Origin of the sequence: Microbacterium deminutum, assembly GCF_039530205.1 — a bacterium.
GTDB classification, from domain to species: Bacteria; Actinomycetota; Actinomycetes; order Actinomycetales; family Microbacteriaceae; genus Microbacterium; species Microbacterium deminutum.
The window spans coordinates 56,888-112,601 of the sequence record NZ_BAAAOG010000008.1; the positions used below are offsets into that span (position 1 = coordinate 56,888).

56 protein-coding genes and 1 tRNA gene (2 of these 57 cut by a window edge) are annotated in these 55,714 nt (G+C 69.6%); 30 read left to right on the plus strand and 27 right to left on the minus strand.

What is annotated here, in order from left to right; translation table 11 throughout:
* The 4 genes from ABD212_RS15820 to phoU form a co-directional block, all read right to left on the minus strand.
* Positions 1–657, minus strand: the 5' portion of a protein-coding gene (locus tag ABD212_RS15820; RefSeq protein WP_344096421.1) for an ABC transporter permease. Its footprint begins 339 nt before the window's first position; only the first 657 of its 996 coding nucleotides appear in the window; the start codon lies at positions 655–657; its stop codon lies off the left edge, out of view.
* A gap of 40 nt (positions 658–697) precedes the next feature.
* Complete coding sequence (locus ABD212_RS15825; protein WP_344096424.1) at positions 698–2,287, minus strand: ABC transporter substrate-binding protein; 1,590 nt, start codon at positions 2,285–2,287, stop codon at positions 698–700.
* Positions 2,288–2,343: 56 nt separating this feature from the next.
* Positions 2,344–3,729: a serine hydrolase domain-containing protein gene (locus ABD212_RS15830; protein ID WP_344096426.1), complete on the minus strand. Its 1,386-nt coding sequence runs from the start codon at positions 3,727–3,729 to the stop codon at positions 2,344–2,346.
* Between the two features lie 150 nt (positions 3,730–3,879).
* Positions 3,880–4,557, minus strand: a complete 678-nt coding sequence (gene phoU / locus ABD212_RS15835) for a phosphate signaling complex protein PhoU (RefSeq protein ID WP_344096429.1) — start codon at positions 4,555–4,557, stop codon at positions 3,880–3,882.
* 166 nt (positions 4,558–4,723) lie between these two features.
* Here phoU and ABD212_RS15840 point away from each other — a divergent pair, with 166 nt between their 5' ends.
* Entirely contained in the window at positions 4,724–5,947 is a 1,224-nt protein-coding gene (locus tag ABD212_RS15840) for a sensor histidine kinase (RefSeq protein WP_344096432.1), read from the plus strand.
* Positions 5,944–6,627, plus strand: coding sequence for a response regulator (locus ABD212_RS15845; protein WP_344096435.1), 684 nt, complete (start codon positions 5,944–5,946; stop codon positions 6,625–6,627). The genes ABD212_RS15840 and ABD212_RS15845 overlap by 4 nt, the downstream gene beginning before the upstream one ends.
* Positions 6,628–6,637: 10 nt before the next feature.
* Here the strand turns inward: ABD212_RS15845 and ABD212_RS15850 are convergent, their stop codons facing one another.
* Positions 6,638–7,153 (minus strand): DNA modification methylase, encoded by a 516-nt coding sequence (locus ABD212_RS15850; RefSeq protein WP_344096437.1) that lies wholly within the window; start codon positions 7,151–7,153, stop codon positions 6,638–6,640.
* 144 nt (positions 7,154–7,297) lie between these two features.
* Between ABD212_RS15850 and ABD212_RS15855 the strand changes: the two genes are divergently transcribed.
* Both ABD212_RS15855 and ispD read left to right on the plus strand, forming a co-directional pair.
* Positions 7,298–7,780, plus strand: coding sequence for a CarD family transcriptional regulator (locus tag ABD212_RS15855; RefSeq protein ID WP_179438895.1), 483 nt, complete (start codon positions 7,298–7,300; stop codon positions 7,778–7,780).
* A 26-nt stretch (positions 7,781–7,806) separates the two neighbouring features.
* The gene (gene ispD, locus ABD212_RS15860) at positions 7,807–9,012 is read left to right on the plus strand and encodes a 2-C-methyl-D-erythritol 4-phosphate cytidylyltransferase (protein ID WP_344096440.1); all 1,206 of its coding nucleotides are present in this window, start codon (positions 7,807–7,809) and stop codon (positions 9,010–9,012) included.
* Between the two features lie 13 nt (positions 9,013–9,025).
* Here the strand turns inward: ispD and ABD212_RS15865 are convergent, their stop codons facing one another.
* Both ABD212_RS15865 and ABD212_RS15870 read right to left on the minus strand, forming a co-directional pair.
* Complete coding sequence (locus tag ABD212_RS15865) at positions 9,026–9,493, minus strand: GNAT family N-acetyltransferase (RefSeq protein ID WP_344096442.1); 468 nt, start codon at positions 9,491–9,493, stop codon at positions 9,026–9,028.
* A 29-nt stretch (positions 9,494–9,522) separates the two neighbouring features.
* Positions 9,523–10,455, minus strand: a complete 933-nt coding sequence (locus ABD212_RS15870; protein WP_344096445.1) for a DMT family transporter — start codon at positions 10,453–10,455, stop codon at positions 9,523–9,525.
* Between the two features lie 99 nt (positions 10,456–10,554).
* Between ABD212_RS15870 and cysS the strand changes: the two genes are divergently transcribed.
* The 3 genes from cysS (at position 10,555) to ABD212_RS15885 (ending at position 13,748) form a co-directional block, all read left to right on the plus strand.
* Positions 10,555–11,985: a cysteine--tRNA ligase gene (gene cysS / locus ABD212_RS15875; RefSeq protein ID WP_344096447.1), complete on the plus strand. Its 1,431-nt coding sequence runs from the start codon at positions 10,555–10,557 to the stop codon at positions 11,983–11,985.
* A gap of 40 nt (positions 11,986–12,025) precedes the next feature.
* Positions 12,026–13,027: a 23S rRNA (guanosine(2251)-2'-O)-methyltransferase RlmB gene (rlmB, locus tag ABD212_RS15880; RefSeq protein ID WP_344096449.1), complete on the plus strand. Its 1,002-nt coding sequence runs from the start codon at positions 12,026–12,028 to the stop codon at positions 13,025–13,027.
* 79 nt (positions 13,028–13,106) lie between these two features.
* Positions 13,107–13,748, plus strand: a complete 642-nt coding sequence (locus ABD212_RS15885; protein ID WP_344096451.1) for an NAD(P)-dependent oxidoreductase — start codon at positions 13,107–13,109, stop codon at positions 13,746–13,748.
* A gap of 18 nt (positions 13,749–13,766) precedes the next feature.
* On the opposite strand, the gene ABD212_RS15890 is transcribed toward ABD212_RS15885, so the two are convergent.
* Complete coding sequence (locus ABD212_RS15890; RefSeq protein ID WP_344096453.1) at positions 13,767–14,777, minus strand: ketopantoate reductase family protein; 1,011 nt, start codon at positions 14,775–14,777, stop codon at positions 13,767–13,769.
* Between the two features lie 117 nt (positions 14,778–14,894).
* Here ABD212_RS15890 and ABD212_RS15895 point away from each other — a divergent pair, with 117 nt between their 5' ends.
* The 3 genes from ABD212_RS15895 to ABD212_RS15905 are packed head-to-tail and all read left to right on the plus strand — an operon-like array spanning position 14,895 to position 17,736.
* The gene (locus ABD212_RS15895; protein ID WP_344096455.1) at positions 14,895–16,373 is read left to right on the plus strand and encodes an amidohydrolase family protein; all 1,479 of its coding nucleotides are present in this window, start codon (positions 14,895–14,897) and stop codon (positions 16,371–16,373) included.
* The gene (locus tag ABD212_RS15900) at positions 16,373–16,678 is read left to right on the plus strand and encodes a Dabb family protein (protein ID WP_344096458.1); all 306 of its coding nucleotides are present in this window, start codon (positions 16,373–16,375) and stop codon (positions 16,676–16,678) included. The genes ABD212_RS15895 and ABD212_RS15900 overlap by 1 nt, the downstream gene beginning before the upstream one ends.
* Complete coding sequence (locus ABD212_RS15905) at positions 16,675–17,736, plus strand: zinc-dependent alcohol dehydrogenase (RefSeq protein ID WP_344096460.1); 1,062 nt, start codon at positions 16,675–16,677, stop codon at positions 17,734–17,736. The genes ABD212_RS15900 and ABD212_RS15905 overlap by 4 nt, the downstream gene beginning before the upstream one ends.
* A gap of 10 nt (positions 17,737–17,746) precedes the next feature.
* On the opposite strand, the gene ABD212_RS15910 is transcribed toward ABD212_RS15905, so the two are convergent.
* Complete coding sequence (locus tag ABD212_RS15910; RefSeq protein ID WP_344096462.1) at positions 17,747–18,433, minus strand: helix-turn-helix domain-containing protein; 687 nt, start codon at positions 18,431–18,433, stop codon at positions 17,747–17,749.
* A 94-nt stretch (positions 18,434–18,527) separates the two neighbouring features.
* Here ABD212_RS15910 and ABD212_RS15915 point away from each other — a divergent pair, with 94 nt between their 5' ends.
* From ABD212_RS15915 to ABD212_RS15925, 3 genes are read left to right on the plus strand one after another with little or no spacing between them, the layout of a single operon-like run.
* Positions 18,528–19,910 (plus strand): M24 family metallopeptidase, encoded by a 1,383-nt coding sequence (locus ABD212_RS15915; RefSeq protein WP_344096464.1) that lies wholly within the window; start codon positions 18,528–18,530, stop codon positions 19,908–19,910.
* Complete coding sequence (locus ABD212_RS15920; protein ID WP_344096467.1) at positions 19,910–20,797, plus strand: NAD(P)-dependent oxidoreductase; 888 nt, start codon at positions 19,910–19,912, stop codon at positions 20,795–20,797. Before ABD212_RS15915 ends, ABD212_RS15920 begins: the two co-directional genes overlap by 1 nt.
* Positions 20,794–21,498, plus strand: a complete 705-nt coding sequence (locus ABD212_RS15925) for an SDR family oxidoreductase (RefSeq protein ID WP_344096469.1) — start codon at positions 20,794–20,796, stop codon at positions 21,496–21,498. The genes ABD212_RS15920 and ABD212_RS15925 overlap by 4 nt, the downstream gene beginning before the upstream one ends.
* A gap of 5 nt (positions 21,499–21,503) precedes the next feature.
* Here ABD212_RS15925 and ABD212_RS15930 read toward each other — a convergent pair whose 3' ends face one another.
* Positions 21,504–22,193: a GntR family transcriptional regulator gene (locus ABD212_RS15930; RefSeq protein ID WP_344096471.1), complete on the minus strand. Its 690-nt coding sequence runs from the start codon at positions 22,191–22,193 to the stop codon at positions 21,504–21,506.
* A complete protein-coding gene (locus ABD212_RS15935) occupies positions 22,190–22,723 on the minus strand; it encodes a VOC family protein (protein WP_344096473.1) in 534 nt (177 codons plus the stop codon). Before ABD212_RS15935 ends, ABD212_RS15930 begins: the two co-directional genes overlap by 4 nt.
* Positions 22,724–22,854: 131 nt before the next feature.
* Here ABD212_RS15935 and ABD212_RS15940 point away from each other — a divergent pair, with 131 nt between their 5' ends.
* Positions 22,855–25,044: an alpha-ketoacid dehydrogenase subunit alpha/beta gene (locus ABD212_RS15940; RefSeq protein ID WP_344096475.1), complete on the plus strand. Its 2,190-nt coding sequence runs from the start codon at positions 22,855–22,857 to the stop codon at positions 25,042–25,044.
* A complete protein-coding gene (locus tag ABD212_RS15945; RefSeq protein WP_344096477.1) occupies positions 25,044–26,249 on the plus strand; it encodes a 2-oxo acid dehydrogenase subunit E2 in 1,206 nt (401 codons plus the stop codon). The genes ABD212_RS15940 and ABD212_RS15945 overlap by 1 nt, the downstream gene beginning before the upstream one ends.
* Before the next feature lie 6 nt (positions 26,250–26,255).
* Here the strand turns inward: ABD212_RS15945 and ABD212_RS15950 are convergent, their stop codons facing one another.
* Both ABD212_RS15950 and ABD212_RS15955 read right to left on the minus strand, forming a co-directional pair.
* Complete coding sequence (locus ABD212_RS15950; RefSeq protein ID WP_344096479.1) at positions 26,256–27,560, minus strand: DUF4032 domain-containing protein; 1,305 nt, start codon at positions 27,558–27,560, stop codon at positions 26,256–26,258.
* Positions 27,561–27,663: 103 nt separating this feature from the next.
* A complete protein-coding gene (locus ABD212_RS15955; protein WP_344096481.1) occupies positions 27,664–28,770 on the minus strand; it encodes an ABC transporter ATP-binding protein in 1,107 nt (368 codons plus the stop codon).
* 223 nt (positions 28,771–28,993) lie between these two features.
* Here ABD212_RS15955 and ABD212_RS15960 point away from each other — a divergent pair, with 223 nt between their 5' ends.
* The 3 genes from ABD212_RS15960 (at position 28,994) to ABD212_RS15970 (ending at position 31,016) form a co-directional block, all read left to right on the plus strand.
* A complete protein-coding gene (locus ABD212_RS15960; RefSeq protein WP_344096483.1) occupies positions 28,994–29,941 on the plus strand; it encodes a DsbA family protein in 948 nt (315 codons plus the stop codon).
* Between the two features lie 41 nt (positions 29,942–29,982).
* Positions 29,983–30,055: transfer RNA gene (locus ABD212_RS15965), tRNA-Thr, on the plus strand.
* Between the two features lies 1 nt (position 30,056).
* Positions 30,057–31,016 (plus strand): DMT family transporter, encoded by a 960-nt coding sequence (locus tag ABD212_RS15970; RefSeq protein WP_344096486.1) that lies wholly within the window; start codon positions 30,057–30,059, stop codon positions 31,014–31,016.
* Positions 31,017–31,022: 6 nt separating this feature from the next.
* Here ABD212_RS15970 and ABD212_RS15975 read toward each other — a convergent pair whose 3' ends face one another.
* Entirely contained in the window at positions 31,023–31,586 is a 564-nt protein-coding gene (locus tag ABD212_RS15975) for a nitroreductase family protein (RefSeq protein WP_344096488.1), read from the minus strand.
* A complete protein-coding gene (gene msrB / locus ABD212_RS15980; protein ID WP_344096491.1) occupies positions 31,583–31,990 on the minus strand; it encodes a peptide-methionine (R)-S-oxide reductase MsrB in 408 nt (135 codons plus the stop codon). Before msrB ends, ABD212_RS15975 begins: the two co-directional genes overlap by 4 nt.
* Positions 31,991–32,077: 87 nt before the next feature.
* On the opposite strand from msrB, the gene ABD212_RS15985 reads away from it, so the two are divergent.
* From ABD212_RS15985 to groL, 6 genes are all read left to right on the plus strand, one after another.
* Positions 32,078–33,073, plus strand: a complete 996-nt coding sequence (locus tag ABD212_RS15985) for a DUF2332 domain-containing protein (protein ID WP_344096493.1) — start codon at positions 32,078–32,080, stop codon at positions 33,071–33,073.
* A gap of 9 nt (positions 33,074–33,082) precedes the next feature.
* Positions 33,083–33,334, plus strand: coding sequence for a DUF3263 domain-containing protein (locus tag ABD212_RS15990; protein ID WP_344096495.1), 252 nt, complete (start codon positions 33,083–33,085; stop codon positions 33,332–33,334).
* Positions 33,335–33,391: 57 nt separating this feature from the next.
* Positions 33,392–33,961 carry a LytR C-terminal domain-containing protein gene (locus ABD212_RS15995; RefSeq protein WP_344096498.1) on the plus strand — a complete coding sequence of 190 codons (570 nt, stop codon included), beginning with the start codon at positions 33,392–33,394 and terminating at the stop codon, positions 33,959–33,961.
* 133 nt (positions 33,962–34,094) lie between these two features.
* The gene (locus ABD212_RS16000; RefSeq protein WP_344096500.1) at positions 34,095–34,298 is read left to right on the plus strand and encodes a cold-shock protein; all 204 of its coding nucleotides are present in this window, start codon (positions 34,095–34,097) and stop codon (positions 34,296–34,298) included.
* Positions 34,299–34,329: 31 nt separating this feature from the next.
* On the plus strand, positions 34,330–35,388 hold the full coding sequence (locus ABD212_RS16005; protein ID WP_344096502.1) for a DUF3048 domain-containing protein: 1,059 nt from the start codon (positions 34,330–34,332) through the stop codon (positions 35,386–35,388).
* 136 nt (positions 35,389–35,524) lie between these two features.
* Positions 35,525–37,144, plus strand: a complete 1,620-nt coding sequence (groL, locus tag ABD212_RS16010; protein ID WP_344096504.1) for a chaperonin GroEL — start codon at positions 35,525–35,527, stop codon at positions 37,142–37,144.
* A 232-nt stretch (positions 37,145–37,376) separates the two neighbouring features.
* On the opposite strand, the gene ABD212_RS16015 is transcribed toward groL, so the two are convergent.
* The 4 genes from ABD212_RS16015 to ABD212_RS16030 all read right to left on the minus strand — a co-directional run bounded on the left by ABD212_RS16015 (position 37,377) and on the right by ABD212_RS16030 (position 41,052).
* Positions 37,377–37,664, minus strand: coding sequence for a WXG100 family type VII secretion target (locus ABD212_RS16015; RefSeq protein WP_344096506.1), 288 nt, complete (start codon positions 37,662–37,664; stop codon positions 37,377–37,379).
* Positions 37,665–37,806: 142 nt separating this feature from the next.
* A complete protein-coding gene (locus tag ABD212_RS16020; RefSeq protein ID WP_344096669.1) occupies positions 37,807–39,456 on the minus strand; it encodes a sensor histidine kinase in 1,650 nt (549 codons plus the stop codon).
* A 162-nt stretch (positions 39,457–39,618) separates the two neighbouring features.
* A complete protein-coding gene (locus ABD212_RS16025; RefSeq protein WP_179438865.1) occupies positions 39,619–40,311 on the minus strand; it encodes a response regulator in 693 nt (230 codons plus the stop codon).
* A gap of 60 nt (positions 40,312–40,371) precedes the next feature.
* Entirely contained in the window at positions 40,372–41,052 is a 681-nt protein-coding gene (locus ABD212_RS16030; RefSeq protein ID WP_344096508.1) for a helix-turn-helix transcriptional regulator, read from the minus strand.
* A gap of 86 nt (positions 41,053–41,138) precedes the next feature.
* Between ABD212_RS16030 and folE the strand changes: the two genes are divergently transcribed.
* Genes folE through ABD212_RS16050 form a run of 4 tightly spaced genes read left to right on the plus strand, consistent with a single transcriptional unit; the run spans position 41,139 to position 44,595 of the window.
* Complete coding sequence (gene folE / locus ABD212_RS16035) at positions 41,139–41,771, plus strand: GTP cyclohydrolase I (protein ID WP_344096510.1); 633 nt, start codon at positions 41,139–41,141, stop codon at positions 41,769–41,771.
* On the plus strand, positions 41,756–42,973 hold the full coding sequence (locus ABD212_RS16040; protein ID WP_344096511.1) for an NAD(P)/FAD-dependent oxidoreductase: 1,218 nt from the start codon (positions 41,756–41,758) through the stop codon (positions 42,971–42,973). Before folE ends, ABD212_RS16040 begins: the two co-directional genes overlap by 16 nt.
* 53 nt (positions 42,974–43,026) lie before the next feature.
* Positions 43,027–43,842, plus strand: a complete 816-nt coding sequence (gene folP / locus ABD212_RS16045) for a dihydropteroate synthase (protein ID WP_344096672.1) — start codon at positions 43,027–43,029, stop codon at positions 43,840–43,842.
* The gene (locus tag ABD212_RS16050; RefSeq protein ID WP_344096513.1) at positions 43,843–44,595 is read left to right on the plus strand and encodes a pyrimidine reductase family protein; all 753 of its coding nucleotides are present in this window, start codon (positions 43,843–43,845) and stop codon (positions 44,593–44,595) included.
* Here the strand turns inward: ABD212_RS16050 and ABD212_RS16055 are convergent.
* Genes ABD212_RS16055 through ABD212_RS16065 form a run of 3 tightly spaced genes read right to left on the minus strand, consistent with a single transcriptional unit; the run spans position 44,559 to position 48,260 of the window.
* On the minus strand, positions 44,559–46,214 hold the full coding sequence (locus tag ABD212_RS16055; RefSeq protein WP_344096515.1) for a DNA repair helicase XPB: 1,656 nt from the start codon (positions 46,212–46,214) through the stop codon (positions 44,559–44,561). The two genes, ABD212_RS16050 and ABD212_RS16055, sit on opposite strands and share 37 nt — an antisense overlap.
* Before the next feature lie 48 nt (positions 46,215–46,262).
* On the minus strand, positions 46,263–47,990 hold the full coding sequence (locus tag ABD212_RS16060) for a helicase-associated domain-containing protein (RefSeq protein ID WP_344096517.1): 1,728 nt from the start codon (positions 47,988–47,990) through the stop codon (positions 46,263–46,265).
* Positions 47,991–48,260 carry a multidrug ABC transporter ATPase gene (locus ABD212_RS16065; protein ID WP_344096520.1) on the minus strand — a complete coding sequence of 90 codons (270 nt, stop codon included), beginning with the start codon at positions 48,258–48,260 and terminating at the stop codon, positions 47,991–47,993.
* A gap of 107 nt (positions 48,261–48,367) precedes the next feature.
* Between ABD212_RS16065 and ABD212_RS16070 the strand changes: the two genes are divergently transcribed.
* Positions 48,368–48,751, plus strand: a complete 384-nt coding sequence (locus tag ABD212_RS16070) for a cold-shock protein (RefSeq protein ID WP_344096522.1) — start codon at positions 48,368–48,370, stop codon at positions 48,749–48,751.
* On the plus strand, positions 48,735–49,529 hold the full coding sequence (locus ABD212_RS16075; protein WP_344096525.1) for a DUF3027 domain-containing protein: 795 nt from the start codon (positions 48,735–48,737) through the stop codon (positions 49,527–49,529). Before ABD212_RS16070 ends, ABD212_RS16075 begins: the two co-directional genes overlap by 17 nt.
* Positions 49,530–49,534: 5 nt before the next feature.
* Here ABD212_RS16075 and ABD212_RS16080 read toward each other — a convergent pair whose 3' ends face one another.
* The 5 genes from ABD212_RS16080 to ABD212_RS16100 form a co-directional block, all read right to left on the minus strand.
* Positions 49,535–50,209 carry a TetR/AcrR family transcriptional regulator gene (locus ABD212_RS16080; RefSeq protein WP_344096527.1) on the minus strand — a complete coding sequence of 225 codons (675 nt, stop codon included), beginning with the start codon at positions 50,207–50,209 and terminating at the stop codon, positions 49,535–49,537.
* A gap of 309 nt (positions 50,210–50,518) precedes the next feature.
* Entirely contained in the window at positions 50,519–52,843 is a 2,325-nt protein-coding gene (locus ABD212_RS16085; protein ID WP_344096529.1) for an exo-beta-d-1,3/1,6-glucosidase, read from the minus strand.
* The gene (locus ABD212_RS16090) at positions 52,840–53,886 is read right to left on the minus strand and encodes an ABC transporter permease (RefSeq protein WP_425561286.1); all 1,047 of its coding nucleotides are present in this window, start codon (positions 53,884–53,886) and stop codon (positions 52,840–52,842) included. Before ABD212_RS16090 ends, ABD212_RS16085 begins: the two co-directional genes overlap by 4 nt.
* 2 nt (positions 53,887–53,888) lie before the next feature.
* Positions 53,889–54,914 (minus strand): ABC transporter permease, encoded by a 1,026-nt coding sequence (locus ABD212_RS16095; protein ID WP_425561287.1) that lies wholly within the window; start codon positions 54,912–54,914, stop codon positions 53,889–53,891.
* 119 nt (positions 54,915–55,033) lie between these two features.
* A protein-coding gene (locus ABD212_RS16100) for an ABC transporter ATP-binding protein (protein WP_344096531.1) crosses the window boundary here: on the minus strand, positions 55,034–55,714 show its 3' portion. The gene runs 132 nt beyond the window's last position; the window shows 681 of its 813 coding nt (coding positions 133–813); the start codon falls outside the window, past its right edge; its stop codon occupies positions 55,034–55,036.

Sequence of the window (55,714 nt, forward strand, 5' to 3'; positions counted from 1 at the left end):
CATCTCGACGCGCACGATGCGGGCGAGCACCGCGGCGGGGCCGAGCGCAAGCGCGATGACGGGCAGGATGTACGACTCGGGCCCCTCGCGTCCCGCGACCGGCAGCAGCTGCAGCTGCACGCCGAAGATGTAGACGAGGGCGACACCGAGCAGGAAGTCGGGGATCGCCGATACGAACACGCTGCCGCTTGCGAATCCCAGTTCGAGGCCGCGGCCGCGTCCGCGGTGCGTCGAGACCGCCACGATCACGCCGATCGGAACCCCCACGACGACGGCGACGAGGAACGCGAGGAGCGCGAGGGATGCCGTGGCGGGCAGGCGCTGCACGATGATGTCGAGCACCGGCACCCGCGACACGATCGACGTGCCGAGGTCGCCGGTGAACAGACCCTGCAGGTAGTGGAGGTACTGCTCCCAGAGGGGGAGGTTCAGGCCGAGGTCCTCGCGCCACTGCGCCACCAGCTCGGGCGAAGCAGTCGGTCCGAGCGCTGCGCGGATCGGATCACCGGGCACGAGGTGGATCATGAGGAACGCCGCGGTCACGAGGACCCACAGCGATACCAGCAGCCGCCCTGCCCGACGGGTGGTGAAACGGACCCAGCGGTTCTCGCTGATCGTCCGGAACCCCTGCGCCGGGAGGGCGGCTGCCTCTGTCATCTGCTGCTGTTGCTCTCTGTCGTCGTGCCGGCCGGAAGGCTCAGCCGAGCATCCGGATGCTCATCGGCTCGATGTTTCCGAGCACGCTGAACTCGGCGTTCTTGCCGAACGTCGGGACGACGCTGTTCGCGAACGGCACCACATCCGCGGCCTGGTACAGCGCGGCCTCCGCCGACTTCCAGGTGTCGCAGCCCTCGGTGCCGGTCATGCCCATGGCCGACGTGACCGCGGCACTGTAGTCGGCGTTGTCGATCGAGGCGAAGTTCGCTCCGTTGGGCGCGGCCGCGCCCGAGAGGAATCCGACCAGCTGATCGGGGCTGCTCACGTTGACCGGGATCCACGCGATGTCCCAGGGTCCGCCGCTGAACAGCGTTCCCGCCAGGGTGGTGTCGTCCTGCTGCTTGGCGTCGACCTGCACGCCCAGCTCCTTCCACGCATTAGTGGCGAGCTCGGCTGCTGCGGCGCCTGCGGCTCCGAGTGCGTTGGCGTACTGGAAGCTGACTGCCAGCGGCTTGCCGTCCTTCGCGCGGATGCCGTCGGCGCCCGCGACCCATCCGGCGTCGTCCAGCGCGGCCTTCGCGCCGTTCAGGTCGGTCGCGGGCACGCTGCCCTTCACGGCGTCATACGTGCAGCCGCTCGGCGGCAGGACTGCCAGTGCCGTCGCGGCTTCGCCCTTGTCGCTCGTGATGACCTTCTGCAGCTGCGCGAGATCGAGAGCCTGCGTCAGCGCGAGGCGCACCGCGGGATCGAATGCCGGGTGGCCCTTCGCCTGGTTGAACCACTGCTCGCCGATGACTGCGGGGGTCTTCGTCTCGAAGAGGTTCGCCGCCTCGATCCGATCGCGGTCGGGGCCGATGATCGTCGCGGCGTTGACATCGCCCGACAGCAGCAGGTTCGCCGCCGTGGTCTCGTTCGTGACGATCCGGGCGGTCACCGTTGCGGGGAGGCCCTTCTCCTCGGTGGTCGCGCCGTTCGGGCCCCACGCGTACTTCTTGTTCACCGAGTAGGTGTAGCTGTCGTTGGGCGTCGCCTTGTCGAGGACGTACGGACCGGTGCCGTTTGTCGCCGAGGCGAGCGAGGACCGGTCCTTGAGGCCCGCGTCGCAGACCATCGGAAGGTTTGCGAGACCCTGCAGCACGAAGGGCGCGGGCGTCGCGAGGGTCACCGTGAGAGTGCTGCCGGATGCCGCGGCGGTGGCGCCCGCGGGCAGATAGGCGCCGAGGAACGGGCTCTTGTTGGCCGGGTCGGCGACCCACGTGATGTTGTCGGCGGCTGTCTGCGCCGTGAAGTCCGTGCCATCCGAGCAGGTGATGCCGTCGTTGAGGGTCATCGTCACAGTCGTGCCGTCGACCTTCCAGTCCTTCGCGAGCTGGCTGCCGATCTCGCCCTTGTCGTCGACGCTGACGAGGTTGTCATAGGCGAACTTCGAGACCGCGAACAGGGCGCCGCCGGCGGACATCTGCGGGTCGAGCGAGCCGGGGTCGGCCGAGAGGGCGAGGACGAAGTCCCCCCCGTCGACGTACTTGTCGGTGGGGGCGGCGCCGCCGCTCCCCGCCGAGCAGCCCGCGAGGGTGGCGAGCGCGGCGGACGCCGCGATGACGGTGATTGCTGGCTTTCTGATGGATCGCATGGGATCCCTCTCTGTGATGGCCGGACGGGTGCTTGCTGTGTGGAGGATGAGCCTGGTCAGTCCGCGCGGGTCACGACGCGGCCGTAGTGGATGTACTTGCGCTTGCCGTCGCCGGCGTCGCCGAGGAACGCGTAGACGGGATGGATGCCGCGCGTGGCCTCGCGGGCGATGAGCGAGTCCTCGCCGAAGCCGACGAGCTCGGTGCGGACCGGCTTCTCGCCGATCTCGGCCATGATGTCCTTCGGCGTCCGGTCGAGCCAGATGCGTCCGTCGTCGTCGACGCTCACGACCAGGTCGTAGATGGTGTCGGCGTAGAGACCCAGCAGCGGAGCGGGCTCGACCGCGACCGGCTCGTCCAGCGGGACGGGCAGACCGGGGAGCGTGACCTCCGCGACCTCGCGCAGGATCTGCCCGACGACGTCCTCGAACAGCCCGAAGACGTCTCCGCCGTTCGTCAGGAGCGCGACGGCGAGGCCTGCCTCGGGCACGACGCGCAGGAACGCGGACTGGCCGATCGTGCCGCCGTCGTGGCCGATCACCACCGGCGCGTCTGCGGCGATGATCTCCCATCCGAGGCCCCAGGCCGCTCCCATGCCGGTCAGACGGGGCAGCACGACCTGCGGGGTGCGCATCGCCCGCGCCGATAGCGGGGACAGGATGCGGGTGCCATCGGGCGCGGCGCCCTCGCCGAGATGCATGGCCACGAACCCGAGCAGGTCGCGCGGGCTCATGGCCAGCATCGAGCCCGCCGGCTCGTTCGAACGCACGAGCGCCCAGGTCGGCGCCGGGATCTCCACGCCGTCCTCGCCGGGTCCGACGTGGCCCACTGCGGCCCGGAAGAGGATGGCCTCGTAGGCGCTGGGTGCGACGTGGACGAGTCCCAGGGGCGTCACGATGTGGTCGACGAGCGCCTGCTCCCACGTCTTGTCGCGCAGCACCTCGACGAGTCGGCCCAGGACGCTGAAGCCGACGTTGTTGTACGAGAAGAGCTCGCCCGGCGAGAAGAGCTGCGGGAGGTCGGAGATGAGCGCGACGTACTTCTCGACGGCGTCGTCGCCGCGGCCGGTGTCGGTGAACACGTCGCCTTCGAAGCCGGCCTGGTGGCTCAGCAGCTGGCGGGTGGTGATGGATGCCGCGGCGGACTCATCCCGCAGCCGGAACTCGGGAAGGTACTTGCGGATGGGGGCATCGAGATCGAGCAGGCCCTCGTCGACGAGCTGCATCACCAGCGTCGTCGTCCACACCTTGGTGATCGAGCCGATCTGGAAGACCGAGTCGGGCGTCGCCTCGACCTTCGTGGCGGTGCTGAGCACGCCCGCAGCGGCGTCGATGATCTCGCCGTCCTTGAGGACCGCGATGGCTGCGCCCGGCACCTTGTGCTCGGCGACGAGCTCTGCGAAGCGGGCGGCGATGAACTGAGCGATGTCGTCGAGTGAGCGCATGTCCTCACCCTAAGAAGACAGCGATCGACTCCATTCGTCCTGCTTCACAAGATCACGGCGTCAGGTTCGTCGGAGCGAACGAAGCCCGCACAAAAGCAAGAGATCGGATGCAGCCCCCCGACGGCATCCGATCTCTTCCGCACGACCCGCTCAGGACGAGGACACGACCTCGATGGCGTCGGTCTCGGTGGTCCAGTCGCCGGTCGCGAGGTACGCGACCTTCTTGGCGACAGAGACCGCGTGGTCGGCGAACCGCTCGTGATAACGGCTCGCGAGGGTGGCGTCGACCGTGGCGGACGCCTCGCCCTGCCAGGTGTCGCTCAGCACCTTCTCGAAGACACTGACGTGCAGGTCGTCGATGAGGTCGTCGTTGTTGCGGATCTCATCCGAGATCTCGAGGTCCTGGGTGCGAAGCAGCTCGGTCAGCTGCCGGGCGACGTCGACATCGAGCTCGCCCATCTTGCGGAATGTGGACTTCAGGCCCTTCGGAATCGCGCGTTCGGGGAAGCGCATCCGGGTGAGCTGTGCGATGTGCTCGGCGATGTCGCCCATGCGCTCGAGCGAGGCGCTTATCCGCAGCGCGCTCACGACGATGCGCAGGTCGCGGGCGACCGGCTGCTGCCGCGCGAGGATCTCGATCGCGAGCTCGTCGAGCGCGATCGCCTTCTGGTCGATGACCGCGTCCGCTTCGATGACCTCCTCGGCCAGCGCGACGTCGCTCTCGCCGAAAGATCGGGTCGCCTTGTCGATGGCGACCGTGACGAGTTCGGCGATCTCGACGAGGCGGCCTTGGACGTCCTCGAGCGAATGATGGAAGACTTCGCGCATTGCACACCTTTCCTGATCCAGGGGCAGGCATTGCCCTCGCGACCCAGGCGATTGTCGCCACCGAAGGTTAACGGCTGGTGCCCCCGTGGTGAATAGTAGCGGGCGCCGCCCCCGGGGGCTCGGCGTCGGTCCGACTGCGGCCGGGACGGCCGTCTACGCTGGTGACATGGACACGACGCAGCTCGCGCTGCTCGCCCTCCTCGCGGGAGTCGTCATCGGCGGCTCGGTCGCAGCGGTGATCATGGCTTCAGTGCGCGCCCGCGACAGGGTGCGGGCGCAGACGTCGTTGGACATTCCCGAAGGCGTGCGGGAAGTGCTTCACGGGATGGATGACGCGGCGGTCGTCATCGACGCGTCGTACACCGTTCACGCGGCTTCGGCTGCGGCAGTGCCCTTCGGTCTGATCGAGGGCGTCGCACTGCCTTCCGAGGAGCTGCGTGCCGTCGCGCGGACCATCCGCACCTCGGAGTCGGCCGCGACCTCGACGATGCGCCTCCAGCGCGGTGCTCCGCCCGCCGAGCCGCGCCTCGTCGTCGTGCGCGCGACCCGTATCTCACCGCGGCTCGCTCTGCTCGTGATCAGAGACATCACCGAACGCGAGCGCGTCGAGCAGATGCGGCGGGACTTCGTGGCAAACACGAGCCATGAGCTGAAGACCCCGGTGGGCGCCGTGAGCCTGCTCGCCGAGGCGATCGAGTCCGCTGCGGACGACCCGGACCAGGTGCGCGACTTCGCCGGTCGCCTGACCGCCGAAGCGGCCCGGCTGGCGCTGCTGACCTCGCGCATCATGAATCTCTCGCGGCTGCAGTCCGCCGACGATCTCAGCGAGGAGCGACTCGTCGCGGTGGACGAGATCGTGGCGTCCTCGCTCGAGGCGCACGCCGTCCAGGCCAAGTCCGCCGGCGTCGAGGTGGTGCGCGGCGGGACCCGCGGGCTGTACGTGCGAGGAGACCCCCAGGTCCTCAGCGAAGCGGTGGGCAACCTCATCGCGAATGCGATCGCGTACTCCGCGGCGGGATCCAGTGTGGGCGTCGGTGTGAAGCTCGCCGACAACGTGGTGGAGATCGCCGTGACCGACCGCGGGATCGGCATCGCCGAAGGCGATCAGGACCGCATCTTCGAGCGCTTCTACCGCGCCGACCAGGCCCGTTCGCGTCGCACCGGGGGCAGCGGCCTCGGGCTGTCGATCGTCAAGCACGCGGTCCAGCGGCATGGCGGCGAGGTCGTGCTGTGGTCGCGTCCCGGTCGTGGCTCGACCTTCACGATCCGCCTCCCGCAGACCGATCCGCCGCTCGACCAGGCCGCCCCCAAAAAGCGCAAGCGCCCCAAGCGGCGTGCCGCCGGGGTCACGGCTCCCCGGACAGTGCCGACGAACGGAGACATCCTATGACCCGCGTGCTGATCGTCGAGGACGAGCCGGATCTCGCAGACCCGCTCGCCTATCTGCTGCGGCGCGAGGCGTACGACGTCGAGATCGCCGAGGACGGGCCGGCGGCACTGAACGCATTCCGCGAGCACGGCGCGGACATCATCCTGCTCGATCTCATGCTGCCCGGGATGCCGGGGACCGAGGTGTGCCGTCAGGTGCGGACGCACTCGGGAGTGCCGATCATCATGCTGACGGCGAAGGATTCCGAAGTGGACATCGTCGTCGGGCTGGAGCTGGGGGCGGACGACTACGTGACGAAGCCGTATTCGTCGCGGGAGCTTCTGGCGCGCATGCGAGCGGTGCTCCGCCGGCTGTCCCAGGGGGATTCGGACCTCGACGAGCGCATCCTCGAGGGCGGACGCGTCACCCTCGACATCGATCGGCACACGGTCGAAGTCGCCGGCGACGAGATCAGCATGCCGCTGAAGGAATTCGAACTCCTCGAGGTGCTGATGCGCAATGCCGGACGCGTCCTGACACGCGGCCAGCTGATCGACCGGGTGTGGGGGAGCGACTACTTCGGCGACACGAAGACGCTGGACGTGCACATCAAGCGGATCCGCTCGCGCATCGAATCCAACCCGAGCGAGCCGACGATGCTCGTCACGGTACGTGGATTGGGATACCGCTTCGAAGCGTGACGGTCCGGGCTCAGGGCACGAGCGGCGCGAGGTACTTCAGCTGCCCGTCGAGGACGGGAACGGCTTTCAGCACGCCCTCGGCGTCGCCCGACTGGAAGTAGCCCGCGATGTCGGCACCCGGCATCGTGTCGATGCCTTGGAGGAGCAGGGGAGCGGTGCCCCCGGCTCCGAGGCTCACGACGGAGTTCGCCGGCACGACGACCGACTTCTGGATGGCCGAGGAGCCCTCGCCGAATTCCAGGTTGAGGGTCTCGGACCGATCGGTCTGGTTGATTATCGCCGCGACGAAGTTGCCGTTCGTACCGTCCGCAGTCGCCACGATGAACGCGTTGCGCACCTCGAGCGGGCCCGAGCCGTGGATGTTGACCCCTTCGGCCGCCGAATACGGGATCGTCGTCGCCTGTGTCGCCACCAGGCTGCACCCGGTAGTGCCGAACGCGACGGCTGCGCCGAGGGCGAGGACCGCGAAGAGGCGCGGCCGGTTGGAGCCGAGTGCCGCGCCACGGGTGCGGTGTATCGAAGTCACAGATCCTCCCAGGACGGATGACGGCATCCCGATCAGTCTAGGGGGTCGCGGACGGGCGCGTGGGAGCGCGCCCGAGGGTGGGGCGGCGAACCTTAGCGTATGTCGCCTGTGGTATCCTGGAGGTTGCCGAAAGGACATAACTACATGCTTTTTGAGGTTGGCGAGACAGTCGTTTACCCGCACCACGGGGCCGCGACGATCTCCGAAGTAAAGACCCGCATCATCAAAGGCGAAGAGAAGGTCTATCTCAAACTCCGCGTCACCCAGGGTGATCTGACGATCGAGGTCCCGGCAGACAATGTCGACCTGGTCGGCGTGCGCGATGTCATCGGCAAGGAGGGCCTCGACCGCGTGTTCGAGGTGCTGCGCGCCCCTTTCACCGAAGAGCCGACAAACTGGTCGCGCCGCTACAAGGCGAACCTCGAGAAGCTCGCCTCTGGCGACGTGATCAAGGTGAGCGAGGTCGTGCGCGACCTGTGGCGCCGTGATCAGGACCGCGGACTCTCGGCGGGTGAGAAGCGGATGCTCGCCAAGGCGAAGCAGATCCTCATCTCCGAGCTCGCGCTGGCCGAGAAGACCGACGAAGAGCACGCCGGCGTCATCCTCGACGAGGTCCTCGCGAGCTGACGCCGCATCCCCGGTAGCGTGTGGGCGTGAGCATCATGCCCGTCCCCCGCGTCGCCGTCATCGTCGTCGCCGCCGGATCGGGTGAGCGGCTCGGGGCCGGCGGCCCCAAGGCCTTCGTCGGCATCGACGCGCACACGATCCTGCGTCACGCGCTCGTCCGCGTGTTCTCGGCGCCGCTCGCCCAGGTCGTGATCGTGGCACCCGCCGGACATGAGGGCGACGCGCTGACGGATGCGCTCGAAGCCGCCGGCGACCGGCGCGACCTGGTTTCGGTCGTCACCGGCGGGAAGACCCGCCAGGGCTCGGTCTCGAACGGACTCGCGGCCGTGTGGGCGGATGTCCAGATCGTGCTGGTCCATGACGCCGCCCGCGCCCTGACCCCGTCCGCCGTGTTCGAGCGGGTCATCGACGCCATCGACCGCGGAAGCGACGGGGCGCTGCCGGTGCTTCCCGTGGTCGACACGATCAAGCGGGTGGCCGACACCGAGGTGCTGCACGCGGTCGACCGCGAGGAGCTCGCCGCGGCGCAGACCCCGCAGGGGTTCCGGCGCGACATCCTGGATGCCGCCTACCGGGCCGCGGACCGCGACTACACCGACGATGCGGCGCTCGTGGGAGCCGCCGGCCATGCCGTATCCGTCGTGACGGGCGATCCGCTCGCCTTCAAGATCACCACGCCCGCCGACCTCGACCGCGCCCGGTCGCTCGTCTCCGCCGCGCCGGTGGCACCCGTCAATGTGACGCTGGACCGCGGCCCGGCGCTGCCGCGTGTCGGGGTCGGGACGGACGTCCATGCGTTCGGCGGGGACGGGGCGCTGTGGCTCGCGGGGTTGGAGTGGCCCGGCGAGCCCGCTCTCTCGGGCCATTCCGACGGCGATGCCGTCGCGCACGCGATCGTCGATGCCCTGCTGACCGCGGCCGGCCTCGGCGACATCGGGACGCACTTCGGCACGGACCACCCCGAGTACGCCGGCGCCCATGCCGACGTGTTCCTGGCGCGCACGCTCGGCCTCCTCGGCGCGGCCGGCTGGCGCGTGGGCAACGTGGCGGTGCAGGTGCAGGCGAACCGGCCTCGCTTCGCGGCACGGCGTGCCGAGGCCGAGGCGACGCTGTCGGCCGGGCTCGGCGGCGCATCCGTGTCGATCTCGGCGACCACGACGGACGGCCTCGGATTCACCGGCCGGGGCGAGGGCGTCGCGGCGTTCGCGGTGGCACTCGTCGTCCCGGCCTGAACACGCCCGACGCTCAGAGGGCCCGCGTCAGGAAGATCGAGTACGGGTCGAGGACGTAGTCCTCGAACGGACCGCACTGGACGAACCCCTCGCTCTCGTAGAGCCGCTGCGCGGGGAGGAATTCGTCAGTGGATCCGGTCTCGAGCCAGAGGCTCGCCATCCCGCGCTCGCGCGCAACGTCGATGATGTGCCGCAGCAGCGCGCGACCGACACCGGTGCCGCGGAAGCGATCGTCCACGCGCATCGATTTGAGTTCGCCGCGCTCCGCATCCAGCCGCTTGAGAGCGCCGATCCCGGCGAGTCGGCCGTCGATCCACGCCGACCAGAATGTGACCGCCGGATGCCGCAGCCCGTCCAGGTCGAGAGCGTGCACGCTCTCGGGCGGCGACGAGTCGTGCATGCCGTGGAGGTGAGCGGTGATGAGGGCGCGGGTCGCGTCGCCGCTCAGATCATCGACGCGGATCTCGATCGTGGAGTTCATCGCCTGCCAGTGTCGCACGGCCGAGCCGGTCAGCCCTCCAGCGCGAACGGTCCGGGATCCCGCGGCGAGCGCGAGCCCCAGGCGAGCAGCGCGAGACCGGCGGCGAGCACCACGAGTCCCGCGATCGCGAGGGCCGACAGGCGCTCATCGAGGACCGTGATGCCCAGGATGCTCGCCGTCAAGGGCTCGCCCAGCGTCAGCGTCGCTGCGGTCGCCGCGGTGAGTCCGCTCAGCCCCCACGTGAAGAGGACATAGGCGATCGCCATCGTCGCGAACCCCAGCCACAGCGCCATGGCGAGTCCTGGCGCGGTGCCGAGCCAGCTGACATCGACGAACGGCAGGATGAGCACCGACAGCAGCGCGGCGCTCGCGCCCATGCCGCCGACGACGGTGAACGGATCCCAGCCGGCATCCAGCAGCCGTCGCTGGGCGTTCGCGATCACCGCGAACGACGCTCCGGCGCCGATCGAACAGGCGATGCCGATCGGGTCGGTGCCACCGGCACCGCCCGCCTCGCCGCCGAAGCCGAGGAGGATGACGCCGACGGTCGCGAGCGCCGTGGCGACCATCCACGTCGGCGAGGGGACGCGGCGGGTGAGCGTCCACTCGAGAAGTCCCGCGAGGATCGGCGCGGATCCGAGGGCGACGACCGTGCCCACTGCCACGCCGTTGCGGGCGGTGCCCAGGAAGAAGAGGGGCTGGTACACCGTGATGCACACGCCGGTGAGCACCATGAGGGCGAGCGGGCGGACGCCGAAGACCGGCCGTGAGACGCCCGCCGGCATCCTGCGCGCGTGCCGCCACGCCAGGGCGAACGCGAGGATCGCGAGACCGGTGCCCCCGATGACCATGCGCATCACGCCGATCGACAGCGGCGTGGTGCCCGCGGGCCCGAGCGCCTGCGAGGTGCCCGTCGTCCCGAACAGCATCGCGGCGGCGAGGACGGCGACGACATGCAGCATCCTCCAGTTCTATCGTCTCGGCCGAGAGCTCCGGTCCGGACGCGGTCGCAGGGCAGACACACCCAGGTTCGCGTGATGGGCCGCCGGTAGGCTGGTTCGGTGACTCTCCGGCTCTACGACACCAAGGCGCAGGCCCTGCGCGACTTCGTGCCCCTCGACCCTGAGAACATCACGATGTACGTCTGCGGACCGACGGTGCAGTCGGGTCCGCACATCGGGCATCTGCGCGGAGCGCTGAGCTTCGACATCCTGCGTCGCTGGCTCGAGACCCGCCACGAACGCGTGACGTTCGTCCGCAACGTGACCGACATCGACGACAAGGTGCTCCTGAACGCGACGGCGGAGGAGCCGTGGTGGGCGCTCGCCTACCGCATGGAGCTCGAGTTCTCGCGCGCGTACGCGGCGATCGGCATCCGGCCACCGACGTACGAGCCCCGAGCGACCGCGTCGATCGCGCAGATGCAGGAGCTCATCGGGCGACTGATCGAGGCGGGTCACGCCTACGCCGCATCCGGTGACGTGTACTTCGACGTCCGGTCCTGGCCGTCATACGGCGAGCTCACGCGGCAGTCCCTCGACGCCATGGAGCCCGCTGCGGATGCCGATCCGCGCGGCAAGCGGGATCCCCGGGACTTCGCGCTCTGGAAGGGCGCGAAGGACGACGAGCCGGAGTCCGCGACGTGGGCGTCGCCGTGGGGAGCCGGCCGGCCCGGCTGGCACATCGAGTGCTCGGCGATGTCGCGTCGCTACCTCGGGCCGGAGTTCGACATCCACGGCGGCGGACTCGACCTGCGCTTCCCGCACCACGAGAACGAACTGGCGCAGTCGACCGCGGCAGGCGACGCGTTCGCCCGCTACTGGGTGCACAACGGCCTCGTTACCGTCGGCGACCAGAAGATGTCCAAGTCGCTCGGGAACTTCCTCCTCGCCGACGACGTCCTCGCGGAGTACGACCCGCTCGTCGTGCGCTACGCGCTCGCGTCGGCGCACTATCGCTCGAGCCTCGACATCACGGCGTCCTCGTTCGACGAGGCGGATGCCGCGCTCGAGCGCATCCGGACCTTCCTCCAGCGGGTCGCCCGTACCGGCGAGGACGGCTGGTCCTCGTACGGCAACGACGCCTTCTCCGCCGCGATGGACGACGATCTCGGGGTGCCGCAGGCACTCGCTGTCGTCCACGCGCGCGTGCGCGAGGGGAACTCCGCGCTCGACGGGGATGACGTGGAGACCGCCCGCGCGATCGCGGGAGAGGTGATGGTGCTGACCGGGATCCTCGGCATCAATCCGCTCGATGCCCGATGGCAGGCGAAGGATGCCTCGGCCGAGGCATCCGCCCTGGATGCTCTCGTGCAGACGATGATCACTCAGCGCGCCGACGCGCGCGCTGCCAAGGACTGGGCGGCCGCAGACCGGATCCGCGACGCGATCGCGGCAGCCGGCATCGCCCTCGAAGACACCGCCGACGGCACGCACTGGTCTTTGACCGGTGCGTCCGTCGGCACGGGCCCGTGGAGAGTTCGCTCGCGGTAGCGAGCCGCCGGGTCGAGCCCGGCTGGAAGAAGGAGTAATCATGGCAGGCAGCAAGCCTGGGCGCCCGGGCGCCAGCAAGGGCAAGAAGAAGGGCCCCACCAAGGGCACCGGCGGGCAGGGGCGCAAGTCGCTCGAGGGACGCGGGCCGACGCCGAAGGCGGAGGATCGCGCCTGGCACCCTGCGGGCAAGCGCAAGGCCGCGGCCGAGCGGTACGCCGCCGCCGGCGGCCGAGGCAAGCCAGGTGGCTCCCCCGGCGGCAGCCGCGCGCCGCGCGCCAAGAAGGATGACGACACCGAGGTGGTGACCGGCCGCAACTCGGTGCTCGAGGCGCTCCGCGCCAGGATCCCGGCGACCGCGTTCTACATCGCGCAACGGGTCGAGATGGACGACCGCGTCAAGGAGATGCTGTCGATCGCCACCCACCGAGAGATCCCGGTGATGGAGGTCACGCGTCCCGAGCTCGACCGCATGGCGGGCTTCGACGGCGTGCACCAAGGCGTGGCACTCAAGGTGCCCCCGTATGAGTACGCGCACCCGCAGGATCTGCTCGAGCAGGTCATCGACCGCGGCGAGACCCCGCTGTTCGTGGCGCTCGACGGGATCACCGACCCCCGCAACCTCGGCGCGATCATCCGCTCCACGGGCGCCTTCGGCGGGCACGCCGTGATCCTGCCGCAGCGAAGGTCCGCGAGCGTGAACAGCGCCGCGTGGAAGACGAGCGCAGGTGCGGCGGCCCGGATCCCGGTTGCGATCGCCGCCAACCTGACGTCCATGCTCAAGGAGTTCAAGAAGCAGGGCGTCTTCGTCCTCGGCCTCGACGGCGGCGGCGACGTGTCGCTGCCCGCACTCGAGCTCGCCGACCGCCCGGTCGTGATCGTCGTCGGGTCGGAGGGCAAGGGGCTCTCGCGCCTGGTGACCGAGACGTGCGACCAGGTCGTGTCGATCCCGATCTCTGCGGCGACCGAGTCGCTCAACGCCGGGATCGCGGCATCCGTCGCCCTCTACCAGGTGGCGACCACCCGGGCTCAGCACGAGAGCTGATCCCGGCGGCGACGGATCCACGGGACGGCATCCCGCCGCCGCAGCGCTTGGCCCCGATACACCGACCGAAGGGAAGATCATGGCTCGCATCGCCGTCATCGGAGGCACCGGCTATGCCGGAAGCAACATCGTCGCAGAGGCGGTGGAGCGCGGGCATACGGTCGTATCGGTCGCCCGCTCGGTGCCCGTGGAGCGCATCGACGGCGCGACCTACATCGAGGGGACCCTGCTCGATGTGCCGGGACTGCTCGAGGAGCTCGAGGGCGTGGACGTCATCGTGTCCGCTGTCGCTCCTCGTGGCGACATGCTCGGGAAGCTCCGCCCGAGCATCGCCGAGCTGCTGACCGAGCTGCCGCCCACGGTTCGGATCGGGGTGATCGGCGGCGCCGGCGGCAGCCTCGTCGCCGAAGGCGGCGAACGCGTGGTGGATCAGCCGTCGTTCACCGAGGAGTACAAGCCCGAAGCGCTCGAGGCGATCGGCATCCTCGAGGATCTGCGCACCTGGGGCGGTGGGCACGACTGGTTCTACATCCATCCGGCCGGCGGCTTCGGCGCGTACGACCCGGGCGAGCGCACCGGGACCTATCGCACCGGCGGCGACGTGATCGTCACCGACGACAAGGGCGACTCCTACATCTCGGGTCCCGACTTCGCGATCGCGGTGCTCGACGAGATCGAGGAGCCGAAGCACTCGCGCGAGCGCTTCACGGTCGGGTACTGACCCGCGGAGCGCCCCTGATCAGGCCGTCAGCGCCGGCGCGTTCGCAGGATCGGGGGCGATCTCTCCACTCTCGATGCGACGCGCCAGCGACATGATCGCGGTGTTCGCCGGGGTCGGGATGCCGAGTCGCGCGCCCTCGGCTTCGACGAGTCCGTTGAGATCCGCGGCTTCGCTGCGGCGGCTCTTCCGCCAGTCCTGCAGCACCGTCGTCGTCGCGCCCGCCACCACGAATCGGTCGTATAGCACGTCGAGCATCGCCGCCACGATCGCAGCGCGGTCGGCGAGATCGTCGTCGGTCAGCCCGAAGATGGGCAGCGCGGCGTGCCCGCGGGCCGCGCCGACGTCGAGGGCCTCCTGACCGGCGCGGATCATCAGCGCGCGCATCCCGTCCACGTCGATCGCTTCGGCCATCGGCAGCCCGAGGGCCGCCGTCGGCACGAGCACCGAGCAGTTGCTCACGAGCTTCATCCACTTCGCCGAGTCGATGTCGGCGAACCGCGCGACCGTGCCCGAGTTCCCGAGCAGCTGCGCGACCCGGTCCGCACGCGGCTCGGCGTCGACGGCGAACCACGAGCGCTCCGGGGGCGTGTGCCGGTGGACGATGCCCGGCTGCGCCATCGTGGACGACACCTCGATGACCGTCCCGACGGCGCGGTCCGCTCCGACGGCGGCAGCCGCGGCATCCGTCGTCATGCCGTTCTGGACGGCGGCCACGACGCCGTCCGCCGCGACCGCGGGCGCGATGAGCTCTGCCGCCCATCGGGTGTCGTACGCCTTCATGACGATGAGGACGACATCGAACGGATGCCGCAGCTCGGCCACCTCGCAGAGGTGGATCACGCGCGGCCCGACGACCAGCTCGCGCTCCGGCATCCGGATTCGCAGGCCCCCGGCGCGCATCGCCGCGACGTGCGCCGGCCACTGCTCGACGAGCGTCACGTCGACGCCCGCGTGGATCAGATCGGCTCCGATCGAGGCGCCGTTGGCGCCCGAGCCCACCACCGCCACGCGCAGATCGGTCGGCTCCACAGGCGTGTCCTCTCGTCGACAGTGATGATGAACATGCATCGCGCGGAACTGTTGCGGATCGCACTGATTCGGGTCAAAGTGTAAATCAATACTGAACGATCTCGAAGGGGAGAGACGATGAGCACACCCGATCCCGCTCCGGCTCCGCGTGCGGAGGACTTCGCCGGCGGACGCCCGATCGCGTTCCGCAACGCCACGGTCATCACGGTCGATTCCGGCGGAGTCCTCGACAATGCGGATGTGCTGGTCGTCGGCGAGAAGATCGAGGCCGTCGGACACCACTTGGACGTGCCCGGCGACACGCTCGAGATCGACGCGACCGGCGGCATCCTGACCCCCGGCTTCGTCGACACGCATCGGCACATGTGGCAGACGGCGCTGCGCGGCTATGGCGGGGACTGGGCGCTGACGCAGTACTTCGTGTTCTACTACCTGCAGTGGGGTCAGGTGTTCCGTCCCGAGGACGTCTACGCCGGCAATCTGCTCTCCGCTCTCGAGTCGGTGGACACCGGCGTCACCACGACGCTCGACTGGTCGCACGGTCTGCGCAATCCCGATTACGGTGAAGCAGCGCTGCAGGCCTTCCGCGAGATCCCGGGTCGCTTCGTGCTCGGCTACGGCGACTATCTCGGCGCCCCGTGGGAATGGTCGAACTCGCAGGAGTTCCGCGCCTTCGTCACCAAGAACTTCAACGCCCCGAACGACATGCTCGGGCTGCAGCTCGCCTTCGATGTGCCAGGTTCGGCGGAGTTCCCCGAAGCGGGAGCATTCCAGGCGGCCCGGGACCTCGGCCTGCGAGTCACGACCCACGCCGGTGTGTGGGGAGCCACGACCGACACGGGCATCGTCCAGATGTACGACGCGGGCTTCATGGACGAGAAGGTCACGTACGTGCACTCCAGCACGCTCAACGAGCAGAGCTACCAGAAGATCGCGGCCACCGGCGGCACCGTCTCGGTGGCGACCGAGTCGGAGCAGAGCGCCGGGCAGGGCTATCCGTCCAGCTGGGCCATCCGCCACTACGGCATCCCGGCATCCCTCTCGATGGACACCAGCGTGTGGTGGAGCGCGGACTTCTTCTCGGCCATGCGTGCGACCCTCAGCGCCGACCGCTCGCGCGACCACCTCGAGGCCCACGCACGCAACGAGACGATCGTGGCGAACCGCCTGCGTGCCGAGGACGTGGTGCGAATGGCGACGATGGGCGGCGCGAAGGCGCTCGGGATGGAGGACGTCATCGGGTCGATCACCCCGGGCAAGAAGGCCGACCTCCTGCTCATCAAGAACGACGAGTCGCCGGCGATGACGCCCATCCTGAACCCCTACGCGCACGTCGTGTACCAGGCCGGGACGGCCGATGTGCACACCGTGGTCGTCAACGGCAAGGTCGTGAAGTACGACGGCAAGCGCATCGGGCTGCCGCTCGCGCCGATCGCGGACAAGGTGGCGGCGTCCGTCGAGTACGTGCGCTCGCAGCTGGGCGAGGAGCGGTGGTTCGCCGACATGCATCCCGAGATCCAGCCGGACGAAGAGATCGAGAACCCGTACAAATACACCTCGGGCGATGCCCACGTCACCGCCGCTTCGGAGGATTGATGATCCTGCACCTCGCAATGTTCACCTGGAAGGACGACGTCACGGCGGCGGATGTCGCGGAGCTCACGGCGCAGCTCGAGTCCATGGCAGCCGGCATCCCGGCCCTGCGGCAGTACCACTGCGGCGAGAACCTGCGCCTGCGTCCGAGCGATGCCGACTACGCCGTCGCCGCCATGGTCGACGACGAGGCCGGGCTCGCCGCCTACCTCGACTCGGATGCGCACCAGGCCGTCTACGACCGGCTGCTCGGCCGCATGATCGAGCGCCGGCAGGCCGCACAGCTGGATGTCGGCCACGCCGGATGACCACGATGCGGGCGGCGGTGCTCCACGCCGTGGGTGACCTGCGGGTGGAGGAGCGGCCGATCCCGCAGCCCGGGCCCGGCGAGGTGCGCGTGCGCGTGAGCGTCTGCGGCGTGTGCGGGACGGATGCCGTCGAACTCGACCGGGGGCTGCTCGCCCGGCCCCCGGTCGTCCTCGGGCACGAGTTCACCGGGACCGTCGACGCGCTCGGCGAGGGGGTCGTGTCGCCTCCCGTCGGGGCCCTCGTGGTCTGCGGGGCGGGAATCTCGTGCGGCCGCTGCAAGCCGTGCCGCCGGGGGCGGACCAACCTGTGCCGCACCTATCGGACGGCGGGACTGCAGGTCGACGGCGGGCTCGCCGGGTACGTGACGGTGCCGTCGGGCATCCTGCTCGATGTCAGCGACGCCGGACTGGCCGTCGACACGCTGGGCCTCGCGCAGCCGATGTCGATCGCCGTGCACGTCGTGCGACGCAGCGGCCTGCGCGCCGGAGACGATGCCGTCGTGGTCGGGATCGGCGGCATCGGCAGCTTCATCACGTACGCCGCCGCGGCGACCGGCGCGCGGGTGATCGCGGTCGACCGCAGCCCGGATCGACTGGCGCTCGCGAGTGCCCTCGGCGCAGCCGACGGCATCCAGGCGGGCACGACCTCGCTCGCCGACGGGCTGCGGGAGCGGGATGTCGAGCCCGACGTGTTCTTCGAGGTGAGCGGATCGCTCGCCGGGCTTCAGGACGTGGTCAGCGCGGCGCTGCCGGGCGCCGTCATCGTCCCGGTGGGCGTGCAGAAGGAGGCCGTGCCGGTGCCCCTCGGATCATGGACGCTGCGCGAGTACACGATCGTCGGGAGTGTCGCACACGTGTTCGCCGACGACATGCCCGACGCCGTCCGACTGCTCGCGTCGCGGACGGACTGGTCGGATGTCGCCCGCACCGTCATCCCGCTGGACCGACTCGTGGAGGACGCACTCGAGCCCCTGCGGACGGGGCGGGCAGTGCAGATCAAGGCCCTCGTGGATCCGTGGGCGGACGCCCCGCGTCCGGCAGTTCACGGATCCGCCTGAGGGGGTGAGGTCAGCCGTGCAGTCCGTCGAGCGCCTGGAGCACATCCACGGCGGAGGTCAGCGGAGCGCCCTCGACCGCGCTCGCCGCGCCGGGAGCCCTCGGCAGGTCGAGATTCTGCTGCCGACGGCCGACCACGAACCACACCCCGCGCGCCACCGTGGTGCCCCGGTTGGAGTACAGGTGGGGCCGCACGGAGTCGAAGTGCAGCGAGTCGCCGGGTCCGAGGTCGTACTCGTCGAACTCGACCTGCAGAGTCAGGCGTCCTTCGAGGATGTAAGCGTATTCGATGCCGGCATGGCGCATGAGCCGGCCTTCGACCGAGCTCGACGCGCCGGGCGCGTACGTCACCAGCAGGGCGTCCGCCGGCCCGTCTCGCCCGATTGCGAGGCGCTCCCAGCGGACGCCGTTCTCCATCTCGAGCACCGGATTGTCCGCGGCGCGCTGGACGGCCGCGCTGGTGGTCGTGACCGACGGGCCGCGGACCGCGCCGCCCGTCACCCCGAGCAGGTCGTCGAGCGAGACGCCCAGCTCGTTGACGATGGCGTACAGCGTCGACACGCTCGGCTGCGTCTTGCCGGTCTCGACCTGGGAGATGAGACTCGCCGAGACGCCCAGCGACTGCGCCAGGCTCCGCAGGCTCAGCCCGCGCTCGAGACGCGCCTCGCGCAGCCTCGCTCCGATGTCCGCCGTCGCCATGCCACCCTTTCCGTGTGGCGAGGATACACCGGAAAGTGTTCAATGAGGCTGTACACCGTTAGGCGCCAACGCACGTCGAGATGAGGAGCAGACGATGAAGAACACCGGAACCACCGGGACGAACGCCGTCGACTGGGAGGCTCGGGTCGATTTCGACAGACTTCGCGGCGACCGACTGGCGCGGCTGAAGGCGCAGCTCGATCGCTCCGACCTCGGCGCACTGCTGGCGTTCGACTTCACGAACATCCGGTACATGACGGCGACCCACATCGGCACGTGGGCGATGGACAAGCTCATCCGCTTCAGCCTGCTGACCCGCAACAGCGACCCGATCTCGTGGGACTTCGGTTCGGCGGCCAAGCATCACGCCCTCTACAATCCGTGGCTGGACGTCACGACCGCCGAGATGGATGCCGACCCCGACTCTCCCCATGAGAACGCGCCGCGGCCGAGGCTCGAGCGCGGCGCACGCGCGGGCATCTCGACGCTGCGCGGCGCCTTCACGCCCGACGCGGGCATCGCCGAGGGGGTCGCGAAGAAGATCAAGCGGGAACTCGACAAGTTCGGGCTCGCCGATCAGCCGCTCGGGGTCGATGTCATCGAGCTGCCGATCCTGTTCGCCCTGCAGCAGGAGGGCATCGAGGTCGTCGACGGCCAGCAAGTGTTCATGGAGGCCCGCCGCATCAAGACGGGCGACGAGATCCGGCTGCTCACCCAGGCCGCGTCGATGGTGGATGCCGCATACGAAGAGCTGTACCGGTTCCTGCGTCCCGGCGTGCGTGAGAACGAGGCGGTCGGCGTCGTGGCGAAGACCCTCTACGACCTCGGGTCCGAGTACGTCGAGGGGGTCAATGCCATCTCGGGGGAGAGGTGCTCGCCCCACCCGCACGTCTTCAGCGACCGCCTGATCCGCCCGGGGGACCCGGCGTTCTTCGACATCCTGCACTCGTTCAACGGCTACCGGACGTGCTACTACCGCACGTTCGCCGTCGGCTCGGCGAGCTCGGCGCAGCGCGATGCGTACAGCCGGGCGCGCGAGTACATGGATCGCGCCATCGCCCTGGTCCGCCCGGGGACGACGACGGCCGACATCGTCTCGCTGTGGCCGACCGCGCAGGAGTTCGGCTTCCCCGACGAGGAGGCGGCGTTCGCACTGCAGTACGGCCACGGCGTGGGACTGTCGATCTGGGAGAAGCCGATCTTCTCGCGGCTGGTCTCGCTCGAGCACCCGGAGGTGCTGCAGGAGGGGATGGTGTTCGCGCTCGAGACCTACTGGCCATCGGCTGACGGCTGGGGCGCGGCCCGCATCGAGGAGGAGGTGGTAGTGACCGCCGACGGCTGCGAGGTGATCACAAAGTTCCCCGCCGAGGAGCTCATCGTCGCCGGGCGCCGGTACTACACGGTCGACGGGCCGCTGAACCTCGAACGCGACAGCCAGTCGCATCTGAACACGGCGTGGGGTCGCGGGGAAGCCTGATGGCGACGATCGGCTTCCTCGGCCTCGGCAGGATGGGCGCCGCCATGGCGGGGCGGCTCGTCGAGTCCGGGCACGAGGTCCGGGTGTGGAACCGGTCGCCGGAGGCCGCCGCTGCACTGGTCGAGGCGGGCGCGACGCTCGTCGACGACCCCGGGGACGCGCTCGCCGTCGGCCTCTCGGTGTCGATGCTCGCCGACGACACGGCCGCCGAGAGCGTCCTGGATCGTGACGCGGTCGGCCGGGCCTGCGGCATCCACGTGAACATGGCGTCGATCAGTCCCGCGGCCGCGGACCGTCTCGAGGCGCTCTTCCAGGGCGCGGGCTGCGCGTACGTCTCGGCGCCGGTGCTGGGCCGCCCGGCGGTGGCGGCGGCGGGTCGCCTGAACATCCTCGCGGCGGGTCCGGATGCCGCGGTCGAGGCGGTGCTGCCCGTGCTCGAGTCGCTGGGCGCCAAGGTGTGGCGTCTCGGCCTGCGCCCCCGCATCGCGAACGTCGTGAAGGTCGCGGTGAACTACAACATCATCCACGCCATCCAGGCGCTCGGCGAGTCGATCGCGATGACCGAGCGTCAGGGCGTGGACCCCGCGCTCTTCCACGACCTGCTCGCGAGCACGCTCTTCGACGGAGTCGTGTATCGGGGCTACGGCGCCGAGATCGTCGAGGGCGCCTACGACCCGCCCGGATTCGCGATGGCTCTCGGATTCAAGGATCTGCGGCTGGCGGAGGAAGTCGCCGCCGAGCAGCGGGTCGTGCTCCCCACGGCGCCGGCGATGCACCGTGTCTACGAGATCGCACTCGCCGACGGCGAGCTCGGCGGCTACGACTGGGGCGCCGCCGCCGAGGTGATGCGTCGCGACCTCTACCCCGATCCCACGGAGGAACAATGACCGACCGGACCATCCTCATCGTCGGAGGGACGCAGGGCATCGGCCTGGAACTCGCCAAGGACGTCGTCGCGCGCGGCGAGCGCGTCGTCATCACGGGCCGCGACTTTCAGAGGACAGCGGATGTCGCGGCATCCATCGGCGACGGCGCCACCGGTGTCGCGCTCGACATCTCCGAGCCCGAGACGATCGCGGCACAGCTCTCGGGCCTCGGCCAGGTGCACGGACTCGTGCTGGCCGCGATCGAACGCGACGCGAACTCGGTGCGCGACTACAGCGTCGTGCGCGCCCGGCGGCTCGTGACCCTCAAGCTCATCGGGTACACGGAGACGATCCACGCTCTCCTGGACCGCCTCGAGCCGAGCCGCGCCACCGGCATCGTGCTGTTCGGCGGTCGCGCGAAGGACGCTCCGTATCCGGGCTCGACGACCGTCGCCACGATCAACGGCGGGGTGATGGGCCTCATGAACGCCCTGGCCCTCGAGCTGGCCCCGATCCGCGTGAATGCGATCCACCCGGGCATCATCGGCGACAGCCCGTTCTGGTCGGGAAAGACCGCGGCACTCGACGGCTACTCGTCGCGGACGCCGGGCGGCGAGCTGGCGACGATGGCCGACATCGTGGATGCCGTGCAGTTCCTGCTGCGAAACCAGGGCGTTTCGGGGGTGGACCTCAACGTCGACCGCGGGTGGCGCCTCACCTGAGTCGTCTAAGCGCCGTCCGTGAAGACCTCGGGATGCCGGGCCAGCTCCAGTCTCGTCCGCCGGATGTGGCCGGCCAGCACGCGCTCCGATTCGTCGGCGTCGCGCCGCCGGATCGCCGCGACCAGCAGGTGGTGCTCATGATGCACGCTCCAGTCTCCTTCGGAGCGGAAGACGCGAGTGAACGCCCGGCGGTAGTGCTGCGTCCTGTTCCACAGCTGGCGCACGAGATCCCCGAGCACCGACGTCGGGGCGAGGTCGTAGCACGACAGGTGGAACGCGCGGTCGAGCACCAGGAACTCCTCGACGTCCGCCGACTCCATCGCAGTCGCCAGCCGGTCGAGCTCGGCGATGTCGGCATCGGAGATGAAGGGCAGGTTGAAGCGCAGCAGCAGGGGCTCGATGCGCTCACGGATCTGATACATCTCCTCGCACTCGGCCAGGCTGATCCGTGCGACCCAGGCTCCCGTGTTGGCGACGAGCGTCACCAGCCCCTCGGCCTCGAGCATCCGCAGCGCCTCACGCACCGGCACCCGGCTCGCGCCGTACCGGTCGGCCAGCACCTCCTGGCGGATGCGCTCGCCGGGCAGATAGTCGCCGTCGAGGATCGAGGTGCGCAGGGCTTCGGCGACGCGCTGCCCGGCTGCGCCGTGCCCGTCGGGAGGCGAAGGGGTGGCCGCCGGCCGGCTGCCGCTCACTCCGCCGGCCTCGCCGGATGCCACAGCAGGATCGCGGCATCCTGTTCGTACGCTTTGCCGGCCGGAAAGCTGACGAGCTCGAACTGCATCCCCCAGGGGCTGCGGAAGTACAGCCAGCGCTGCCCCGCGGAAGCGCCCGCGCTCGCGACCGGGTCGCCCATGACCTCGACGTCGTGCGCGAGCAGGTGCGCGACGGCGGCGTCCATGTCGTCCACGTAAAGCGCGAGGTGATGGCCGCCGATGTCGCTGTTGCGCGGCTCGGGCGCCTGGCCGTCGGCGCTCTCGTAGTGGAACACCTCGAGATTGCTGCCGTTGCCGAGCCGGTAGAACCGGATCTCGGTGACCACCGTCCGGGGGTGGACGCCCAGCTGCACCATCATCCAGTCGCTGTCGTCCGACCGCTTCGACGCCAGCGTGTAGACCGGCACGGCGCCCAGCACGTCGACCAGGAAGCGCTCGGCCTCGTCGAGGTCGGGAACCGTGAACCCGATGTGGTCCACACCGCGAAGACCCGGGATGCCGGCATCCACTCTGCGCTCTCCTTCGAATCGATTGGATCCATGATGGCGGGATATCCGGCCGATGTCCAGGCATTCACGACGGACATCTTGAGATTGGATGCAATCTGCTCTACGGTGACGCTGAGGAAAGGCGGGCGAGGATGCCGCGCACGACTGCTCTCACGACCGGGGTCGACTGGATCGAGCTGACGACCACCCCCGAGGACTGGGCCGCCGCAGATCCGGCGTTGCTAGAGGCGATGCTGGTACAGCTGCACCTCATCCGCGCCTTCGAGGAGAGCGTCCTGGATCTCGCCGCGGCGGGACTCGTCCACGGACCGGCCCATTCGAGCATCGGGCAGGAGGGGGGCGCGGTCGGCGCGATCCTGGGCCTGCGATCCACCGACGCCGTGAACGGCTCGCATCGCGGCCACCACCAGTTCCTCGCCAAGGCCCTGACGCACGTCACCGGCGGGGCGATGGATGCCGGGAACCCGGTGACTCCGGCCGTGCACGAGGTGCTGCAGCGCACGCTCGCCGAGATCCTCGGGCTCGCGCAGGGGTACTGCGGCGGCCGCGGCGGATCCATGCACCTGCAATGGCTCGAGGCCGGAGCACTCGGCACCAACGCGATCGTCGGCGGCGGAGCCCCGATGGCTGCGGGCAACGCGTGGGCCCAGAAGCATTCCGGCACGACGGATCTCTCGATCAACTTCTTCGGCGACGGTGCGAGTCAGATCGGATCCGTGCTGGAGTCCCTGAACCTCGCCGCGGCCTGGAGGCTGCCGGTCTGCTACTTCATCGAGAACAACCTGTACGCCGTGTCGACGCACGCGACCGAGGTCACCGCCGACATCCGCTTCTCGGTCAGGGGTCAGGGATTCGGCATCCCATCGTGGCGTGTCGACGGCATGGACCCGCTAGCCGTCCACCTCGCCATGGCCGCCGCCGCCGAACGGATGCGCGCGGGGGAGGGGCCTGCGATCATCGAGGCGGAGGTCTACCGGTTCTTCCATCAGAACGGCCCCTTCCCCGGCAGCGCGTTCGGATACCGGACGAAGGACGAGGAGGGGCAATGGCGGGCGCGCGATCCGCTCGACCGTGTCGCGCGCGAGATGATCGCCCTGGGGCTCATCGATGAGGGCGGCGTGGTGGACCTCCGGGCGAGCGCGCAGCGCGAGATGGCGACGGTCGTCGAGGCCCTCCTCGAGACCGACCCCGAAGACGCCGCGCGTCGCCGCATCCGGCCCTCGCTCTGGCCCGATCCGGGGTTCGTCGACGTCGGCATCCGCAGCGACCTGACGGAGCTCGCCGGCCTCGATCGGCGCACGGCAGCCGAGCCGGACGGCGACACCGTCGAGCGCCGGTTCGTCGACGTCGTCGCCGAGGTGATGGACCGGCGGATGTCGCAGGATCAGCGGATCGTGGTGCTCGGTGAGGATGTGCACCGCCTCGCCGGCGGCACGAACGGCGCCACCAAGGGACTCGCGACGGCCTTCGGTCCCGACCGGGTGATCGGCACGCCGATCAGCGAGAACGCGTTCTTCGGCCTGGCGGGCGGGATGGCCCTCGACGGGCGCTTCCGCCCGGTCGTGGAGTTCATGTACCCCGACTTCATGTGGGTCGCCGCCGACCAGGTCTTCAACCAGATCGCCAAAGCGAGGCACATGTTCGGGGGCACGCATCCGGTGCCGCTCGTGCTGCGGACGAAGGTCGCGATGGGCTCGGGCTACGGCTCGCAACACCTGATGGATCCGGCGGGGATTTTCGCCACCAGCCCGGGCTGGCGGATCGTCGCGCCATCCACGGCGGCGGACTACGTCGGGCTGATGAACGCGGCGCTGGCCATCGACGACCCTGTGCTCGTGATCGAGCACGTCGATCTGTACGGGAGCGCGCAGCAGGTCGGGGCGGACGACCTCGACTTCGTGATTCCGCCCGGCTCGGCCGCCATCCGGCGCGAGGGCGCCGACGTCACCGTGCTCAGCTATCTCTCGATGGTCGGGCACTGCGCCGAGGCGATCGAGCAGACCGGCATCGGTGCAGAGCTCGTCGACCTGCGCTGGCTCGACCGCGCGTCCCTCGACTGGGACACGGTCGGCGCCAGCATCCGCAAGACCAACGCCGTGCTCATCGTGGAGCAGGGCGCGCGGGGGACCTCCTACGGCGCGTGGCTCGCGGACGAGGTGCAGCGACGGTACTTCGACTGGCTCGACCAGCCGGTCGAGCGCGTCACTGGTGGTGAGGCATCGCCGTCGATCTCGAAGGTGCTCGAACGCGCGGCGATCGCGCGCACCGAGGAGGTCGCAGACGCGCTCGACCGGATGCGCGCCGCATGGGGAGGCCGCTGATGGCGACCGTCGTGCGGATGCCGTCGGTCATGGCGGGAGCGCGCGAGGCCGCGCTCCAGACCTGGCTGGTCGCCGTCGGCGACCGGGTGTCGGCCGGTCAGGCGATCGCCGAGATCGAGACCGAGAAGGCCGTCTTCGAGCACGAGGTGGAGGCATCCGGAACCGTCGCGGCGCTGCTCGTCGCCCCGGGCGAGTCCGTGGCGGTCGGAGCGCCGATCGCCGTGCTCGCCGACGAGGGCGAAGACCCCGCGGTGGCCGCCGGTGCCGCGGTCGGCGCGTCCCCGGGTGCGCCGGACGCGGTCCGCGCGCCCGATGCCGCGCCCCCCGTGGCGACCCCGCATGAACCGACGCCGGCGCGACTGTTCGCCAGCCCGCTCGTCCGTCGGCTGGCGCAGGAGCGCGGCATCGATCTCGCCGCCATCCGGGGAAGCGGGCCGGGCGGGCGCATCGTGCGGCGTGACGTGGACGCGCTCGCCGCAGCAGCTCGACCCGACTCGCACGCATCCGTCGCGGAGACCTCCGCGGAGTTCACCGACGTGCCGCACACGCCGATGCGGCGCGCCATCGCGCGCAGACTCACCGAGAGCACCACGACGGTGCCGCACTTCTTCCTGGCCGCGGACTGCCGGGTCGATGCGCTGCTGGAGCTGCGCCGATCGGTGAACGTGGATCGACCCGAGGGCATCTCGGTCAACGACTTCGTCGTCAAGGCCGTCGGGGCCGCGCTGCGCGCCGTCCCGGAGGCGAACGCGATCTGGATGCCTGACGCGAGTCGCCGGTTCGCGCATGCCGACATCGGCGTCGCGGTGGCGATCGACGGCGGGCTGGTCACTCCCGTGGTCAGGGGCGTGGATCGGATGCCGCTCGGCGAGCTGAGCGCGGCGATCCGGGACGTCGCCTCACGCGCTCGCGCGGGGCGCCTGCGTCAGCATGAGCTCGAGGGCGGCTCGTTCTCGGTCTCGAACCTCGGGATGCACGGCGTCCGGGAGTTCTCCGCGATCATCAACCCGCCCCACGCCGGCATCCTCGCCATCGGCGCGGCGGCGCGGCAGCCCGTGGTGGACAGGGAAGGCGGGCTCGGCGTGGCGACCGTGATGACGGTGACCCTGTCGGCGGATCACCGCGTGCTCGACGGCGCGCTCGCAGCGCGATGGCTGGGCGCGTTCGTGGAGTTCGTCGAGAACCCGGTCCGGATGCTGATCTGACCCGGCTCAGACCAGGTCGCGCCAGTCGACGCCGTCGTCCTCGACGATCACCGGCAGGTCGGCGGTGATCACCGGCAGCGACACGGTCTCGGTCGTGGGCGCCATGAGCGTCGCCTCGTCTCGGCGATGCCGCAGCACGTCGTCGACATAGCTCGTGAGGACTTCGGCGAGGGGCACGGCGCGGTCGCGGGCCTGGGACATGTACCAGCGATGCTCGAGCACCTGGTGGAACACCTCGGCCGGTTCGAGCTTGGCGCGCAGATCCCATGGGATGGCCTTGACGACCGGCTCGAACACGCGCGTGAGCCACTCGTGCGCGGCCATCTCCTCGTCGTCGCCGAGCCGCGAGACGCGCACGCGGAACTCGTCGAGGTCATTGAGCAGCCGACGTGCCTGGTTCTCCTCGACGTCGAGTCCCGTCAGCCGGATCAGCCGGCGCTGGTGGTGCCCGGCATCCACCACCTTCGGCTGGATCGAGACGCGGGTGCCGTCCGTGGTCGCCTGGATGGACATCTCGCCGATGTCGAACCCGAGGTCGTTCAGGCGCTGCACCCGCTCGGTGAGGCGCCACGCCTCGTCGGTGCGGAAGGTCTCGCTGTCCGTGAGCGCCGCCCACAGCGAGTGGTACGACGACACGATGCCGTCGGCGATGGCGAGCGCGTCGACGCCGCCTTCGAGTCGCCCACCGGCTTCGAGGTCCATGATCTCGCCGGCGATGTTCGTGCGCGCGACGTCCAGGTCGTGCAGGCGCTGGCCGCGCGTCAGTCCGCTCTCGTGGAGCTCGCCGGTCTCGGCGTCGACCAGGTACGCGGCGAAGGCACCGGCGTCGCGCCGGAACAGCGTGTTCGACAGCGACACATCGCCCCAGAAGAATCCGACGTTGTGCAGCCGCACGAGCAGCACGGCGAGGGCGTCGACGAGGCGCGTGGCGGTGTCCGGACGCAGCACCTGGGTGAACAGCGCCCGGTAGGGGAGCGAGAACTTCAGGTGCGCAGTGACCAGCGCCGCGGGCAGCACCTCGCCTGCGGCATCCGTCCGGCCGGCGATCACGGCGACGCGCTCGACGCATGGTGCGTCCAGACGGGCGAGATTGCCGAGCATGTCGTACTCCCGGCGGGCCATCTCCTCGGTCGTCTCCTTGATCGCGACGACGCGACCCGACAGGTTCGCGAAGCGCACCAGGTGGCGGGAGAGGCCCTTGGGGAGGAACACGATGTGGCTGGACGGCCACTCCGCGAGGGTCGTCGACCATGGCAGCGTCAGCAGACCAGGATCGATTCTGCTCGCGGTGATGCTCAAGGCGTCCGGCATGATCCTCCTCCAGCACGCGCCCGAGGCGCTGCACGGCGTCTATCGAAAACGCGGCGCGGGTCAGCCGTAAGGCTACCCCGCGCCGCGTCGACGCAGACTATCGCTAGATCGAGGAGGGGACGACCGAGTCGTTGAGGCGCTCGCCGCTCTCGAGGTCGAACGCGTGCACGTGACCCGCCGCGGCCGCGAGGGTCACGGTGTCGCCCGCCACCGGGTGCTTGCGGCCGTCGACTCGCGCCACCACATCAGCGCGCTTGCCGTTGATGTCGGTGTGGCCGTAGAGGTAGCCGTCGGCGCCGAGTTCCTCGACCAGATCGACCGTGACGGAAAGACCCTTGCCATCGGCGGGGCCCACCACGATGTCCTCCGGACGAACGCCAACGGTCACCTGGCTGCCGTGCGCACGGCCGACGGTGTCGCGGTCGAGCGGCACGACCTCGGTGCCGAACTGAACGCCGCCCTCCGCGAGGTTGGACACGAACAGGTTCATTGCGGGGGAGCCGATGAAGCCGGCGACGAACACGTTGTTCGGGCGCTCGTACAGTTCGCGGGGCGTGCCGACCTGCTGGAGGATGCCGTCCTTGAGGACCGCGATGCGGTCGCCCATGGTGAGGGCCTCGGTCTGGTCGTGCGTGACGTAGACGGTCGTGACGCCGAGGCGGCGCTGCAGCGAAGCGATCTGCGTGCGGGTCTGGACGCGGAGCTTGGCGTCGAGGTTCGACAGCGGCTCGTCCATGAGGAACACCTGGGGCTGGCGGACGATCGCGCGGCCCATCGCGACGCGCTGACGCTGGCCGCCCGAGAGCGCCTTCGGCTTGCGGGTCAGGTACTCCTCGAGGTCGAGGAGCTTGGCTGCCTCGAGGACGCGCGCCGCGCGCTCCTCCTTGCCGACACCGGCGATCTTCAGTGCGAAGCCCATGTTCTCGGCGACGGTCATGTGCGGGTACAGCGCGTAGTTCTGGAACACCATCGCGATGTCGCGGTCCTTCGGCGGGACGTCGGTGACGTCTCGGTCGCCGATGAGGATGCGGCCGGAGTTGACCTCTTCGAGGCCGGCCAGCATTCGCAGCGAGGTGGACTTTCCGCAGCCCGAAGGGCCGACCAGAACCAGGAACTCGCCATCGGCGACTTCGAGGTTCAGCTTGTCCACGGCGGCGCGAGTGCCTCCGGGGTACAAGCGGGTTGCGTTGTCAAACGTGACTGACGCCATGTTCTCTTCTCCTTCACCGGCAGGTACGTGCCGGACGATCCGTAGTGAGGAATGAGCGGGGGCTTGCCCGCACGCCCGACTTCGGGCGCTCCCCTAGTATGGCACGGCCTGCGTGGAGGGTCCGTCTGGGCATTTCCCAGACTGGCTGGTTAGCATCGTCCACGGTCGCATTTCCTGCGGTCCATCGCCGATTTCCCGGCCCCCGCAGCTTCCGAGAGGTTCCATGTCGAGCGACGAGTCTCCGAACGCCTCCGCTCCGCGCGAGCGCAGAGACGCCGTGCGCGAGAAGGCGCAGCAGGTGCAGGCGCGCCAGTCGAGGGCACGGGTGGCCCGCCGGGCCACGCTCGTGATCCTGGTGGTCGCCGTGATCGCCGTCGCCGCCGTCGTGGTCACGTGGGCCGTGTCGTCTGCGGCATCCAAGCCCCTTCTGAAGCCGGCCAATGTCACCGACGACGGGTTCGCCGTCACCGAGGTGACCGGCGTCGGAGTCACGACGGGAGCGAAGCAGTCCGATGTCGACGCGACCCCGACGGCTGCGCCGACCGCGACGCCGAAGGCGGCCGCGAGCGACCAGCCCGTCGTCGACATCCGCGTCTACGTCGACTATCTGTCCTCCGGCTCGCACGACTTCCAGGTCGCGAACGCGCAGCAGCTCGCGGATTGGGTGACCCAGGATGCCGCGACCCTGTCGTACTACCCGGTCGCGATGCTGACCGCGAAGTCCAACGGCACGAAGTACTCGCTTCGGGCGGCGAGCGCAGCCGCATGCGTCGCGACCCACTCGCCCCACACCTTCTTCGCCTACAACAACGCCCTGCTGACGCAGCAGCCCGGCGTGGAGTCCGACGGTCTCACCGACGTCCAGCTCGCCGATCTCGCGATCGCCTCGGGCGCGGACGACCCGAAGGTCGTGCGCAGCTGCATCGAGGACCAGTCGTTCGCGACCTGGGCGAAGGACGCCACGGACCGAGCGCTCAAGGGCCTTCCCGGCACGAACGACGTCTCGCTGACCGGCACCCCGATGGTGCTCGTCAACGGCATGCCCTATGTCGGCGCCCTCGACGATCCCAAGGAGTTCGCGCAGTTCGTGCTCACGATCGCGAGCGATGCGTACTACAAAGACTCGGGCGCGACGCCGACGGCGACGGCGACGGCCACGCCCAAGCCCTGACGGATCGTCGCCGCACGGCGCCCCGATAGACTGGGGACTCTGCCGACTTGGCGCAATTGGTAGCGCACCTAACTTGTAATTAGGGGGTTACGGGTTCAAGTCCCGTAGTCGGCTCGTGGAGACCGGCGCCGACGCACGCGCGCGCGTTCCGGCCTGGATCGTCCTCGGCGGCGCCGCTCTCGTGGGCGTGCTGACCGCGGTGCAGGCCCGTATCAACGGCCAGCTCGGCATCCGTCTCGACAACGGCCTCGTCGCCGCCGCGATCTCGTTCGGCTCGGGACTCGTCATCCTGATCGTGCTCTCGGCGTTCCTGCCGGCCGGTCGCCGCGGCTTCGCGGCACTGACGAACGGCCTTCGCAGGCGCGAGATCCCGTGGTGGATGCTGGCAGGCGGGGCCGCCGGCGCGCTCACGGTCGCGACGCAGGGCCTTGCCGTCGGCGTGATCGGCGTATCCCTGTTCACGGTGGGGGTCGTGGCGGGGCAGGCGATGAACGGGCTGATCCTCGACCGCGTGGGCTACGGCCCCGCCGGCGTCGTGGCGGTGACGGTGCCGCGGGTGCTCGGTGCCCTCCTGGCGCTGACCGCGGTCGGCCTCGGGCTGCTCGGAGACGGAGTCAGCGGCATCCCGCTGTGGATGCTGGTGCTGCCGTTCGCCGCGGGCATCGGCATCGCGTGGCAGCAGGCGACCAACGGCCGCCTGCGTCAGCGAGTGGGAACTCCGCTCACGGCGACACTCGTCAACTTCGTCGGCGGGACGATCCTGCTCGTGCTGGTCGCCGTGGCGCACGTCCTCGCAGTCGGCGCCGGCCCGCCGCCGACCGAGCCGTGGCTGTACCTCGGCGGTGCGATCGGCGTGGCGTACATCATCCTGTCGGCCGCGCTCGTCGCCTACACCGGCGTGCTGCTGCTCGGGCTCGGCGTCGTGGTCGGCCAGCTGCTGGCCTCGGTCGCCATCGATGCGCTCTGGCCCGCCGCGGGCAGTCCCGGCTTCGTGCAGGAGTTCGCGATGGTGGTCGTAGCCCTGCTGTCGGTCGCCGTCGCGGCGGTGCCATGGCGCAGGCGAGCGCGGCGCTGATCGCGCCTACACGGAGCCCTTGGCCGGCTTGTCCTTCGGCATCCGCGACACATGGTGGCGGGCATCCACGCCCCTCCGACGCCCGAGCCGTGCACGCGGCGGCTTTCCGCCGACGTAAAGCCAGCCGAGCAGCTCTTCGTCCTTGCCCAGCCCGTGCGCCCTCGCGACGGCCTTGGATCGCGTGTAGTCGCCGGTGCGCCAGATCACGCCCCAGCCGGCTTCGTCCAGCAGCAGACTGAGCACGTGCGCAACGCCCGAGGCGACCGCCTCCTGCTCCCAGCGAGGGACCTTGCTGCTCTTGCGGTAGCTGGCCACGACCGCGATGAGCAGCGGCGCGCGCAGCGGCTTCGACGATGCGCCGGTCTCGCCGGTCGCCTTGTTGATCGCGCGTCCCAGGCGCTCACGGTCCGTCCCGCGAAGCTCGATCAGCCGCCACGGCCGCAGCGAGGAGTGGTCGGCGACGCGACCCGCGGCCGAGACCAGCGTGAGAAGCTCGGGGTGCGAGGGTGCGGCATCCGTCACCTTCGACCAGGAGCGACGCGCACGCACCGCCTCCAGGGCGCCTGTCATGCGTCGCCGTTCGGCGTGAAGTCCAGGGAGATCGAGTTCATGCAGTACCGGTCGCCGGTGGGGGTGCCGAACCCGTCGGGGAAGACGTGGCCGAGGTGCGACCCGCAGTTCGCGCAGCGCACCTCGGTGCGCTGCATGCCGTAGCTGTCGTCTTCGATGAGCTCGACGGCTTCGGGACGGATCGACTCGTAGAAGCTCGGCCAGCCGCAGTGGGAATCGAACTTCGTCCCGCTCTGGAAGAGCTCGGCCCCGCAGGCGGCGCAGGTGTAGAGGCCGGCGCGCTGCTCGTCGAGCAGCTCGCCGGTCCACGCGCGCTCGGTGCCTGCTTCGCGCAGCACCGCGTACTGCTGCGGCGTGAGTTCGTCGCGCCACTCTGAGTCGCTCTTGTCGATGGCGTAGGTCATGAGAGTCCTCCTGGGTCCCTACCATTCAACCCCAGGCGCGCGGCGCCCGCGCTCCCAGGGCTGCTGATCGCCCGCGAGAATGGGCGGATGACGACGATGGATGCCGCGGCCGCTGTCGCGGAGTGCTACGCGCGTTTCGCGGCCGACGAGGCACCTGGTCGCTCGCGCCTCTACGCCGGATGGGCGAGCGGGGTCGCGGGCGATCGCCTCGTTGCGGGCATCCTCGCGCGCATTCCCGCGACGCATCGTCAGCCTCCGCTCGTGTTCGCGGTGACCCGGCTGCTGGGGGCCCCGGAGGCCGGCTACCCGGCGTGGGCGGCCTGGCTCGCCGACAACGCGGACGCTGTCGTGCGCGAGGCTTCTCGGCGGAGCCTGCAGACGAACGAGCCGCGGCGGTGCGCGGCGCTCCTGCCGGCGCTCAGCGGCGTGACTGGACCCATCGCCCTGTTGGAGCTCGGCGCCAGTGCCGGGCTCTGCCTGTACCCGGACCGGTATTCGTATCGTTATCGCGGGGGACCGGATCTCGACCCGGCGGCGGGCCCATCCGCGGTCGTGCTGACCTGCGACCTGACTGGCGAGCCGCCCCTGCGTCTGCCCGAGGTCGTCTGGCGGGCCGGGGTGGACCTCGCGCCCCTCGATGCGTCCGATGCGTCCGATCGCCGGTTCCTCACCACGCTGGTGTGGCCTGGCGAGGACGGACGCGCCGAGCGGATCGAGGCGGCGCTCGATATCGCGGCGGCGGATCCGCCTCTGATGATCCGCGGCGACGCATCCGATCCCGCGGTGCTCCGTGATGCAGCTGGTCGAGCCCCTGCCCGCTCCACTCTCGTCGTGACGACGCCGGGGGTGCTGCCGCACATCCCGCGAGCCGGTCGCGAGCGGCTGATCGCCACCCTTCGAGACCTCGACGCCGTCTGGATCACGATCGATCCGCCGGCTCTGCACGACGCCTGGGACCCGCGCGTCGATGTGGCCTCATGGGGCGGTTTCGTTCTGGGACGGGACGGCATCCCGCTCGCCGCCGTCGACCCGCTCGGCGCATCCGTGGAGTGGCGCGCGGGCGTCCTGCCGAGGCAGCGTTAGCGTGGGCGGGTGCCCCTCAGCGACCGCGACCGCGCCATCCTTTCCTTCGAAGGCGAATGGTTCCGTCACGCGGGGGCGAAAGAGGAGGCGATCCGCGCCGAGATGGGGATGTCGCCGTCGAGGTACTACCAGCTCCTCGGGCGCCTCATCGAGACGGCCGAGGCGCAGGAGCACGACGCGATGCTGGTCAAGCGCCTGCGCAGGCTCCGTGATGTGCGGCTCGCCGCCCGCGTGACACGCGCGGCAGGCGACACGGGGTAGTCGAAGTCGTCGGCCCGCCGGACAGGAGCATCCCGCGGGGCCCGGTAGCATCATCTGGTGCCGCAGACGACCTTCCCGAGGGATCGCTTCGACGACCTCCCGGATGCGGGCCGAGTCGGCGCCCACCGGGCCGAGAACCCCCGCATGCGCGGCTGGGTCGTGCTGATCTGGGCAGCCATCGCGACGATCGTGCTGATCATCGTCGGGATCTTCGGCACCCTGATCGCGTCGGGCCGGATCGAGCTGTTCCCGACGCCGTCGCCGACCGCCACCCCCCTGCCGACCGTCGAGGCCGTCGTCGACACCTCGTACGAGGTCCTGATCCTCAACGCGACGCCTCAGGCCGGACTGGCCACCCAGCTGAAGGACGTCGTCGTCGCCGCCGGCTGGCCGGTCGACAGCGTGCTGGCCAGTGAGGCCGGATCGAACGACTTCGCCGAGACGACGGTGTACTACCTCAAGCCCGAAGACCAGGCGGCAGCGCTGGGCCTCGCCGGCGTGATCGGCGGCGCGAAAGTCGAGCAGAGCGACATCTATCAGCCCGCCGACCCTAGGACGCCGCAGCTGACGATCGTGATCGGGCTGGACCGAACGGCCGGCGCGGCCAGTCCCACGCCGACCCCCTGACGCCCTGACGGCGCGTGTTTCCAGCCGGTAAAACTTCGGCGTGTGTATGTCAACAGTTGGTTTCCGCGGCGGTCGACGGCTTCTCGCGGTGCATACGATGAAGCCCAGTCGCACCAGCAACAGGAGACGCGCAATGACCCAGGGCACTGTCAAGTGGTTCAACGCCGAGAAGGGCTTCGGCTTCATCACCGTCGCCGACGGTCAGGATGTCTTCGTCCACTACTCGAACATCGACATGTCGGGATTCCGCGTGCTCGAAGAGGGCCAGCGGGTGGAATTCACCGTCGGAGCCGGTCAGAAGGGCCCGCAGGCCGAGTCGGTCCGCGTCGTAGCCTGAATCGCCGCGCGCGGGCGGATATCCTGCCCGCGTGCCCTCTCCGCGCCGCCGAGCCGCATCGATCGCGGTCCTCGCCGTCGGTGCCGCATTGCTCGCCGCGTGCTCCGCGCCGGCCGCCGCCTCGCCGTCGGCGTCCGCCACCCCGACGCCGAGCGTGACCGCGACCGCGACCCCGAGCCGGACGCCGACGCCTCAGCCGCCCGCGACCGCGATCTCGCCGCTTCGAGGCACGGAGGTCCTCGCGTCGACGATCACCGGACCCGCGCTGTCGGCGAAGGTCGACGATCACTGGGATGCGCGACCGCAGTGGGGGCTCGAGCACACCGATCTGGTGTTCGAGGAGCTCGTCGAGGGCGGCATCACCCGGTATGTCGCGGTGTGGTTCTCGGACGTTCCCGCCGAGATCGGGCCGGTGCGCAGCATCCGCCCCATGGATCCGGACATCGTCACCTCGCTCGGCGGGATCGTCGCCTATTCGGGAGGGCAGCAGCGCTTCGTCGACATGATGCTCGACACCCCCGTGCACAATGCGATCCACGGCGGAGCGGACGACCGGTTCATGTACCGGACCGCGGCGAAGGCGGCGCCGCACAATGTGATCGTCAAGGCGCAGGAGCTGCGGGCGGCGTACGCGTCCATCCCGCCGCCGCAGCAGTTCGCCTACACCTCGATCCCGCGGGCCGCGTCGGCGGCGTCGTACGGCACTCCGGCCTCGCGGATCGATGTGCGGTTCGCGTCCGGGACAGCTCGCTCGTGGACGTGGGATGCCGCGTCCGGCGCCTACCTGCGTGCTCAGGACGGTGCTGCAGATCTGGATGCGGAAGGCGCCCGGCTGAAAGCGACCAACGTCGTGGCCATGAGCGTCGGCATCGACTGGTCGTACGGGATCATCCCGCGCACCATCATGATCGGCTCGGGTCCCGCCTGGATCTCGACGGGGGGACGAACACTTCAGGCGACCTGGACAAAGACGAGCCGGGAGTCGCCGATCCGACTGACCGATCAGCACGGCGTGCCGATCTCCCTGGCGCCTGGCAACACCTGGATCGAGCTCGTGCCGAACACGCAGCCGGTCACCGTCGTGCCCTGACGAGTTCCCTCGCACGATCCGCGTCGGTCCGTGTCCGCGCGGCTTGCACTCGATAGGGTCGAGTGCCAGAATGGGTTAGCACTCACTCCTGTCGAGTGCCAATGACCATCCTCACGTCCTGGAGGGACGAACACACATGGCAAAGATCATCGCTTTCGATGAGGAGGCCCGTCGCGGCCTCGAGCGCGGCCTCAACACGCTGGCCGACGCAGTCAAGGTGACCCTGGGCCCCCGCGGCCGCAACGTCGTTCTCGAGAAGAAGTGGGGCGCACCCACGATCACGAACGACGGCGTGTCGATCGCCAAGGAGATCGAACTCGACGACCCGTTCGAGAAGATCGGCGCGGAGCTCGTCAAGGAGGTCGCCAAGAAGACCGACGACGTCGCGGGCGACGGCACCACCACGGCCACCGTCCTCGCTCAGGCGCTCGTCCGCGAGGGCCTGCGCAACGTCGCCGCCGGCGCCGACCCCATCTCGCTCAAGAAGGGCATCGAGAAGGCCGTCAAGGCCATCACCGACCAGCTTCTCGAGGACGCCAAGGAGGTCACCTCGAAGGAGGAGATCGCCGCCACCGCCTCGATCTCGGCCGCCGACCCCACCATCGGCGAGCTCATCGCCGAGGCGATCGACAAGGTCGGCAAGGAAGGCGTCGTCACCGTCGAGGAGTCGCAGACCTTCGGCACCGAGCTCGAGCTCACCGAGGGCATGCGCTTCGACAAGGGTTTCATCAACCCCTACTTCGTCACCGACCCCGAGCGTCAGGAAGCCGTCTTCGAGGACGCGTACATCCTGATCGCGAACCAGAAGATCTCGAACATCAAGGACCTTCTGCCCATCGTCGACAAGGTGATCCAGGACGGCAAGGAGCTCGTCATCATCGCCGAGGACGTCGAGGGCGAGGCGCTTGCGACTCTCGTGCTGAACAAGATCCGCGGCATCTTCAAGTCGGCAGCCGTCAAGGCCCCCGGCTTCGGCGACCGCCGCAAGGCGCAGCTGCAGGACATCGCCATCCTCACGGGTGGCCAGGTCATCACCGAGGAGGTCGGTCTCAAGCTCGAGAACGCGACCCTCGACCTGCTCGGCCGTGCGCGCAAGGTCATCATCACGAAGGACGAGACCACGATCATCGAGGGTGCCGGCGACTCCGCGCAGCTCGAGGGTCGCGTGACCCAGATCCGTCGCGAGATCGAGAACACCGACAGCGACTACGACCGCGAGAAGCTCCAGGAGCGCCTCGCCAAGCTCGCCGGCGGCGTCGCCGTCATCAAGGCGGGCGCGGCCACCGAGGTCGAGCTGAAGGAGCGCAAGCACCGCATCGAGGACGCCGTTCGCAACGCGAAGGCGGCCGTGGAAGAGGGCATCGTCCCCGGCGGCGGCGTCGCGCTCATCCAGGCCGGCCAGAAGGTGTTCGCCACGCTCGAGCTCACGGGCGACGAGGCGACGGGTGCGAACATCGTGCGCGTCGCGATCGAGGCGCCGCTCAAGCAGATCGCCCTCAACGCCGGCATGGAGCCCGGTGTCGTCGCGAACCGGGTGGCCGAGCTGCCCGCGGGTCACGGCCTCAACGCGGCGACCGGCGAGTACGGCGACATGTTCGCACAGGGCATCATCGACCCCGCCAAGGTGACGCGTTCGGCGCTGCAGAACGCGGCGTCGATCGCCGGCCTCTTCCTCACGACCGAGGCCGTCGTCGCCGACAAGCCCGAGAAGGTCTCGGCTTCGGCCGGCGACCCGACGGGTGGCATGGATTTCTGATACGACGGAACTCAATGCCGCGCAGCGACGTTGAGTACCGGGCGTATCGGGGTTGAGCGAGCACCGCGAAGCGGAGCGAGTCGAAACCCACGTCCGACATCGTCAAGGGGCGTCTCCTTCGGAGGCGCCCCTTCGTCGTCCGCGGCCTCGGCTCCCCGCCGCTGCAATGTCCAGCGGTGCGGCGGTGCGCGGCCCGTGTGCGGGGTCTGGCGCGCCGCGGTGAGGGGCCCCGCTAGCGGAAGAGGCTCGCCGTCGCGAGTTCGGCATCGGCATACTGGCGTCCGGCGGCCGCCAGCGCCGAGTTGATGCTCGCGAGCGATTCCTCGACCTGACGCTGCGTCGCGCGCCACTGGTCGACGACGCCCTGGAACGCGAGCGACGCGGATCCGGTCCACGTCGCCTGTAGGTGCGAGAGCTGGCTCATCATCGCGTTGGTCTCGGCCTGCACGCGGTCGATGGTGCCGCGCACGGCGGCGGTGGTGGCGAGGACGGCGTCGCTGTCGACGGAGTAGACGGCCATGGGAGAGCTCCTTCGGATCTGCCGGGGGGGCTGGATGCCGCACCCGCTGTCCCGCAAAGCTACGCGTGATCTCGCGGTGCCCCGCGTCGGCAGTCGTCGCCCGTGGAAGACGCGCCCTGGCGGACTTCCTGGGGAGGAACGGTCAGGGCTTCGCGACGTCGAGGCGCTCGAGGGGCTGGGTTTCGAGGTACAGGTGCTCGGCGGTATCCCGTTCCCCTGCCAGCGGGAAGGCGACGCGGAAGGTCGCGCCGCCGCCGGGGGTGTCGACGACATCCACCGACCCGTGCAGCGCCTCGATGATCGACGAGACGATCGCCAGCCCGAGCCCGGTGCCGCCCGTCTCGCGGGCGCGTGAGGAGTCCGCCCGCCAGAACCGCTGGAAAATCTTCTCCTTGATCGGATCGGGGATGCCCTCCCCGTGGTCGACGACCTCGATCCAGCCCATGCGCGCAGCGGCATCCACTCCGATCCGCAGCTCGATCGGCGACTCCTCGGTCGTGAATCGCCGCGCGTTGCCGAGCAGGTTCGCCACGACCTGCCGGATGCGGTTCTCGTCACCGCGGACGATCGGGGCCAGCGGACCCGTCGCGTAGCCCTCCTCCTCTTCGAGCCCGATCGGCGTGAGCCGCGGCATCTCGCTGCCGCCCGCAGCGTCCGACGCCGACACCGGGCGGGGCTTGCGACGCAGCAACGAGAGTGTCGCGCCACCCGCACGGACGATGACGGATGGTCCGCTTGCGCCACGGCGCGGCGCCGCAGGCTCCGATGCGGGCTCCGGCGCCGGATGCGGCTGGTCGTCCGTCAGCGTCGTGTCGATGACGGTCACGGGCCGCAGCGGCGATGCCGCACGGACATCGAGTGCGGCATCCCGCGCGACCGGCCGCAGGTCGACCGGCCCGATGACGACGTCTCGCCGCTCATCCAGACGCGCGAGGGCGAGGAGATCCTCGACCAGGATGCCCATGCGGATGGCCTCCTTCTCGATGCGGTCCATCGCAAGGTGGACGTCGTCGTCCCCGGTGATCGCCCCCATCCGGTAGAGCTCCGCGTAACCGCGGACCGTCACGAGCGGGGTGCGAAGCTCGTGGCTGGCGTCCCCGATGAATCGGCGCATCTGGCGCACCGTGGCGTCGCGCTGCGAGATCGCGGCATCCACTCGCCCGAGCATCGTGTTGATCGCGGTCTTGAGGCGTCCGACCTCGGTCGTCGTCGGCTCGATGTCGGTCATGCGCTGCCCGAAGTCGCCGGCGGCGATCGTCATCGCGGTGGATTCCACCTGGCCGAGACTGCGGAAGGTAAGCGTGACGAGCCAGCGCGTGAGGAGGGCCCCCGCGACGATCGTGATGAGGGCCAGGATGCCGTAGATGCCGAGGAAGCTCGTGACGACCTGGTTGATCGGGGCGACCGGAAGGGCGACGAGCTGCGTATAGAGGTTCTCGGAGACGCCCTCGATCGGGAAGACGGCAACGCTCGCGTGGAATCCCGAACCCCCCGCGGTGCTCGGCAGCGAGAATGGGGTCACGCCCTGCGTCGCGGTCTCTTCGAGGGTGAACGATGCCGGAAAGACCGGCGGCGGACTCTTCGGGTCTCCGCCGGCACTGATCTCGAACGAGCCGTCGGGCCCGTACAGCGCCACGTAGTAGTCGGTGGGCGCGGCGTCTTGCTTCTGATGGAACACGACCTGGCCGTCGACGACCTGGATCACGATGAGCGTGCTCGCGACGTCAGTCGGTGCGACCTGCTGCAGCTGGTCGTCGAGGCTCACGATGAGGGCGTTGCGCAGGAACGCCATCGTGCCGACGCCCGCGGCGACCAGGCCGATCACCAGAAGCGCGACGGTGACACCCGTGACCTTGGCGCGCAGGCTGATGCCGCGCCACCATCGGGTGACCGCATCCGTCGTCTTCGCCAGGGCGGCACCTCCTGCGGATCGGCCAGTCTCAGGGGCCGCCGATCAGGCGGTCTTGCCGGCCTTGAGCATGTAGCCGAAGCCGCGCTTGGTCTGGATGAGCGCCTCGGACGAGTGCGGATCGATCTTGCGGCGCAGGTATGAGATGTAGCTCTCGACGATCCCGGCATCGCCGTTGAAGTCGTACTCCCAGACGTGATCGAGGATCTGCGCCTTGGACAGCACGCGGTTCGGGTTCAGCATGAGGTAGCGCAGCAGCTTGAACTCGGTGGGGCTGAGGTCGATCGAGACGTCGCCCACCAGGACGTCGTGCGTGTCCTGGTCCATCGTGAGCTCGCCCGCGCGGATCATCGACTCCTCGTCGGCCTGCATCGTGCGGCGCAGGATCGCCTGGATGCGCGCGACGATCTCGTCGAGGCTGAACGGCTTCGTGACGTAGTCGTCGCCGCCCGCGTTGAGTCCGGTGATCTTGTCCTCGGTCTCATCCTTCGCGGTGAGGAACAGGATGGGCGCGGTGTACCCGGCGCCGCGCAGGCGCTTGGTGACGCTGAATCCGTTCATGTCGGGGAGCATGACGTCGAGGATGATGAGATCCGGCTCCTCCTCGAGGACGGCGGAGATCGTCTGGGCGCCGTTGGACACGGCCTTCACCTGGAACCCCGCGAATCGGAGGCTCGTGATGAGCAGGTCGCGGATGTTCGGCTCGTCGTCGACGACCAGGATGCGAGGTGCAGTCATAAGCCCCATTATTGCGACCCAATGCCGGTGCGCGCGGGAAATCGGGCGGAATGGCTCGGCTCACTCGTGCGGGTGGATGGCCTCGGACGGGGGTCGGATCGCGACGCAGCACCGACCTGAGGCCGGTTCGAGCGCCGGCATCCGCTCGTCGCCGGTCGCCTCGACGACGCCCTGCAGCAGTGCCAGGTTGGCACCGCAGACCAGAGGGGTGTGGCGCGATGCGAGCACGTGGAACGGGCAGTTCTCGAGCGTGAACCCGCCCGCGCCGTCGTCGGCGGGCGCGTAGCCGCAGCCGGTGAGGGCGCCCTCGAGCGACGCGTGGGAGCGCCCGATCTTCAGACCGGTCTCGTGCGCCTCGGCGTCCAGCGCGTTCCGGATCGACACGGCATCCCTCTCGGCCCGCTCGATGGCGGCTGCGAGGAGCTCGCCGGCGAGCTCGTAGTGCCGCTCGGGCACGCTCGCGATGACGTCGGCCTGCGTCGCGCGGTACAGCTTCGTCGGCCGCCCGGCGCCCGGCCCGGAACGGCCCGTGAGGCGCCGGCGCTCCACGGTGAGGAGGCCGGCTTCGACGAGACGGTCGAGGTGGAGGGCCGCGGTGCTGCGCGGCATCCCGGCCGCTTCGGCCGCCTGGTCACGGGAGAGCGGACGATCGGATGCCGCCACGAGGCGATAGAGCTGGTGACGGCGCGGGTCGCTCAGCACGCCGACGGCGTCCAGTCGGTTCTCGGCGAGCATCTCCATAACTCGAGGATAGCTCTAAAACCAAAGATCTTGACAAAAGAATTTGCCGGAATTATGGTCAGACCATCGACGGCGAGGAGAAGCCGATGACACCGAACGTCGCGGAGCACCCGATCGCAAGGCTTGTCCCGCGGGAAACTCCCGGCTTCGACCGAGATCGCGCCGAGGCCGCCGTTGAGGACCTGCTGCAGGCGCTCGGACACGACACCGACGACGCGCACCTCGGAGACACACCGCGGCGGGTCGTCTCGGCTCTGCGCGAGATGCTCACGCCCGAGGAGTTCAGTTTCACGACCTTCCCCAACGAGGCGGAGTACGACGAGGTCGTCATCGTGCGCGGCATCCGCTTCACGTCGCTGTGCAGCCATCACCTGCTGCCGTTCCACGGCGTCGCGGATGTCGGCTACGTTCCGGGCGACCGGCTGGTGGGCCTCTCGAAGCTCGCCCGGGTGGTGGACTGGCACGCACGCGCCCCCCAGGTGCAGGAGCGCCTCACCGTGCAGATCGCCGAAGAGCTCGAGGAGCGCCTCGCAGCCCGCGGCGTCGGGGTGGTGCTGCGTGCCGAGCACATCTGCATGTCGATGCGCGGCGCGCGCGTGTCGGGGACGACCACCGTCACGTCGGCCTTCCGCGGCGAACTCGCGACGGATGCCGCCTTCCGCGCGCACTTCCGGGCAGCCGGCATGTCGGATCAGGAGGAGCCATGGCGCACATCGTGATCGTCGGCGGCGGGGTCGCCGCGGGAACGGCGGCCGAGACGCTTCGCGACGAGGGGTACGACGGCGACGTCACGATCATCGCCGCCGAAGCCCATCCGCCCTACCAGCGTCCACCCCTGTCGAAGGGCTATCTCGCCGGAGAGGAAGGGAGGGATGCCGCGATCCTCCACCCCGCGGAATGGTATGCCGATCGCGGCATCCAGCTGCGCACCTCGACCGAGGCGGTCGCCGTCGATCCTGACGCGCACCGGCTCCAGACGACCGGCCCCGATCTGGCGTACGACTCTCTGCTGCTGGCGACCGGTGCGTCGCCTCGCCGCCTTCCCATCGGGGGCCACGAACTGCCCGGCGTGCACTACCTGCGCAGTCTCGACGACTCGGACGCCCTCGCCGAGAGGCTCCGCGGCGGAGGGCGGCGTCTCGTCCTGATCGGCTCGGGCTGGATCGGCATGGAGGTCGCGGCGACCGCGAAGACACTCGGCAACGAGGTGACGATCCTCGAGCGTGATCCGGTGCCTCTCGCTCCGGCGGTGGGCGCCCGCATGGGCGAGGTGTTCCGGCGCCTCCATGAAGACCACGGGGTCGACCTGCGCACGAGCGTGCACGTCGAGCGCATCATCGGTGACGATCGCGCCGAGGGCGTGACGGTCGAGGGGGAGACCGTCCCGGCAGACCTGGTGCTCATCGGCATCGGCGCGGTGCCCGACGTCGCTCTCGCGACGGCCGCCGGCATCGCCGTCGACAACGGCATTCTCACCGACGCGTCCCTTCGCACCAGCGCACCCGATGTGTATGCGGCCGGCGACGTGGCCAACGCCTACCATCCCGTGATCCAGCGGCACCTGCGCAGCGAGCACTGGGCGAACGCGCTGAACGCCGGACCGGTCGCGGCGCGCGCGATGATGGGCGGCCAGGCCGTCCACGACGGCATCCCGTACTTCTACACCGACCAGTTCGACCTCGGAATGGAGCTGTCGGGGTATCCGCCGCTGATGGCGGACGCGGAGCTGGTGGTGCGCGGTGACCTCACGACGCGCGAGTTCATCGCGTTCTGGGTCGATGATGGGAGGGTGGTCGGAGGCATGAACGTCAACGTCTGGGATGTGCAGGACGACATCCAGGCGCTGATCCGCAGCGGCGACCGCGTGTCCGTGCCCTCGCTGACGGACACCGGCACGCCCCTCGCTAGGCTTCTGGGGTGACGTCGGACGCTGCCGAGACAGCTCTGTTCGACCTCTCTCGTCGCGTCGCGGTGATGGCGATCCTCAACCGCACCCCCGACTCGTTCTACGATCGCGGCGCGACGTTCGCGCTCGACTCCGCGGTGGCGGCCGGGCTCGCGGCCATCGAAGACGGCGCGGACATCGTGGATGTCGGCGGTGTGAAGTTCGCGCCCGGCCCGCCGGTGCCCGCCGACGAGGAGATCGCGCGCGTGGTGCCGGTCATCCGGGAGCTCGCGCCGCGAGTCGCCGTGAGCGTCGACACGTTTCATCCCGAGGTGGCACGCGCGGCGATCGAGGCCGGTGCGACCGTGATCAACGACACCACCGGCCTGCACGACCCCGCGATGGCGGACGTCGTCGCAGCGGGCGGCGCGACGATCGTCATCGCCCACAGTCGTGCCGCGCCGCGGACGCAGTTCCCGCTGCCGCGATACGACGACGTGGGAAGGGAGGTCGCGGACTTCCTCACCGAGCGCCGCCAGGTCGCGCTCGCTTATGGGGTGCCCCCCGACCGCATCGTGCTCGACCCCGGGCACGATCTGAACAAGAACACGCTCCAGTCGCTCGAGCTGACGCGCCGGCTCGGCGAGCTGACCGGCCTCGGCGCTCCGGTGCTGGTGGCGCTGTCGAACAAGGATTTCATCGGCGAGACCCTGGGGCGGGGCCCAGACGACCGTGTCGCCGGGTCCATCGCCGCCGCCTTGTACTGCGTTCTGCAGGGGGCGCGCATCGTGCGCACGCACAACGTCCGGCCGACGGTCGACGCCATGCGAATGGTCGAGGCGATCCTCGGATGGCGCGAGCCGGCGTATCTCCTCCACAACATGCGCCCCGAGGGGAATGACTGAATGCCGACTCGCCAGGAGCTGTACGCGGCTTACGAGCTGCCCGACCGCAGCCGGTCCCGCGTGCGCATGAACTTCGTCGAGAGCGCGGACGGCGCCGCGACGCTCGAGGGCCGGAGCGGACCGCTCGGCGGCGAGGGCGACCGAGATCTCATGCAGGTGCTGCGCGCGATGGCCGACGTGGTCGTGGTGGGTGCCGGCACGGTGCGCGCCGAGGGCTATTCATCGGTGGATGTCGCCGGCGCGGATGCCGGCTGGCGGCGCACGAAAGGCGTCGAGCCCCAGCCCGCGTTCGCTGTGGTGAGCCGTGCGCTCAACCTGGAGCCGGACGCGCCGGTGTTCGCCGAGGCGGATCGGCCACCCGTCGTGGTCACCTGCGCCGGCGCGCCGACCGCAGCCCGCACCGCGCTCGAAGCCGTCGCGGAGGTCATGGTGTGCGGCGACGGCGACACGGTGGATCTCGGCGCCATGCTCGCAGGATTCGCCGAGCGCGGCTGGACGCAGGTGCTCTGCGAAGGCGGACCGCACCTGTTCGGGACCCTGCTCGACGGCGGGCTCGTCGACGAGGTCTGCCTGACGATCGCGCCACGCTTCGTCGGCGGCTCGGCCGGCCGTATTGCACGGGGTGCACCGGAGTCCGATCGTCGCTTCGCGCTCGCGCACGCTCTCACCGATGACGAGGGCTTCGTGTTCCTGCGCTACGTCACGCCTTCGCCGGTCTATGCGGCGATGCCGTCGGCATCCAGGATCGTGTAGCTGTAGCCCTGCTCGGCGAGGAATCGCTGCCGGTTCTGGGCGAAGTCCTGGTCGACCGTGTCGCGCGCGATGAGGGTATAGAAGCTCGCGGTGTTTCCGGACTCCTTCGGCCGCAGCAGACGCCCGAGACGCTGCGCCTCCTCCTGGCGCGAGCCGAACGATCCCGAGACCTGGATGGCGACGGATGCCTCGGGCAGGTCGATCGAGAAGTTCGCGACCTTGGACACCACCAGCAGCGAGATCTCGCCCACCCGGAACGCCTGGTACAGCACCTCGCGCTCGTCGACGGGGGTGGCCCCCGTGATCTTCGGTGCGTCGAGGGCTTCTGCGAGCACGTCGATCTGGTCGAGGTACTGCCCGATCACGAGGATCCGCTCGCCCTCGTGCCGCTCCACGAGCCGCCGCACCACGCCGATCTTGGCGGGAGCGGTCGCCGCCAGCCGGTAGCGCTCGTCGTCCGCGGCGGCGGCGTACTCCAGTCGGTCGCCGGCGGGCAGATCGACGCGGACCTCGTAGCAGACCGCGGGAGAGATGAAGCCCTGCGCCTCGATCTCCTTCCACGGCGCGTCGAACCGCTTGGGTCCGATCAGGCTGAAGACGTCGCCTTCGCGGCCGTCTTCGCGCACGAGCGTCGCGGTGAGCCCGAGTCTTCGCCGCGCCTGCAGGTCTGCGGTCAGCTTGAACACCGGCGCCGGCAGCAGATGCACCTCGTCGTAGACGATGAGCCCCCAGTCCAGAGCGTCCAGCAGCGCGAGGTGCGCGTACTGACCCTTCCGCTTCGCCGTCAGGATCTGGTAGGTCGCGATCGTGACGGGCTTGATCTCCTTCATCTGACCCGAGTACTCGCCGACCTCTTCGGCGGTGAGCGACGTCCGCTTCAGCAGCTCGTCCCGCCACTGCCGAGCGCTCACGGTATTGGTCACGAGGATGAGCGTCGTCGTCTTGGTCTCGGCCATCGCTCCGGCGCCGACGAGCGTCTTGCCCGCGCCGCACGGCAGCACGACCACACCCGATCCGCCCTCCGTGAAGATGTCCACGGCCTTGCGCTGGTAGGGCCGCAGGCTCCACGTGCTCTCGTCGAGGTCGATCGGATGCGGCGTCCCGGGCGTGTATCCCGCTCGGTCCTCCGCCGGCCAGCCGATCTTGAGGAGCTCCTGCTTGATATGGCCGCGTGCCCATGCGTCGACGACGTACGTGCCGGGGGAGGGATGCCCGATCAGCAGCGGCTGGATGCGCTTGTTCTTCGAGACCTCGGCGAGGACCGCGGCATCCGTCGATCGGAGCACCAGGACGCCGTCGCCGATGCCGGTCACCGTGTCGCGTTCGATGACGAGACGGCCATAGCGCCCGACGGTCTCGCGGATGTCGATCGACACGGAGGGGGGGACGGGGAACCGCGTCCACCGGTCGAGCGTCGCGAGCATGTCGTCGGCGTCGTGGCCGGCTGCGCGGGCGTTCCACAGGCCCAGGCGGGTGATGCGGTAGGTGTGGATGTGCTCGGGAGCACGCTCGAGTTCGGCGAAGATGGCGAGCTCGTGTCGCGCGCTCTCCGCGTCCGGATGCGCTACTTCGAGCAGCACCGTCCGGTCGCTCTGCACGATGAGGGGACCGTCAGCCATAAGGATCGATCTTACCCGGGCATCCGCAGCGCAGGATCGAGCGGCCGCTCACGACACGCGTCGGACGCTCACGATGCTGGTGACGGGAAGGGTCCGCTCGATGTCCGCCATCCGATCACGGCCACGGAGCCGCCCGCCGCCGAGCCCTGCCGCCTCGAGGGTCAGCGAGCGCTCCGATCCGTCGGGCATCTTGACCACGACGACGATCTCGGCGCGTGCGCGGACCGCCTGCTCGAGTTCGCGGCCGAGCCACGCGGCCTCGCCGTCGGTGCGGTGGCCGGCGCGCAGGACCGCTATCAGCCGCGAGTACGTCTCGCGAGGATCCGCGTCGACGACCGCGCCGGCCGTGGCGGCGCGACGGTGCAGCGACTCCGGCGAGCCCGAGGCACCCAGCGCGACGACGGGGTAGCGCGCGTCCGCGAGCGACCAGTACACGGCATCCCGCGCGACGCGCGAGGTCAGGCCGCCGTCATCGTGCACGAGCCCCAGCGGGCGGAGCGCCTGATCCACCGCGATGGTGTCGAGCAGACCCGGCTCGGGGCTCTCCACGCGCGTGCGCGTGGTGGACGCGTCCGCTCGCACTCGCACGAGCCCGTGGCGCGTCGCGGTGCTCTCGATCAGGTAGTCGAGGGGCTGAGGGATGCCGGTCAGCGACAGCTGCGCGAGGAATTCGCGGATCGAGCGGGCCGTCTCGCCCTCGGTCATTCCGGCGCCGAGCGACTCGACGGTGAAGCGATACGTGGATGCCTGCGCCCGGGACTCGCGGCGTGCGATGCCACGCAGTCGCAGGTCGAGATGGGGTGCGAGCGGCCCAGGCGCGATCGCGGTGAGATCCGCCTGCAAGTAGACGCGATCGATCTCGGCGGGAAGGTGGGCGGCCAGGGGAGTGGGATCCGCCGCCACGCCGGCGCGCAGCGCGACCGTCCACGGCGGTTCCGAGCCGATGGCGTCGAGGAAGCCCCAGAGCTCGGCGATCCGGCGGAGGCGCGCCGCGTGCGCCGGCCACTCCGGATCGAGCGGGTAGGAGCCGGCCCATGACCCCGCCGGTATGAATCCGCCCCACGCCGTGCGCAGCCCCGCCGGCAGCGCTGCGCGAAACCCTTCTGCGATCGCCTTCCACCGCTCCGGCGTCGCCGACTCCAGCCACCGTTCGCCGGCGGTCGTGACGACCCACTCCCGCTCCAGCGCACGGATGAGACCCGCGCCTGCGGCGGACTCGACGAGGTCCTCGAGCTCCTCGGGCGACGCCACTGCGTGCACCTCGGTGAGGCGTTTGCGATCCGCGGCGCTGATCGCCCCGGTGCCGGTGCGCGAGAGCGGGGTGTGCAGGCATGCGAGAAGCACGTCCGCCAGAGCGCCGGAGGTGGTGAACGCGCGCTCCGCGTCCGCCGCGACCGACATGTCGCCCGCGACGGGCGGTGGGTCCACCGGCGACTCGACGGCGACGGCATCCGGACGCTCGGCCAGCAGGGCGGACAGGCGCTCGGTGACGGTACGGAAGGGGGTTCCCTCGGGGGCGATCAGGGCCAGCGCGACGAGATGCGGTGACGAGCCGGCCGCGACATCGCCGTCGTCGGCCAATTCGACGAGTTCGCGACGGGGGAGCCGGATCAGTGCGCGATCCAGGGATGCGCCATCCAGCAGCCCCGCGGCCGCGTCGAAGAAGTCGTGCCAGCCGACCGTCGGCGGCACGCCCCTGTCGGCCAGGATCCTTGCCAGTCCGAGGTCGTCGCGCTCGGCAAGCCAGGATGCGAGGGCACGCTCGTCGGAGACCACTCAGCCTCCTCGGTTGGCCCGAGCCCTTCGCACGAAAGTCATGATCAGCAGGACCACGATCAGGATGAAGGAGATGGGGAGCGCGATTAGCGGGAACACGAGGATCAACGGCCAGAGGCCCGCGGTGAAGTCCTTCACTCCGAGCGGTGCGGCGAGGATGACGGCGAAGAAGCATCCGATGGCCACGATGGCGAGGCCGAGCGATATGAACGCCAGGATTCGGTCGACGCGACGGATCGGGACGTTCGCGTCCGGGGTCGGTTTGCTCATCCGGTTCAGCCTACCCGCTGGCGCGCGTGCCGTAGTCTGGTGCAGGGGACCAGTCGATCCCTGTTCCGTCATGCCCGCGTTCCGCGGCACCACACAGCGAGGTTTCCATGCCCACCGGCAAGGTCAGGTTCTACGACGAGGAGAAGGGTTTCGGCTTCATCGCCGCCGATGACGGCCAGGATGTCTTCTTGCACGCCACCGCCCTGCCCGCCGGCACTGCCGCGCCGAAGCCGGGCACGCGACTCGAGTTCGGCGTGGCCGACGGCAAGCGCGGTCTGCAGGCGCTCTCGGTGCGCGTGCTGGAGGCTCCGGTGAGTCTCGCCAAGCGTGCGCGCAAGCCCGCCGACGACATGGCGATCATCCTCGAGGACCTCGTCAAGCTTCTCGACGGGATCGGGGGCGATCTGCGCCGCGGCCGGTACCCGAGCGGCGCCCACGCCAAGAAGGTCGCGGCGGTGCTGCGCAAGGTCGCGGATGAACTCGACGCCTGAGCCGAGCGAGTCGCTCGTCGAGGAGATGCCGCCCCCCGAAGGTGAGCGCACCGACGAGACGGAGACTGCCGGCGACGCCACCGCCGTGATCGCCGACCCTGCTCTGCTCGACGCGCATGACCTCGCGCTCGCGGCGCTGCGCGAGGTCACACCCGCGGCCACGGTCGGGGATCCCGCGGGGTACCGGGTCGAGCGCGACGGGGTGGTCTCGCTGCGTTTCGAGAACCTGCTGGCCGGATATCCCGGATGGTTCTGGACCGTCAGTCTCGCCCGTCTCGACGATGCCGAGCCGACGGTGCTCGAAGTGGAGCTGCTTCCCGGCGACGGCGCGCTCCTGGCGCCCGACTGGGTGCCCTGGGCCGAGCGGCTCGCCGACTACCAGGCCGCGCAGGCAGCGCTCGCCGAGCTGTCCCAGGACGACGGCGAGGGCGACGAGGACGTCGACCTCGACGACGTCGACGACCTGGATGCCGCCGACTTCGACGACGACGGATCAGCCCTCCTGCACGCCGGCGATGTGGACGGGGTCGACATCGACGAGCTCGACGCCGATGAATCGGACGAGTTCGACGCCGAGGAGTTCGACTCCGACGACGCCTCGGAGGACGGCGACGCCGACTCGGATGAGGACGACATCGAGGACGACACCGAGGACGAAGACGCGGTCGACGAGGACGACCTCGTCGACGACGCGGACGACGAGGACGCCGAAGAGGGCGCCGCTGTCGAAGAGGACACCGACGAGTACGACCCGTCCGAGGGCGACGACTCGGACTGAGGCCGTCAGTCCTGCGGACGCGGGAACGGCGGCGCGGGATGCCGTGTGGTCAGGCGGTCGACCAGTTCGTCCATGACCTTCTCGACGATGCGCGGCATGTCCACGGCATCCCGATCAAGCAGCCACTGCACCTGCAGGCCGTCCATCAGCGCGATGAGGGCGGACGCGTCGTCGCGGACCTCGCTCTCGTCCGCATCGCGGCCGGTGACCTCGGCCAGGACGCCGGCGATCTTGTCGCGCAAGCCGTCGAGACGATCGCGGAAGTAGCCCTGCGCCGGGTGACCTTCGGTCACCGACTCGGCGGACAGCACGGTGTAGGTCTGGACGACGCCGGGGCGCCCGGTGTTCTCCTCGACGGTGTCGAGCATGTGCCCGAGGAATGCCGGACCCTCGGTCTGGGCGCGGCCCGGCACGCCGGCGGCCTCCTCGCCGTCGCGATACTGCAGCATTGCGACCAGCAGCGCCTCCTTGCTGCCGAAATGATGCAGCACGCCGGCGTGAGTCATGCCCGCCTGTTCGGCCACCTCGACGAGCGCGCCCTTGTTGTAGCCGCGCTGTCCGAACACGCTCATGGCCGCGCGCAGGACGTCTTCGCGTCGCTGCAAGGTGCGCGCCTGTGGCTTGGGTTTGCGTATCGCATCGTGCTCGGGGGGAGCGGACGCACTCGTATCCGTCGCCATGGTGATCCTCTCGCTGCCGCTACAGCCCCGTTTCCCTCATCAACTTACTGACCTATAAGTAAATTTGAACGATAGCCGCACGCCTCGAGGTTGAGGTGTGAATGGAGTATAGGCGTGACCTCGATGGCGACCACCCGCCCCTAATGAAGTGACCGACCTCATGAGGGCGGCGACGCGGCTTCCGCTCCAGCGCCCCTCCGTCGGCGCCGCGATTCGACGTGCCTGTCAGACCACGGCACACGAGGCGGCTCGCGACCCGCGACCCGAGGAGTCGGTCATCGCCGGCCGGACAGGATCATGCCGGCTCCACTACGAGGACGAGTGGCCCCAGTCGCCCTCGGGCGAGTCGGCGACGCGGAAGCCCTCGCTCAACAGTGCGTCGTCCCGCGACGACGGCCCGACGAGCAGCTCGAACTCACCGGCTTCGATCCGGCGGTGGCCCGCGGCATCCACGATCGTGCACTCAGCCACCGGCACGACGAGGTCGACGCGCTCGGAGGCGCCAGGCTGCAACTCGACATGCCGGTATGCCTTGAGCTCCTTGTCGGCCCAACTCACAGACGTCACGCTGTCGCGCACATACACCTGCACGATCTCGTGCGCCAGACGCGTCCCGATGTTGCGCAGGGTGACGTGTGCGCGCACGACGTCGTCCGATCGCAGGTCGGTCGCCTCGACCTCGAGATCTTTGTACTCGACCGACGTGTACGACAGCCCCTCGCCGAAGGCGAAGGCCGGACTCTGCGTGAGATCGGCGTAGCGGTCGCCGTGCTGGCCGCGGATCTGGTTGTAGTACGTCGGCTGCTGGCCGGCGTGACGTGCGAACGAGATCGGGAGACGGCCGCGAGGCTCGATGAGCCCCAGCAGAAGCTCGGCGATGGCCGTCCCTCCGCGCATGCCGGGATTTGCAGCCCAGACGAGCGCGGCGCCGTCGACGACAGGGGGGAGGATGAGCGGCTTCGAGGCGATCAGCACGACGACCAGCGGCTTGCCTGTCGCCGCGAGGGCCTCGAGCAGTGCGATCTGACCGCCGACGAGCTCGAGCGTCGCCGTGGAGCGGCCCTCGCCGACCAGCTCGATGCGGTCGCCGACAACCGCGATGACGACGTCAGCCTGTTCGGCGGCGGTGACTGCTTCGGCGATCTGCGAGCGGTCGGGCGCGGTCGGCACGACGATCTGCGGGCGGGGCTGGCCGTCGGGAAAGAACGCACCGGCGGGGTCCTCGGCGAGAGTGAGGATGCCTGCCCCCTCCGCATGGGTCACCGTCCAGTCGGCGGGTACGTGAGCGCGCAGACCGTCGAGCACGGTCGCGATCTGCTCGCGCGGGTGGCCGTCGGGCATCCAGTCGACCTGGCCGGACGATCCTGCCCAGTCGCCGAGCTGCGTCTGCGCGTCGTCGGCCAGCGGGCCGACGACCGCGATGCGGCGCGGGCGGCCGCTGGGGAGCGCTCTGCCGTCGGATCCCGCTGTGAGCCCGCCGGCGAGCGGCAGCGTGCCGTTGTTGCGCAGCAGAACGAGCGACCGCCGGGCCACGTCGAGATTGAGCGAGGTGTGCTCGGCGCTGCCGATCACCGTGCCCATGCGGTGCGAATCAGGCAGCCGCGGGTCCTCGAACAGGCCGAAGCGGAACTTGAGAGACAGCACCCGTGCCACGGCGCGGTCGATGTCGGCCTCATCGAGCATTCCCGACGCGACGGCGTCAAGCGCACCCTGGAAGAAGCCCGGCGTCGACATGATCATGTCGTTGCCGGCCTTCACCGCCGCCGCCGAGGCGTGCGCATAGTCAGGCTGCAGCTTCTGCTCCCACACCATGCGGCCGACGTTGTCCCAGTCGGTGATGAGCGTGCCGCTGTAGCCCCATTCGCCGCGCAGGACATCGTTGAGCAGCCAGTCGTTCACCGTGATCGGCACGCCGTCGGTGGACTGGTAGCCGAGCATGAAGGTGCGGCATCCTTCGCGCGCCACGCGCTCGAACGGGGGCAGGAACCAGGAGCGCAGCTTGCGATGCGAGATGTCGGCTTCGCTGGCGTCGCGCCCGCCCTGCGTCTCGGAGTACCCTGCGAAGTGCTTCGCGGTCGCCAGGATAGCGTTCGGATCGTCGAGGCCGTCACCCTGGTAGCCGCGCACCATCGCCGAGGCGAGCTCTCCGATCAGATGGGGGTCTTCGCCGAACGTCTCATCGACCCGACCCCAGCGCAGATCACGGCTGATGCACAGCACCGGAGAAAAGGTCCAGTGGATGCCGGTCGCGGCCACCTCGGCGGCGGTCACCCGCGCGACCTGCTCGATCAGCGGCGCATCCCACGTCGCGGCCATCCCGAGCTGGGTGGGAAAGATCGTCGCCCCCTCCCAGAACGAGTGCCCGTGGATGCAGTCCTCGGCCACGAGAAGGGGGATGCGCAGGCGCGTCCGCTCGTTCAGCTGTGCAGCCTGCAGCACCTTCGCGGGCGAGGTGTGCAGGATCGAGCCCGCATGCTTGCGCAGCACGATGTCGTCGAGATCCTCCCGCGCGTCGAGCTGGAGCATCTGCCCGACCTTCTCGGCGAGGGTCATCCTCGCCAGCAGATCGGCCACACGCTCGTCGACGGGAAGATCGGGGTCCTGGTAGGGGAGCACGGAGAGCGCGGTCCTCAACTCTCCGCCTCGGCAGCGGTGCGGACGACCGTGACGGACGAGGTGGCGCTGAGCCCCTTCTTGCGGAGCGCCCGGGCGCGCTCGCCGGCTGAGCGCAGACGCGGATTGACGTACTCGTCGATGCCGAAGTTGATGAGTGAAAGTGACACTCCGAGCAGCGCGATGCACAGCCCTGCGGGGATGTACCACCACCAGTAATCCGGGAACGCGCTGTTCTGCTGCGCCCAGAACAGGATGGTGCCCCAGTTCAGGTTCGAGACCGGGATGACGCCGATGAACGCGAGGGTCGTGAGTCCGAGGATCGCGGCGGTCATCGTGCCCACGAAGCTCGAGGCGATGATCGCCAGCAGGTTGGGCAGCATCTCCACGAGAATGATGCGGTGCAGCGGTTCTCCGTTTGCCCGCGCGGCCTGGACGAAGTCGCGGTTGCGCAGCGACATCGTCTGCGCGCGCAGCACGCGCGCACCCCAGGCCCACCCGGTCAGACCCAGCACGGCGGCGATGATCCACAGCGGCGGATCCTGGAACTGCGAGGCGATGATGATCATCAATGGCAGCGCCGGAAGGACGAGGAAGACGTTGGAGAACGCCGACAGCGATTCGCTCCTCCAGCCGCGCACGTAGCCCGCCGTCACCCCGACCGCGATCGCCACGATCGTGGCCATGATCGTGGCGAGGAAGCCGACCACCAGGACGCCGCGGGTTCCCCAGACGACCTGGCTGAAGACGTCTTCTCCGATGTGGGTCGTTCCGAACAGATGCTGCCAGGACGGCGGCTGGAGAGTTTCGTCGAGGTTCTGCGCTGTCGGGTCGTAGGGAGCGATCAGCGGAGCGAAGATCGCCACCAGGATGAAGATGCCCATGATGATGAGCCCGGTCGCCGACTTGGGATTGGCGAACATCGCCAGCGACGCCCTCAACTGACTCCAGAACGTGCTCTTCTTCGCCCTCGGCTTTTCGGCTGTCAGCACTGTCTCGGTCTCGGACGTGGCCGCGCTCGCGGGCTGCACCAGCGTCGACGGCTTTTCTGCGGGAGAGTTCATGTTCAGGCCTCCGTCGCGCGAACGCGTGGATCGAGGATGGCGTAAGCGATGTCCGCCACGATGTTGGCGATCAGCACGGCCATGACCAGGACCAGGAAGATGCCCTGCATCAGCGCATAGTCTTTCGCGTTGGTCGCGCTCAACAGCAGCAGGCCGATGCCGGGATACGAGAACACCATCTCCATCACGATCGTGCCGCCGACGATGAAGCCGATCGCGAGCGCGAAGCTCTGAATCTGCGGCAGCACAGCATTGCGCGCGGCGTAGCGCCAGAGCACTCGCCGGTTCGGCATGCCCTTGGCCTGCGCCACGGTGATGTAGTCCTCGTCGAGCACTGTGAGCATCATGTTGCGCATGCCCAGCAGCCAGCCGCCGATCGAGGCGATCACGATCGTGATCGCAGGCAGGGACCCATGCGAGACCACCTGCGAGACGAACTCCCCGTTCCAGCCAGGTTCCACACCGACCTCGTACGCATGGCCTGCGGGAAACCACCCCAGCAGCGTGGAGAAGATCGCGATGAAGATCAGTCCGAGCCAGAAGTACGGAACTGTTCCCAAGAAAGTCGTGACCGGGACGAGCACGTCGAGTCGGCCGCCGCGCCTCCAGCCGACCACCGCGCCGACAACCGTTCCGACGAGGAACGAGACGATCGTCGCGAAGCCGACCAGGCCGAGTGTCCATGGCAGCGACGCGGCGATCACATCGCGCACGGGGGCCATGCCGCTCGAGATCGAGAGGCCGAGATCGCCATGCAGCAGCATCCCCCAGTAGTTGACGTACTGATCCCACAGCGACGTCGACTTGTCCAGGCCGAACATGATCCGCAGCGCCTTCTCGGCGGCCGGCGTCAGCTGGCCCTGCGCGCGCGCCATGTAGGAGTCGACGGCATCCCCCTTCATCAGCCGCGGGATGAAGAAGTTGATGGTGATCGCCGCCCATGCGGTGAAGGCGTAGAAGACGACGCGGCCGCCCATGAATCGCCAGGGCACTCGGATGCCGCCCCGCCGCGACTTGATCGCCGTCATTCCGACGAGCGTGGGGTCCATCACCCCATCAGCGGGTGCGGTGTCGATGGGGAACGTGAGGGGGGGTTCCTCTTGCGATGACGCGGGATCGTGACCCGTGGCCGTCGACATGTCGGCGCTCATCTCACACCTCCAGAAGTGGGTGCCGACCAGACGGGGAAGAACTCCTCCGGATCGGGCGAAGCGGCGCGCAGGTCGCGGGTGTACGGGTGCTGCGGACGGAGGATGACATCGTCCGCCGGCCCGCGCTCGACGACGACGCCCTGGTTGAGCACCATGATCTCGTCGCTGAAGTGCCGGGCAGTTGCGAGGTCATGGGTGATGTAGAGCACGCCGAGGCCCTCTTCGCGCTGCAGGTCGGCGAGCAGGTTCAGCACTCCGAGGCGGATCGACACATCGAGCATCGACACCGGCTCGTCCGCCACCAGCAGCGCGGGGCGGGATGCCAGGGCGCGCGCGATCGCGACGCGCTGGCGCTGGCCGCCGGACAGCTCGTGGGGACGACGCTCCATCACGACATCCGGGTCCAGGCGCACCCGCTCGAGCAAGCGGCGCACTTCGTCGTCGATCTCCCGCCGTGGGACGACCTTGTCCAGTCTCAGCGGGCGCTCGATGTGGTGGCGGATCGAGTGATACGGGTTCAGAGACGCGAACGGATCCTGGAAGACCATGCGCAGCTGCTGACGGTATGCGCGCAGCCCCTTGCCCCGACGCGGGATCGCGACGCCGTCCAGCAGCACCTCGCCCTGAGTCGGAGTCTCCAGCTGCGTGAGGATCTTGGCGATCGTCGACTTGCCGCT

Coding starts and splice junctions, on each gene's coding strand:
- ABD212_RS15825 (WP_344096424.1), bottom strand. CDS start 2,287: ATGCGATCCATCAGAAAGCCAGCAATCACCGTCATCGCGGCGTCCGCC.
- ABD212_RS15830 (WP_344096426.1), bottom strand. CDS start 3,729: ATGCGCTCACTCGACGACATCGCTCAGTTCATCGCCGCCCGCTTCGCA.
- phoU (WP_344096429.1), bottom strand. CDS start 4,557: ATGCGCGAAGTCTTCCATCATTCGCTCGAGGACGTCCAAGGCCGCCTC.
- ABD212_RS15840 (WP_344096432.1), top strand. CDS start 4,724: ATGGACACGACGCAGCTCGCGCTGCTCGCCCTCCTCGCGGGAGTCGTC.
- ABD212_RS15845 (WP_344096435.1), top strand. CDS start 5,944: ATGACCCGCGTGCTGATCGTCGAGGACGAGCCGGATCTCGCAGACCCG.
- ABD212_RS15855 (WP_179438895.1), top strand. CDS start 7,298: ATGCTTTTTGAGGTTGGCGAGACAGTCGTTTACCCGCACCACGGGGCC.
- ABD212_RS15865 (WP_344096442.1), bottom strand. CDS start 9,493: ATGAACTCCACGATCGAGATCCGCGTCGATGATCTGAGCGGCGACGCG.
- ABD212_RS15870 (WP_344096445.1), bottom strand. CDS start 10,455: ATGCTGCATGTCGTCGCCGTCCTCGCCGCCGCGATGCTGTTCGGGACG.
- rlmB (WP_344096449.1), top strand. CDS start 12,026: ATGGCAGGCAGCAAGCCTGGGCGCCCGGGCGCCAGCAAGGGCAAGAAG.
- ABD212_RS15885 (WP_344096451.1), top strand. CDS start 13,107: ATGGCTCGCATCGCCGTCATCGGAGGCACCGGCTATGCCGGAAGCAAC.
- ABD212_RS15895 (WP_344096455.1), top strand. CDS start 14,895: ATGAGCACACCCGATCCCGCTCCGGCTCCGCGTGCGGAGGACTTCGCC.
- ABD212_RS15900 (WP_344096458.1), top strand. CDS start 16,373: ATGATCCTGCACCTCGCAATGTTCACCTGGAAGGACGACGTCACGGCG.
- ABD212_RS15905 (WP_344096460.1), top strand. CDS start 16,675: ATGACCACGATGCGGGCGGCGGTGCTCCACGCCGTGGGTGACCTGCGG.
- ABD212_RS15910 (WP_344096462.1), bottom strand. CDS start 18,433: ATGGCGACGGCGGACATCGGAGCGAGGCTGCGCGAGGCGCGTCTCGAG.
- ABD212_RS15915 (WP_344096464.1), top strand. CDS start 18,528: ATGAAGAACACCGGAACCACCGGGACGAACGCCGTCGACTGGGAGGCT.
- ABD212_RS15920 (WP_344096467.1), top strand. CDS start 19,910: ATGGCGACGATCGGCTTCCTCGGCCTCGGCAGGATGGGCGCCGCCATG.
- ABD212_RS15925 (WP_344096469.1), top strand. CDS start 20,794: ATGACCGACCGGACCATCCTCATCGTCGGAGGGACGCAGGGCATCGGC.
- ABD212_RS15940 (WP_344096475.1), top strand. CDS start 22,855: ATGCCGCGCACGACTGCTCTCACGACCGGGGTCGACTGGATCGAGCTG.
- ABD212_RS15945 (WP_344096477.1), top strand. CDS start 25,044: ATGGCGACCGTCGTGCGGATGCCGTCGGTCATGGCGGGAGCGCGCGAG.
- ABD212_RS15950 (WP_344096479.1), bottom strand. CDS start 27,560: ATGCCGGACGCCTTGAGCATCACCGCGAGCAGAATCGATCCTGGTCTG.
- ABD212_RS15955 (WP_344096481.1), bottom strand. CDS start 28,770: ATGGCGTCAGTCACGTTTGACAACGCAACCCGCTTGTACCCCGGAGGC.
- ABD212_RS15960 (WP_344096483.1), top strand. CDS start 28,994: ATGTCGAGCGACGAGTCTCCGAACGCCTCCGCTCCGCGCGAGCGCAGA.
- ABD212_RS15975 (WP_344096488.1), bottom strand. CDS start 31,586: ATGACAGGCGCCCTGGAGGCGGTGCGTGCGCGTCGCTCCTGGTCGAAG.
- msrB (WP_344096491.1), bottom strand. CDS start 31,990: ATGACCTACGCCATCGACAAGAGCGACTCAGAGTGGCGCGACGAACTC.
- ABD212_RS15985 (WP_344096493.1), top strand. CDS start 32,078: ATGACGACGATGGATGCCGCGGCCGCTGTCGCGGAGTGCTACGCGCGT.
- ABD212_RS16000 (WP_344096500.1), top strand. CDS start 34,095: ATGACCCAGGGCACTGTCAAGTGGTTCAACGCCGAGAAGGGCTTCGGC.
- groL (WP_344096504.1), top strand. CDS start 35,525: ATGGCAAAGATCATCGCTTTCGATGAGGAGGCCCGTCGCGGCCTCGAG.
- ABD212_RS16015 (WP_344096506.1), bottom strand. CDS start 37,664: ATGGCCGTCTACTCCGTCGACAGCGACGCCGTCCTCGCCACCACCGCC.
- ABD212_RS16020 (WP_344096669.1), bottom strand. CDS start 39,456: ATGGCGTTCCTGCGCAACGCCCTCATCGTGAGCCTCGACGACCAGCTG.
- ABD212_RS16025 (WP_179438865.1), bottom strand. CDS start 40,311: ATGACTGCACCTCGCATCCTGGTCGTCGACGACGAGCCGAACATCCGC.
- ABD212_RS16030 (WP_344096508.1), bottom strand. CDS start 41,052: ATGGAGATGCTCGCCGAGAACCGACTGGACGCCGTCGGCGTGCTGAGC.
- folE (WP_344096510.1), top strand. CDS start 41,139: ATGACACCGAACGTCGCGGAGCACCCGATCGCAAGGCTTGTCCCGCGG.
- ABD212_RS16040 (WP_344096511.1), top strand. CDS start 41,756: ATGGCGCACATCGTGATCGTCGGCGGCGGGGTCGCCGCGGGAACGGCG.
- folP (WP_344096672.1), top strand. CDS start 43,027: ATGGCGATCCTCAACCGCACCCCCGACTCGTTCTACGATCGCGGCGCG.
- ABD212_RS16050 (WP_344096513.1), top strand. CDS start 43,843: ATGCCGACTCGCCAGGAGCTGTACGCGGCTTACGAGCTGCCCGACCGC.
- ABD212_RS16055 (WP_344096515.1), bottom strand. CDS start 46,214: ATGGCTGACGGTCCCCTCATCGTGCAGAGCGACCGGACGGTGCTGCTC.
- ABD212_RS16065 (WP_344096520.1), bottom strand. CDS start 48,260: ATGAGCAAACCGACCCCGGACGCGAACGTCCCGATCCGTCGCGTCGAC.
- ABD212_RS16070 (WP_344096522.1), top strand. CDS start 48,368: ATGCCCACCGGCAAGGTCAGGTTCTACGACGAGGAGAAGGGTTTCGGC.
- ABD212_RS16075 (WP_344096525.1), top strand. CDS start 48,735: ATGAACTCGACGCCTGAGCCGAGCGAGTCGCTCGTCGAGGAGATGCCG.
- ABD212_RS16080 (WP_344096527.1), bottom strand. CDS start 50,209: ATGGCGACGGATACGAGTGCGTCCGCTCCCCCCGAGCACGATGCGATA.
- ABD212_RS16090 (WP_425561286.1), bottom strand. CDS start 53,886: ATGAACTCTCCCGCAGAAAAGCCGTCGACGCTGGTGCAGCCCGCGAGC.
- ABD212_RS16095 (WP_425561287.1), bottom strand. CDS start 54,914: ATGACGGCGATCAAGTCGCGGCGGGGCGGCATCCGAGTGCCCTGGCGA.